Annotated in this window: 48 protein-coding genes; 23 read left to right on the top strand and 25 right to left on the bottom strand. The window is 74.8% G+C overall.

Features of this window, described 5'->3' with window-relative positions; all coding sequences use genetic code 11:
• A partial coding sequence (locus KIK08_RS11070; protein ID WP_408004662.1) for a hypothetical protein occupies positions 1–272 on the top strand: 272 nt, incomplete at its 5' end.
• Positions 273–408: 136 nt separating this feature from the next.
• Entirely contained in the window at positions 409–2,892 is a 2,484-nt protein-coding gene (locus KIK08_RS11065) for a beta-glucosidase family protein (RefSeq protein ID WP_308257572.1), read from the top strand.
• A 314-nt stretch (positions 2,893–3,206) separates the two neighbouring features.
• Here the strand turns inward: KIK08_RS11065 and KIK08_RS11060 are convergent, their stop codons facing one another.
• The 4 genes from KIK08_RS11060 to KIK08_RS11045 form a co-directional block, all read right to left on the bottom strand.
• Positions 3,207–5,987 carry an AfsR/SARP family transcriptional regulator gene (locus tag KIK08_RS11060; protein ID WP_214402964.1) on the bottom strand — a complete coding sequence of 927 codons (2,781 nt, stop codon included), beginning with the start codon at positions 5,985–5,987 and terminating at the stop codon, positions 3,207–3,209.
• Positions 5,988–6,055: 68 nt separating this feature from the next.
• A complete protein-coding gene (locus tag KIK08_RS11055) occupies positions 6,056–6,706 on the bottom strand; it encodes a TetR/AcrR family transcriptional regulator (protein ID WP_214402963.1) in 651 nt (216 codons plus the stop codon).
• Positions 6,707–6,937: 231 nt separating this feature from the next.
• Complete coding sequence (locus tag KIK08_RS11050) at positions 6,938–7,138, bottom strand: RGCVC family protein (RefSeq protein WP_250556751.1); 201 nt, start codon at positions 7,136–7,138, stop codon at positions 6,938–6,940.
• 68 nt (positions 7,139–7,206) lie between these two features.
• Positions 7,207–8,259 carry a fatty acid desaturase family protein gene (locus KIK08_RS11045; RefSeq protein ID WP_250556750.1) on the bottom strand — a complete coding sequence of 351 codons (1,053 nt, stop codon included), beginning with the start codon at positions 8,257–8,259 and terminating at the stop codon, positions 7,207–7,209.
• A 282-nt stretch (positions 8,260–8,541) separates the two neighbouring features.
• On the opposite strand from KIK08_RS11045, the gene KIK08_RS11040 reads away from it, so the two are divergent.
• Genes KIK08_RS11040 through KIK08_RS11030 form a run of 3 tightly spaced genes read left to right on the top strand, consistent with a single transcriptional unit; the run spans position 8,542 to position 10,837 of the window.
• The gene (locus tag KIK08_RS11040; protein ID WP_214402962.1) at positions 8,542–9,258 is read left to right on the top strand and encodes a GAF and ANTAR domain-containing protein; all 717 of its coding nucleotides are present in this window, start codon (positions 8,542–8,544) and stop codon (positions 9,256–9,258) included.
• A 35-nt stretch (positions 9,259–9,293) separates the two neighbouring features.
• On the top strand, positions 9,294–10,076 hold the full coding sequence (locus KIK08_RS11035; RefSeq protein ID WP_214402961.1) for a GAF and ANTAR domain-containing protein: 783 nt from the start codon (positions 9,294–9,296) through the stop codon (positions 10,074–10,076).
• Entirely contained in the window at positions 10,073–10,837 is a 765-nt protein-coding gene (locus tag KIK08_RS11030) for a GAF and ANTAR domain-containing protein (protein WP_214402960.1), read from the top strand. Before KIK08_RS11035 ends, KIK08_RS11030 begins: the two co-directional genes overlap by 4 nt.
• Before the next feature lie 118 nt (positions 10,838–10,955).
• On the opposite strand, the gene KIK08_RS41645 is transcribed toward KIK08_RS11030, so the two are convergent.
• Entirely contained in the window at positions 10,956–11,702 is a 747-nt protein-coding gene (locus tag KIK08_RS41645) for a phosphatase PAP2 family protein (protein WP_214402959.1), read from the bottom strand.
• Positions 11,703–11,819: 117 nt separating this feature from the next.
• On the opposite strand from KIK08_RS41645, the gene KIK08_RS11020 reads away from it, so the two are divergent.
• Both KIK08_RS11020 and KIK08_RS11015 read left to right on the top strand, forming a co-directional pair.
• Positions 11,820–12,206 (top strand): DUF6394 family protein, encoded by a 387-nt coding sequence (locus KIK08_RS11020; RefSeq protein WP_214402958.1) that lies wholly within the window; start codon positions 11,820–11,822, stop codon positions 12,204–12,206.
• 2 nt (positions 12,207–12,208) lie between these two features.
• A complete protein-coding gene (locus KIK08_RS11015; RefSeq protein WP_214402957.1) occupies positions 12,209–14,011 on the top strand; it encodes a potassium channel family protein in 1,803 nt (600 codons plus the stop codon).
• An 18-nt stretch (positions 14,012–14,029) separates the two neighbouring features.
• Here the strand turns inward: KIK08_RS11015 and KIK08_RS11010 are convergent, their stop codons facing one another.
• Positions 14,030–15,553, bottom strand: a complete 1,524-nt coding sequence (locus tag KIK08_RS11010; RefSeq protein WP_214402956.1) for an FAD-dependent oxidoreductase — start codon at positions 15,551–15,553, stop codon at positions 14,030–14,032.
• Between the two features lie 55 nt (positions 15,554–15,608).
• Between KIK08_RS11010 and KIK08_RS11005 the strand changes: the two genes are divergently transcribed.
• Together KIK08_RS11005 and KIK08_RS11000 are read left to right on the top strand one after the other, a co-directional pair.
• Positions 15,609–16,244, top strand: a complete 636-nt coding sequence (locus KIK08_RS11005; RefSeq protein WP_214402955.1) for a TetR/AcrR family transcriptional regulator — start codon at positions 15,609–15,611, stop codon at positions 16,242–16,244.
• An 83-nt stretch (positions 16,245–16,327) separates the two neighbouring features.
• The gene (locus KIK08_RS11000; RefSeq protein WP_250556749.1) at positions 16,328–17,521 is read left to right on the top strand and encodes a M20 family metallopeptidase; all 1,194 of its coding nucleotides are present in this window, start codon (positions 16,328–16,330) and stop codon (positions 17,519–17,521) included.
• 7 nt (positions 17,522–17,528) lie between these two features.
• On the opposite strand, the gene KIK08_RS10995 is transcribed toward KIK08_RS11000, so the two are convergent.
• The 10 genes from KIK08_RS10995 to KIK08_RS10950 all read right to left on the bottom strand — a co-directional run bounded on the left by KIK08_RS10995 (position 17,529) and on the right by KIK08_RS10950 (position 28,880).
• Positions 17,529–18,041, bottom strand: a complete 513-nt coding sequence (locus KIK08_RS10995) for a hypothetical protein (protein ID WP_214402954.1) — start codon at positions 18,039–18,041, stop codon at positions 17,529–17,531.
• A gap of 43 nt (positions 18,042–18,084) precedes the next feature.
• Entirely contained in the window at positions 18,085–21,786 is a 3,702-nt protein-coding gene (locus tag KIK08_RS10990; RefSeq protein WP_214402953.1) for an nSTAND1 domain-containing NTPase, read from the bottom strand.
• 82 nt (positions 21,787–21,868) lie between these two features.
• Positions 21,869–22,105: a hypothetical protein gene (locus KIK08_RS10985; protein ID WP_214402952.1), complete on the bottom strand. Its 237-nt coding sequence runs from the start codon at positions 22,103–22,105 to the stop codon at positions 21,869–21,871.
• A 7-nt stretch (positions 22,106–22,112) separates the two neighbouring features.
• Positions 22,113–22,397 carry a hypothetical protein gene (locus tag KIK08_RS10980; RefSeq protein ID WP_214402951.1) on the bottom strand — a complete coding sequence of 95 codons (285 nt, stop codon included), beginning with the start codon at positions 22,395–22,397 and terminating at the stop codon, positions 22,113–22,115.
• 367 nt (positions 22,398–22,764) lie between these two features.
• A complete protein-coding gene (locus KIK08_RS10975; protein ID WP_308257570.1) occupies positions 22,765–23,223 on the bottom strand; it encodes an AtzH-like domain-containing protein in 459 nt (152 codons plus the stop codon).
• A gap of 2 nt (positions 23,224–23,225) precedes the next feature.
• Positions 23,226–24,866, bottom strand: coding sequence for a regulator (locus tag KIK08_RS10970; protein WP_308257569.1), 1,641 nt, complete (start codon positions 24,864–24,866; stop codon positions 23,226–23,228).
• Complete coding sequence (locus KIK08_RS10965) at positions 24,863–25,582, bottom strand: cysteine hydrolase family protein (protein WP_214402949.1); 720 nt, start codon at positions 25,580–25,582, stop codon at positions 24,863–24,865. Before KIK08_RS10965 ends, KIK08_RS10970 begins: the two co-directional genes overlap by 4 nt.
• A complete protein-coding gene (gene biuH / locus KIK08_RS10960) occupies positions 25,579–26,304 on the bottom strand; it encodes a biuret amidohydrolase (protein WP_214402971.1) in 726 nt (241 codons plus the stop codon). The genes KIK08_RS10965 and biuH overlap by 4 nt, the downstream gene beginning before the upstream one ends.
• 56 nt (positions 26,305–26,360) lie before the next feature.
• Positions 26,361–27,722, bottom strand: a complete 1,362-nt coding sequence (gene atzF / locus KIK08_RS10955) for an allophanate hydrolase (RefSeq protein ID WP_214402948.1) — start codon at positions 27,720–27,722, stop codon at positions 26,361–26,363.
• A gap of 474 nt (positions 27,723–28,196) precedes the next feature.
• Complete coding sequence (locus tag KIK08_RS10950; RefSeq protein WP_214402947.1) at positions 28,197–28,880, bottom strand: GntR family transcriptional regulator; 684 nt, start codon at positions 28,878–28,880, stop codon at positions 28,197–28,199.
• Positions 28,881–29,111: 231 nt separating this feature from the next.
• On the opposite strand from KIK08_RS10950, the gene KIK08_RS10945 reads away from it, so the two are divergent.
• The 5 genes from KIK08_RS10945 (at position 29,112) to KIK08_RS10925 (ending at position 32,426) form a co-directional block, all read left to right on the top strand.
• On the top strand, positions 29,112–29,516 hold the full coding sequence (locus KIK08_RS10945) for a DoxX family protein (protein ID WP_214402946.1): 405 nt from the start codon (positions 29,112–29,114) through the stop codon (positions 29,514–29,516).
• A 36-nt stretch (positions 29,517–29,552) separates the two neighbouring features.
• A complete protein-coding gene (locus KIK08_RS10940; protein WP_214402945.1) occupies positions 29,553–30,086 on the top strand; it encodes a MarR family winged helix-turn-helix transcriptional regulator in 534 nt (177 codons plus the stop codon).
• Positions 30,087–30,173: 87 nt separating this feature from the next.
• Complete coding sequence (locus KIK08_RS10935) at positions 30,174–31,373, top strand: homogentisate 1,2-dioxygenase (RefSeq protein WP_214402944.1); 1,200 nt, start codon at positions 30,174–30,176, stop codon at positions 31,371–31,373.
• Positions 31,370–31,903, top strand: a complete 534-nt coding sequence (locus tag KIK08_RS10930; protein ID WP_408004663.1) for a gamma carbonic anhydrase family protein — start codon at positions 31,370–31,372, stop codon at positions 31,901–31,903. Before KIK08_RS10935 ends, KIK08_RS10930 begins: the two co-directional genes overlap by 4 nt.
• A gap of 70 nt (positions 31,904–31,973) precedes the next feature.
• Complete coding sequence (locus tag KIK08_RS10925; protein ID WP_214402943.1) at positions 31,974–32,426, top strand: hypothetical protein; 453 nt, start codon at positions 31,974–31,976, stop codon at positions 32,424–32,426.
• On the opposite strand, the gene KIK08_RS10920 is transcribed toward KIK08_RS10925, so the two are convergent.
• Positions 32,423–32,635, bottom strand: a complete 213-nt coding sequence (locus tag KIK08_RS10920) for a helix-turn-helix domain-containing protein (RefSeq protein WP_308257568.1) — start codon at positions 32,633–32,635, stop codon at positions 32,423–32,425. The genes KIK08_RS10925 and KIK08_RS10920 overlap by 4 nt on opposite strands.
• A 139-nt stretch (positions 32,636–32,774) precedes the next feature.
• On the opposite strand from KIK08_RS10920, the gene KIK08_RS10915 reads away from it, so the two are divergent.
• Positions 32,775–33,104 (top strand): hypothetical protein, encoded by a 330-nt coding sequence (locus KIK08_RS10915; protein ID WP_214402942.1) that lies wholly within the window; start codon positions 32,775–32,777, stop codon positions 33,102–33,104.
• A 3-nt stretch (positions 33,105–33,107) separates the two neighbouring features.
• Here the strand turns inward: KIK08_RS10915 and KIK08_RS10910 are convergent, their stop codons facing one another.
• Positions 33,108–33,701, bottom strand: coding sequence for a TetR/AcrR family transcriptional regulator (locus tag KIK08_RS10910; protein ID WP_308257567.1), 594 nt, complete (start codon positions 33,699–33,701; stop codon positions 33,108–33,110).
• Between the two features lie 41 nt (positions 33,702–33,742).
• On the opposite strand from KIK08_RS10910, the gene KIK08_RS10905 reads away from it, so the two are divergent.
• Together KIK08_RS10905 and KIK08_RS10900 are read left to right on the top strand one after the other, a co-directional pair.
• Positions 33,743–34,276 (top strand): hypothetical protein, encoded by a 534-nt coding sequence (locus KIK08_RS10905; protein ID WP_214402940.1) that lies wholly within the window; start codon positions 33,743–33,745, stop codon positions 34,274–34,276.
• A gap of 189 nt (positions 34,277–34,465) precedes the next feature.
• On the top strand, positions 34,466–34,690 hold the full coding sequence (locus KIK08_RS10900; RefSeq protein WP_214402939.1) for a hypothetical protein: 225 nt from the start codon (positions 34,466–34,468) through the stop codon (positions 34,688–34,690).
• On the opposite strand, the gene KIK08_RS10895 is transcribed toward KIK08_RS10900, so the two are convergent.
• Positions 34,666–35,169: an Lrp/AsnC family transcriptional regulator gene (locus KIK08_RS10895; protein ID WP_308257566.1), complete on the bottom strand. Its 504-nt coding sequence runs from the start codon at positions 35,167–35,169 to the stop codon at positions 34,666–34,668. The two genes, KIK08_RS10900 and KIK08_RS10895, sit on opposite strands and share 25 nt — an antisense overlap.
• Positions 35,170–35,330: 161 nt before the next feature.
• Between KIK08_RS10895 and hppD the strand changes: the two genes are divergently transcribed.
• Both hppD and KIK08_RS10885 read left to right on the top strand, forming a co-directional pair.
• A complete protein-coding gene (gene hppD, locus KIK08_RS10890; RefSeq protein WP_214402938.1) occupies positions 35,331–36,536 on the top strand; it encodes a 4-hydroxyphenylpyruvate dioxygenase in 1,206 nt (401 codons plus the stop codon).
• A gap of 172 nt (positions 36,537–36,708) precedes the next feature.
• Complete coding sequence (locus KIK08_RS10885; protein WP_214402937.1) at positions 36,709–37,884, top strand: endonuclease/exonuclease/phosphatase family protein; 1,176 nt, start codon at positions 36,709–36,711, stop codon at positions 37,882–37,884.
• A gap of 63 nt (positions 37,885–37,947) precedes the next feature.
• Here KIK08_RS10885 and KIK08_RS10880 read toward each other — a convergent pair whose 3' ends face one another.
• Positions 37,948–38,118: a DUF3040 domain-containing protein gene (locus KIK08_RS10880; protein WP_214402936.1), complete on the bottom strand. Its 171-nt coding sequence runs from the start codon at positions 38,116–38,118 to the stop codon at positions 37,948–37,950.
• Between the two features lie 144 nt (positions 38,119–38,262).
• On the opposite strand from KIK08_RS10880, the gene KIK08_RS10875 reads away from it, so the two are divergent.
• Positions 38,263–38,757: a class I SAM-dependent methyltransferase gene (locus KIK08_RS10875; protein WP_214402935.1), complete on the top strand. Its 495-nt coding sequence runs from the start codon at positions 38,263–38,265 to the stop codon at positions 38,755–38,757.
• Positions 38,758–38,760: 3 nt separating this feature from the next.
• Here the strand turns inward: KIK08_RS10875 and KIK08_RS10870 are convergent, their stop codons facing one another.
• Entirely contained in the window at positions 38,761–39,960 is a 1,200-nt protein-coding gene (locus KIK08_RS10870) for a cytochrome P450 family protein (protein ID WP_214402934.1), read from the bottom strand.
• Between the two features lie 68 nt (positions 39,961–40,028).
• Between KIK08_RS10870 and KIK08_RS10865 the strand changes: the two genes are divergently transcribed.
• Positions 40,029–41,090 carry a TetR/AcrR family transcriptional regulator gene (locus tag KIK08_RS10865; protein ID WP_214402933.1) on the top strand — a complete coding sequence of 354 codons (1,062 nt, stop codon included), beginning with the start codon at positions 40,029–40,031 and terminating at the stop codon, positions 41,088–41,090.
• A gap of 177 nt (positions 41,091–41,267) precedes the next feature.
• Positions 41,268–41,825, top strand: coding sequence for an ATP-dependent Clp protease proteolytic subunit (locus tag KIK08_RS10860; RefSeq protein ID WP_214402967.1), 558 nt, complete (start codon positions 41,268–41,270; stop codon positions 41,823–41,825).
• Positions 41,826–41,908: 83 nt separating this feature from the next.
• Here the strand turns inward: KIK08_RS10860 and KIK08_RS10855 are convergent, their stop codons facing one another.
• The 3 genes from KIK08_RS10855 to KIK08_RS10845 are packed head-to-tail and all read right to left on the bottom strand — an operon-like array spanning position 41,909 to position 45,518.
• Positions 41,909–44,008: a xanthine dehydrogenase family protein molybdopterin-binding subunit gene (locus KIK08_RS10855; RefSeq protein WP_214402932.1), complete on the bottom strand. Its 2,100-nt coding sequence runs from the start codon at positions 44,006–44,008 to the stop codon at positions 41,909–41,911.
• On the bottom strand, positions 44,008–45,006 hold the full coding sequence (locus KIK08_RS10850; protein WP_214402931.1) for an FAD binding domain-containing protein: 999 nt from the start codon (positions 45,004–45,006) through the stop codon (positions 44,008–44,010). Before KIK08_RS10850 ends, KIK08_RS10855 begins: the two co-directional genes overlap by 1 nt.
• Positions 45,003–45,518, bottom strand: a complete 516-nt coding sequence (locus KIK08_RS10845) for a (2Fe-2S)-binding protein (RefSeq protein ID WP_214402930.1) — start codon at positions 45,516–45,518, stop codon at positions 45,003–45,005. Before KIK08_RS10845 ends, KIK08_RS10850 begins: the two co-directional genes overlap by 4 nt.
• A gap of 113 nt (positions 45,519–45,631) precedes the next feature.
• Here KIK08_RS10845 and KIK08_RS10840 point away from each other — a divergent pair, with 113 nt between their 5' ends.
• Entirely contained in the window at positions 45,632–46,081 is a 450-nt protein-coding gene (locus tag KIK08_RS10840) for a ChaB family protein (protein ID WP_250556748.1), read from the top strand.
• A gap of 3 nt (positions 46,082–46,084) precedes the next feature.
• Here the strand turns inward: KIK08_RS10840 and KIK08_RS10835 are convergent.
• Positions 46,085–46,975, bottom strand: an 891-nt coding sequence (locus KIK08_RS10835) for an ATP-binding protein (RefSeq protein WP_214402929.1), incomplete at its 5' end; no start/stop codon positions are given.

Genomic DNA, 46,975 nt, shown 5'->3' with positions numbered 1-46,975 from the left:
CCCTCGGCGGCGGAACCGCGGGCCTGGTCAACGCGCTCGACCCGGAGGTCGTCACGCTCGGCGGGCTGGCCGGACCGATCCGCCGGCACGCACCGGCCGCGTTCGACGGGGCCTTCACCGACGGCCTGATGACCTTCCGGTGGTCCGCGCCGCCGGCCGTGCGCGACGCGGTGCACGGCGAGGACGGCGCCCTGCGCGGCGCCGCGGCCGTCGGTCTGGACGAGGTGGTCAGCGAGCGCGGCCTCGCCGCGTGGGCGGCCGACCGGGTCTGACCCGCCGCTGCTCGCAACCGCCTCAGGTGGAGTCGATGCGTGAGCGGGACCACTTGCTGACAGGTAAGTAAGTGTGATGGGGTCCGCCACCCGGCCCCTGGCCGATCGCCGCGGCCGCCGTCGTCGGAGGAGTGACGTGACCGATCCCGAGCAGCTCCCGACCGAGCGGCTGGTCAGGCTGCTGACCGGCGCCGACTTCTGGGCCCTGCACCCCGAACCGGCGCTCGGGCTGCGCCGGGTCGTCACCTCCGACGGCCCGGCCGGGGTGCGCGGCGAGCTGTGGGACGAGCGCGACCCCTCGGTCGCCATCCCCTCGCCGACCGCGCTCGCCGCCTCGTGGGACCCCGCGATGGTGCGCGGCATCGGCGGGCTGCTGGCCGAGGAGGCCCGCCGCAAGGGCGTCGACGTGCTGCTGGGGCCGACCGTCAACATCCAGCGCACGCCGCTGGGCGGGCGGCACTTCGAGTGCTTCAGCGAGGACCCGCTGCTGACCTCCCGGCTCGCCGTCGCCTACATCGCCGGCGTCCAGGAGCGCGGGGTCGCCGCGACCGTCAAGCACGTGGTCGGCAACGACTTCGAGCGGCAGCGGTTCACCGTCGACGTCGAGCTCGACGAGCGCACCCTGCGCGAGGTGTACCTGCGCCCGTTCGAGGCCGCGGTCACCGAGGCCGGGGTGTGGGCGGCGATGGCCGCCTACAACTCCGTGCGCGGCACCACGATGACCGAGAGCCCGCTGCTGGAGCTGCTGCGCGGGTGGGGCTTCGACGGCGTGATCATGAGCGACTGGTTCGCCGCGCGCGGGCTGGCCGCGGCCACCGGCGAGCTCGACCTGGTCATGCCGGGTCCGCCGACCCCGTGGGGCCCGGCGCTGGTCGACGCGGTCGCCGACGGCCGCGTCCCGCGCGAGGTCGTGGTGGCCAAGGTGCGCAGGCTGCTGCGGCTGGCCGAGCGGGTGGGCGCCGCCGGCCCGGACGCCACCCCGGGCGTCGAGCCCGGCCACTTCTCCCCGCCGCTGTCGCCCGAGCGAACCGCGGCGGTCGCCACCCAGCTCCGCTCCGCGACCGCCGCCGGGTTCGTGCTGCTGGGCAACCGGCCGGTGGACGGCGCGCCGGTGCTGCCGCTGGCCGCGTCGACCCGGAGGGTGGCGCTGATCGGCGACCACGCCACGCACCCGCGGGTGCTCGGCGGCGGCAGCGCGTTCGTGTTCCCGACGGGCGTGGTGGCACCGGCCGACGGGCTGCGCGCCGCGCTCGGCGCGGGCACGCGGCTCGACGTCGTGCCCGGCGTCGCCACGACCACCCGCATCGGCGCACCGGGGCCCGCCGACCTGCGGGTCCCCGGCACCGACCGGCCCGGCGCGCTGGTCCGGTTCCTCGGCGACGGCGACCGCGAGCTGGGCGCCGTGGAACGCACGTCGAGCACCTACAACTGGAACAACGCCTACGGCGACGGCGTCGACCCGGCGCGGCTGCGGGCGATCGAGGTGCACGCGGTCTACCGGGCCGCGACCGCCGGCCGGCACGTGCTCGGCTGCTCGGGCACCGGCCGCTACCGGCTGCTGCTCGACGGCGTGGCGGTGCTCGACGAGCGGCTCGCGCTGCCGGTGGACGCCGACGGCGTCGAGGGCCTCACCCGGCCGCCGCAGGCCGGGCACGCGGTCGAACTGGCCGCCGGCGCTGAGGTCGACGTGGTGGTCCGCCACGACGTGGACCCCGAGCGCCCCACCGACGGCATGCTCATCATCGCGCTGCAGGTCAACGCCTCACCGCCGCGCCCGGACACGGAGGCTGCGCTGCGGGCGGCCGAGGACGCCGCGCGCGCCGCCGACGTGGCGGTCGTGGTCGTGGGCACGACCGAGGAGTCCGAGGGCGAGGGCTTCGACCGCGACGACCTGCACCTGCCCGGGGCCCAGGACGAGCTGGTCCGCCGGGTCGCCGCGGCCAACCCGCGCACCGTCGTGGTCGTCAACGCGGGCGCGCCCGTGCTGCTGCCCTGGCGCGACGAGGTGGCCGCCGTGCTGGTGTCGTGGCTGCCCGGGCAGGAGTTCGGCGCCGCGCTGGCCGACGTGCTGCTCGGCGCGGTCGAGCCGGGCGGGCGGCTGCCGATGACCTGGCCCGGTGACGCCACCGACCCGGTGCCGACGACCACCGCCGTGGACGGCGTCGTGCACTACGCCGAGGGTCTGCACGTCGGGCACCGGCGCTACCTGCGCGACGGCGCCCGGCCGGCGTACTGGTTCGGCCACGGCCTGGGCTACACGAGCTGGGCCTACGAGGACCTGGCGATCCGCATCGAGCCGGACGGCCCCGTCGTGGACGTCACGGTGCGCAACACCGGGACGCGGCCGGGTCGGGAGGTCGTGCAGGTCTACCTGGCCCGTCCGGGGAGCGCTCTCGAACGGCCGGTGCGCTGGCTGGCCGGGTTCGCCGCGGTGACCGCCGGCCCGGGCGAGCGCGCCACCGCGCGCGTCTGGCTGCCCGAGCGGGTCTTCGCGCACTGGGACGAGGCGGCCGGCGACTGGGCCGTGGAGCCGGGGGAGTTCGAGGTCCGCGTCGGCCGCCACGCCGACGACGCCGCGCTCACCACCACCCTGCGCCCCCACCCGGTCCCCAGCGGCTGACTCCCCCTGGCTCGTCGAGCGCCGTCGAATTGGACGAGAACCGCGTTGGTGCGGCGTGTTGGACGAGAGCCGCGTTCGTGCCGGATTGGACGAGAGCCGCGTTCGTGCCGGATTGGGCGAGAGCCGCGTTCGGGCGGCCGGGTTGGACGAGAGCCGCGCTCGTCCACCGGCGGCGCGGGACGGACGTGTGCGGGCCGGCGGCGTCCGCCCCTCCACGGCTCCGCCGGCCCGCGCGCGCCCGACCGCCCTGCGGCGGTCGGCGACGCGCCGCGGTCCGCGCGGACGTGGCGCGGAGTGTGCCCGGTGCCGCTGAATCAGTGCTGAATCGCCTGTTCGGCGGGGGTGCCGATCGAGCCGGCGGCCAGCGCGGCCACCGCGTCGGCCTCCGCGGGGTCGATGTCGGCCAGGATCGGGTGCGCGCGGCGCCAGGCCGCGCGGGCGGCGGGCTCGTCGCCCAGGGCGCGGTGCGCGTGGCCGAGCCCGACCAGGCTCGCCGCCCGGGAGTAGGTGTCGCCCGCCTCCCGCGACCGCTCCGCGCCCGTGCGGTAGAGCCGCGCGGCCTCGGCCGGGTCGCCCTGGCGCAGCGCCACCTCGGCCAGGTTGTGCAGCGCCATCCCCAGCGCGCGCAGCTCGCCCAGCTCGGCGAGCAGGTCGCGGCTCTCGGCGAACATCCGCCGGGCCGCGTCCAGGTCGCCGTCCTGCAGGTGGATGTCGCCGAGGTTGTTCAGCGTGACGGCGACGTCGTAGCGGTGGCCGGTGCGGCGGGCCACGCCCAGCTTCTCGCCGTGGACGGCGACGGCCTCGGCGATCAGCCCCGCGTCCTGCAGCGCGTTGGCGAGGTTGTTGAGCACCGACATCTCCAGCGGCACGTCCCCGCAGGCGCGGGAGATGTCGAGCGCGCGCTCCAGGCAGTCGCGGGCCTCCGGGACGCGCCCGCGCTCGCGGTAGGCGCAGCCGAGCCGGTTGAGGGAGGTCGCCTCGCCCTGCGCGTCGCCGACCCGACGGGCGGCGCGCACGCCGTGCTCGCAGATCCGCGTCCACTCCGCCCACCGCTTCGTGAGGTCGAGGTAGCGGAAGGCCGCGTCGCTCAGGCCCCAGGCGACCGGGGCGACCTCGGGGTCGGGGAGGTCGGCCGCCAGGCCGGCCGCGGCGACCAGGTTGGCCAGCTCGGCCTCGAACCAGGCCAGCGCCGCGGCCCGGTCCTCAGCGCGGCGGTCGGGCTCGCCGGGGGGTGGCGCGGGGCGCGCGGCCAGGGCGGAGTCGGCGGTGACCGCGGCGTCGAGCAGGTGGCGCAGCACCCGCCGCAGCGCTGCCTCCTGGCGGGGCCCCTCGCCGTCGGCGCCCTCGGCGAGCTCCCGGCCGAACAGCCGCAGCAGGTCGTGGAAGCGGTGCCGGCCCGGCTCGACCTCGTCCAGCAGCCGCGCGGTGACCAGCCGGTTGAGCACGGCCTCGGCCTCCGTCGCGGAACCGCCCAGCAGGGCGGTGGCGACGTCGACCGGCACCGTCGGCCCGGCCCACCGCGACAGCAGCCGGAACGCGCGCTGCTCGGCGGGCGACAGCAGTCGGTAGCTCACCGCGAAGCTGGAGCGGACGTCGTGGTCGCCCAGGCGCAGCTCGCCGAGCCGGCGGGTCTCGTCGGACAGCAGTTCGGCGAGGCGGGCGGTGAACGCCGGGGGCCGGTTGGCCATCCGCCCGCCCGCGATGTGCAGCGCGAGCGGCAGCCGTCCGCAGGCCCGGGCGACGGCGACGACCGCCGTGTCGTCGGGCGCCTCGCGCACCCGGCCCACCCGCCGCAGCAGCTCGCCCGCCTCCTCCAGCGGCAGCAGGCCCAGGCCGACCGCGACCGCCTCGGCCAGCCCCAGCTTGGCCCGGCTGGTCACCAGCGCCGCGCAGCCCGCGCCCACCGGCAGCAGCGGCCGCACCCGCTCGGCGTCGACGGCGTCGTCGAGCACCACCAGGACGCGGCGCCCGGCCAGCTCGGTGCGGTAGCGCGCGGCCGCCGACTCGGCGTCGGCGGGCACCTCCGCGGCGGGCACCCCCAGCGCAGTGAGGAAGCGGCCCAGCACGGCCTCGGTGCCGGGGGCGCGGTCGGGATCGCCGCCGCCGAGCGCGGCGAACAGGACGCCGTCGGGGAAGGACGGGGCGAGCAGGTCGGCCACCCGGATCGCCAGCGCGGTCTTGCCGACGCCCCCGGGGCCGTCCACGGCCGCGATCGGCGCGACGCCGCCGGACCCGCCGGGCGCCAGCAGCTCCACCAGCTCGGCGACCTCCGCGGCGCGGCCGACGAAGACCGCCGGGCCGTGCGGGGTCTGTCGCGGCGGCGGCGCCCCGGCCCGCTGCGGGGCGGTCGGCTCGCGGTGGGTCTGCTCCAGCATCGCCTGGTGCAGGGCGCGCAGCGCGGGCGACGGCGCGATCCCGTGCTCGGCGACCAGCCGGCGCCTGCCCCGGTCGTAGGCGACCAGCGCGTCGCCGTGGCGCCCGGCGCCGTGCAGCGCGCGCATCAGCATCCCGAGCAGGCCCTCGTCGTCGGGGTGCGCCTCGACCAGCGCCTCCAGCTCGGGCACCAGCGCCGCGTAGCGGCCCAGCCGCAGGTCGGCCTCGATCCGCGAGCGCCGGGCCGCGGCCCGCGCGCCCTCCAGCCGGGCGATCTCCGCCGCGGCGAACGGCAGGTCCTCCAGCCCGGCCAGCACGGGCCCGCGGAACAGCCCGAGCGCGGCGCGCAGCCGCTCGGCCGCCTCGCCGGGGCGCCCGGCGCGCAGGTGCGCGTCGCCCTCGGCGACCAGCTCGGCGAGTTCGGCCGCGTCGACGCGCACGTCGCCGCTCAGCCGGTACTGCGGGCCGGTCCGCTCGACGCCCAGCCCGAGCTTGCGCAGCCGCGACACGTGCCCCTGCACGGCGTTGCCCGCGTGCGTGGGCGGGTCGGCGCCCCACAGCCCGTCGGCGATCGACGGGTGGCCGACGCCGGTCGGGTGGTGCAGGGCCAGCAGCGCCAGTACCGCGGCGCGGTGGCCCAGCGGCAGCGCGACCGGGGCACCGCCCACGAGGAGCTCGGGCGGCCCGAGCACCCGCACGGCGACCGCGGGACCGGCGACCACGACGACGACCTCCCGGGTGACGCGTCGGTGACGGGGCGTTGCGCGACACCGTAGCGCCGCCACGACCGTCAGGGCGTCAGCGGCGGGCACCCCCACGAGCGCAGCAGCGCGTCGACCGTCATCCGCACCACGGCGGGCATGTCGACCGAGCCCGGGTCGAGCAGCCACTGCACCTGCAGCCCGTCCATCACCGCGATCAGCGCGGAGGCGGCCCGGTCGAGCTGCTCGGCCGAGGGGGCGTGGGCCCCGCAGGCGATCCGCAGCGCCTCGGCCAGCTCGGCGCGCAGCCCGTCGAACCGGTCGCGGAACCAGCCCTGGGCGGGGTGCCCCTCGGTGACCGACTCGGCCGACAGCACGGTGTAGGCCTGCACGATCCCGGTGCGCGAGACGTTCTTCTCCACGGTGCTCAGCACGTGCTGCAGGAAGTCGACGCCCTGCGGGCGCTCGGCGTCCTCGAACTCCAGCCGGCCGCCGGCGTCGCGGTCGCGCAGCACCTCGACGAGCAGCTGCTCCTTGCTGCCGAAGTAGTGCAGGATCCCCTGGTGGGTGATGCCGACCCGGTCGGCGATCTCGCCGAGCGAGCCGTTGCGGAACCCCCTGGTGGTGAACACCTCGTGCGCGGCGCGCAGGATCTCGCCGCGGCGCCGCAGGGCTCGGGCGCTGAGCCGGGGGGCCGGCCGTTCGGCGGTGTCCGGCGAGATCCCCGGACCGTCACTCATGCGCTCACTCTGTCATGGTCCCACCGGCCTCGGCTGACAGTCGGTAAGTGATCATCCGGATTCGTCGACAGCCGACCTCGTCGCGTCGCCATCCCCCACCCAGCACGACCGCCCGCGGCTGACGCTCGAGCCGCGGACTCCCGCACGGTCCCGGCGGGACTCCGGCCGGTCCACGATCCGGACGACGCCCGTGGTCCGATCAGGAACGGAGGGTCGACAGGGGTGAGGGGATCAGCGGGGCTGGGCGCCGAAGAGCGCCACCTCGTCGACGCAGACGCACCCGCGGTCCAGCCCCGCGGTGATCGTGGCCGAGCAGAACCGCACCCCGATCGGGTCGTGCGCGCCCCAGTCGTGTGCGCAGGCCGAGCAGGCGAGGTGGGTGTGCGTGGTGGGGGACAAGGCGGTCGACGGCGTCATGTGGGTCCTGCGCATCGGTTCTGCTCCTGACCGGACTTTCGCGGGGAAGGGTGGGTGGCCGGTAGCGGCGGGTGGGCCGGCCCTCAGCGCCGAGCGGTGCGCAACGGCGCGCCGACCTCGTGCAGGTGCCGCAGGACGTCCCGGTAGGAGGCCAGCAGCCCGGACTGCGCGTACGGGATGGCGCGCTCGGCGCAGAACGCCTGCACGAGCGGCTGCGCGCGGCGCAGGCTGGAGCGGGGCATGCTGGGGAACAGGTGGTGCTCGATCTGGTAGTTGAGCCCGCCCAGCGCGAAGTCGACCCACGGCCCGCCGCGGACGTCGCGGGAGGTCAGCACCTGCTTGCGCAGGAAGTCCCAGCCGTCGGACCCGCTGGTGGTGGGCATGCCCTTGTGGTTCGGGGCGAACGACAGGCCCATGTACAGGCCCCACAGCCCCTGGTGGACCGCGATGAACACGACGGCCCGGCCCGGGGAGAGCACGAGGAACACCGCGGCGAGGTAGGCGCCGGTATGCGCGGCCAGCAGCACCGCTTCCAGACCGCGGCGCTTCGTCTCCCCCTTCCACACGGCCAGCGCGCTGCTCCAGTGCAGGTTGAAGCCCTCCAGCAGCAGCAGCGGCACGAACAGGTACGCCTGGTGGGCCGACGTCCAGCGGGCCAGGCCCCGGCGGGACCGGCGCTGGCGCTCGCTGAAGGCCAGGATCGGCAGGTCGAGGTCGGGGTCGTCGTCCTCGTGGTTGGGGTTGGCGTGGTGGCGGTTGTGCTTGCCGACCCACCAGCCGTAGCTGATCCCGATCAGGCTCCCGTGCAGCAGGCCGACGGCGTCGTTCGCCCGGCGCCCACGGAAGATCTGCTTGTGCCCGGCGTCGTGGCCGATGAACGCCACGTGCGTGCCGGCCACGGCCAGCAACGCCGCCGTTCCGACCTGCCACCAACTGTCGCCGAGGTAGCCGAAGAGCGCCCACGCGGCGGCGAAGGCGACCAGTGTGAGGGCCACGCGCAGCGCGTAGTCGCCCAGGCGCCGGTCGAGCAACCCGGCCTGCTTGATCGTCCGGGAGAGGTCGGCGAAGTCGGTGCTCGCGGCCACGGGCTCCGCGGCCGACTTCTCGCACGCCGTGACGGGGGACGTCTGGACCAATCGGGATCTCCTCGTTGCACCTCATGGCGCACCGGGGTCTCGAGCGGAGCCATATCGCGGGAATCGCGGTACCCGCCACAGTAGCGGATCGGTGCTGGTCCCGCTGGCGCTCGGACCTCCCGCGAGGCCGGTCGCACCCCGCCTGGCTGTGCGTAGTATCGCCGTCACCGGGTGCCGATCCGATCGTCGCCGAGAGCGGTTGATGAGACGGGTTCCCCGATCATGACGACGCGCGACCCGAACGGCCCATCACCCCCCGACCCGCCGACCGGACGGCCGGTCATGGGTGAGCTGGGGCCGGTCACCACAGAGCTGCTCGGCGTCGTCCGCGACGGTACCGACGACAAGGCCCTGGCCGCCCGGATCTGCCAGGCCTGCGTGCGCGGGCTCGGCGTCGACGGGGCGGCGCTGTCGCTGCTCACGGCCACCGAGGCGCGGCAGACGCTGTGGGCCACCGACCCGGTCGCCGAGCGGTTGGAGGAGCTGCAGTTCACGCTCAACGAGGGCGCCTGCATGGAGGCCGCGCGGACCGGGGCGCCGGTACTGGTCCCCGACCTGCACCACTGCACGCGGACCACGCGCTGGCCCCTCTTCGCCGCGGCGGTCGGTGAGCAGACCGCGGTCGCGGCGCTGTTCGCGCTGCCGCTGCAGTGGGGTGCGATCAACCTCGGGGTGCTGGACCTCTACCGGGCCGTCCCCGGAGCCCTGAGCGAGGCCGAGCGCCTCGACGCGCTGGCCGCGGCCGACACCGCGGCGCTGATGCTGCTCGACCAGCGCACCGACCCGGACAACCGGTTCGGCGGGTGGCTCGACCACGCGCTGGGGAGCCGGGCGGAGATCCACCAGGCCACCGGGATGGTCCTGGTGCAGCTGGCGGTGAGCGCGGAGGACGCGCTGGCCAGGATGCGCGCTCACGCGTTCGTCCACCAGCGGCTGCTCATCGAGGTCGCCCGCGACGTCGTCGCCCGACGACTCGTGTTCACCGAGGACATGATGTGACGCGGCGGGGCACCGCCGACGAAGGAGGCACTGTCATGCGCGGATCGGAGCGGGAGCAGCAGCTGAGCCGGGCCTTCGTGGCGCTCGCCGACACCCTCGTCGCCGACTACGACGTCATCGCCCTGCTCGACCAGCTCGTCGACCACTGCACGACGCTGCTGGACGTGGACGCGGCCGGGCTGCTGCTCGGCGACTCCCGCCGCGAGCTGCGGGTCGTCGCGGCCACCAGCGAGGACGCCGAGCTGATGGAGCTGCTGCAGCTGCAGGCCGACGAGGGCCCGTGCCTGGAGTGCTACCGCACCGCGGCCCCGGTGAGCGTGGCCGACCTGGCCGACACCGCGACCCGATGGCCGACGTTCTCCGCGGCCGTCGCAGACATCGGGGCGTTCCGCTCGGTGCACGCGCTGCCGCTGCGGCTGCGTGGGGAGGCCATCGGCGCGCTGAACCTGTTCCGCGGCGCACCCGGGCCGCTGCCGGCTCCCGACCTGGCCCTGGGGCAGGCGCTGGCCGATGTGGCGACCATCGGCATCCTGCAGGAGCAGGCCATCCGCCGTGGCGAGGTGCTCGCCGAGCAGCTGCAGGTGGCCCTGAACAGCCGGGTGGCCATCGAACAGGCCAAGGGGGTCGTCGCGCAGCTGCTCGACCTGGGGATGGACGCCGCGTTCGACGTCCTGCGCCGCTACGCCCGGGAGCGGAACCTGCGGCTGGCCGACGTGGCGCGGGCGGTGGTGGCCCGCGAGGTCGACCGGAAGGCGCTGCTCGCCGCTCGCCGCGGTCCGGATCCGGCACCGTCCGAGCACGGGCGGCGGGGTCGGTGAACGACCAGGAGTCGCTGGCCGAGGCGTTCGCCCAGCTCGCCGACGTGGACGACGTCTCGTTCGTCACCGGCGAGTTCTTCCAGCGGCTGTGCGGCCACTACGTGCGGCTGGGCGGGGTGGACGGGGCGGGGCTGCTGCTGGCCGACACGACCGGCCGGCTGGAGGCGCCGGCCGCCGCCGGCGACCGGGTCCGGGAGCTGGGGGAGCTCCAGCTCAGCGCGGAGGAGGGTCCGGGTGTCGACTGCCACCGGTCGGGGCAGGTCGTCGAGGTCGACGACGTGGCCGACGTCGGCGACGTCGTCGGGGTGAGGGGGCGCTGGCCGCGGTTCGCGCCCGCCTGCCGGCTGGCCGGCTTCGGCGCGGTGCACGCGATCCCGATGCACCGCAGGGATCGGGTCATCGGGGCGGTGACCCTGTTCACCACCGCCGCCGGCCGGCTCGATCCGTCGACCGCGCGCATCCTGCGCTCGCTGACCGACCTCGCCACCATCGTCCTGCTGCACCAGCGCGCCCTGCACCACCAGTTCCTGGTCATCGAGCAGCTGCAGACCGCGCTGACCAGCCGGGCGGTCATCGAGCAGGCCAAGGGGATCCTGGCCGAACGCACCGGACTGGACCCCGGCGGTGCCTTCGACGTCATGCGCGGCCTCGCCCGCGCCCGCAACCTCGGCCTGACCGCGCTCGCCCGGGACATCGTCGCCGGCAACGCCGGGCCGCCGTGGCGCGGTCCTCAACCCGGCGGGACGCCGCCGGTGTCCTGACGCGCCCCGGGTGGGCGGACCTCCGAGCACCTCTACGGTCGGCAGGGCACCGCCGGGATCCGGAGCGGGTGATCGGCGTCCGACCCGGCCACGGGCTGAGGCCGGACGGGCGACTTCGCTACTCCTTCGGGTGATCGCGGGCAATCGCGCGCTGACCACGCGCAGCCGGCGCGACGGTGAGCGTGGTGGCGTAGAGCCAGGGGAGGGCGAGCAGCAGACCGCCCAGCACGTCGGACGGGTTGTGCGCGCCCCGGTAGAGGCGACCGAACGCCACGGCCAGCACCACGAGCACCGCCAGCGCGACGACCAGCCAGCGCCACCACGCCCGGGTCACCAGCAGCACGATCGCGGCCAGCCCGCCGTACAGGCAGACCGCCGCCGCGGTGTGCCCGGACGGGAAGCTGGACGTCGGCGGGAGCGCGGCGTCGAGGTGCTGCACGTCGGGGCGGGGACGTCCGACGACGGTCGCCGAGCTCAGGAACAGCGCCAGCTCGCCGAGCAGCGCGACCGCCATCAGCGCGAACGGCCACCAGTGCCGCAGCAGCAGTGCCGCGACGACCGCCACCACCAGCCCCGCGACCAGCACGGTCGTCGTCGAGGCGAGGTCGCTGAGCACCGCGGAGACGGCGTCGACGCCGGGGGTGCGCCGCTCGCCCAGCCAGCGCAGCATCCCGAGGTCGGCTTGGTCGACCGTGGCGCCGAACGGGGTGGCGGTGATCAGGAAGCCGAGGCCGAGGAGCAGGACGAACAGCCCCGTGCCGAACGCCATCTGCAGGCCGGCGCGCTTTGCGACGGGGGCGAGCTCGCCGCGCCGCGCCGGCGCGGGCCGGCGCGGGGGAGCGGTCTCGTCGGTGTGCTGGGTCACGCGGCCGAGTGCCCGTTCCGCCGGTCGGCTACGCGCGGTGAACGGGCTGTCGATCAGCGGCGCGCCGGCCTGCGTGAGATCCTTCGCCTCTCACTGCAGCGGGTCGCGGGGGCGCGGATGAACCTGGAGAAGGTGGTCTTCGGCTTCTTCGTGCTGCTGGCCGCCACCTTGAACTTCGGCTTCTTCATCGGCGACATCGGCGACCCCGACCTGCACAACCCCTACGAGCTGTTCGCCGCGCTCGTGGTCAGCCTGGTCGCGACGGTGCTGAAGTTCGGCGACCGCACGCAGATCGGCGCGGTGCACCTGGCCACCAGCCTGGTCGCCGACCTGCAGCTGGGCGCGGCTGCGCTCGCCTGGACCTACGCCGCGCACATCTCGGTCGAGGGGATGACGCCCGCGGCGACGGCCAGCGTGGTCTCGCTGTCGGGGGGCGCGCTGCTGGCCAACGCCGTCTCGGTCGTCCTGCTCGTCGTCGAGACCGTGACCTACCACCGCCGGTAGCCGTGGCCAACCCGCTGCTCGACTTCTGGTTGCGGCTGCTCGGGCAGGAGACCGAGGACGAGCGCCGCCCCTCCCGGCTGAGCAGGCGGCTGCGCAGGCGCATCCCGCGCGCGTCCGAGGTCCAGGCCGAGGCGACGATCTTCCTGGTGCTGCGCCGGATGCGCGCGCCGCTGATCGTGCTGATCCTGATCTTCGCGGTGAGCGTGTTCGGGCTGACGCTGGTGCCGGGGCAGGACCCGGCGACCGGCCAGCCCACCCGGATGACGTTCTTCGACGCCTTCTACTTCATGAGCTACACGGCCTCGACCATCGGGTTCGGCGAACTGCCCCACCCGTTCACCGCCGCGCAGCGGCTCTGGGTCACCGTCTCGATCTACCTGACGGTGATCGGCTGGGCCTACGCCATCGGCTCGCTGCTGTCCCTGCTGCAGGACCGCGCGTTCCGCCAGGCGCTGGCCCTGCAGCACTTCACCCGCAAGGTCAAGCGGCTGCGCGAGCCGTTCCTGCTCGTCGTCGGGCACGGGCGCACCGGGGAGCTGCTCAGCCGGGCGTTCGACGAGCTGGGCAAGCGCGTCGTGGTGATCGACATCGATCCGGAGCGGATCGAGTCGCTGGAGCTGGGCAGCTACCACGCCGACGTGCCCGGGCTGGTCGCCGACGCCCGCGACCCCGCCCACCTCGGCGTCGCCGGGCTCGCCAACCCCGGCTGCCACGCCGTGCTGGCGATCACCAACGACGACGAGGCCAACCTGACCGTCACCATGACCGCCGCGCTGCTGCGCCCCGACCTGCAGGTCATCGCCCGCACCACGTCGGCGTCCATCGCCGAGCGCATGCGGGCCTTCGGCACCCCCACCGTCGTCGACCCGTTCGACCGCTTCGGCGAGCACCTCGGGCTGGGCATCCGCGCCCCCGCGTCTTACCAGCTGATCACCTGGCTGGAGAGCGGGCCGGGCGCGACGCTCCCGACCCGGGGGCACCCGCCGCCCGACGGGCGCTGGGTGGTCTGCGGGTACGGCCGGTTCGGCCGCGAGCTGGTCGCCGACCTGCAGCGCGAGGGCATCGAGGTCACCGTCGTCGAGACGCGCTCCGAGGACACGCCCGGCGGCGTCCTCGGCGACGGCGCCGACCCCGACGTGCTGGAACGGGCCGGCGTCGCCGACGCCGCGGGGTTCGTCGCCGGGGTCGACAACGACGCCAGCAACCTGTCCATGATCGCCGCGGCGCGCCGGCTGAACCCGGACGTGTTCGTGGCCGCCCGGCAGAACCGCCCGGCCAGCTCCCCGCTGTTCGCCGCGATGGAGACCGACGCGCTGCTGGTGCCACCGGAGCTGGTGGCGCACGAGGTGTACGCCCAGCTCAGCACGCCGCTGCTGTGGCGGTTCGTGCAGGAGGTGCCCACTCGCGGCGACGACTGGGCGGCCGGGGTGGTCGACCGGCTGACCGAGCTGTGCGGCAAGCGGCTGGCCCCGCTGTGGAAGGTCCGCCTCGACCGGAGCGAGGCGCCTGCGCTGCAGGACTGGCTGCGCTCCGGGGAGGCCCCCATCGGCGCGGTCCTGCGCGACCCCGACGAGCGCGAGCGGCGGCTGGACGCGGTGGTGCTGCTGGTGCTGCGGGGCGACCGGTGCGAGCTGACCCCCGACGACGACTTCGTCCTGGAACCGGACGACGAGCTGCTCCTGGTCGGGCCGCCCGCCGCCCGCCGGGGCCTGGACAGCACGATGCTGGTCGAGGGCTCGGCCTCCTACGTCCGGACCGGGAAGCGGGTGGCCACCGGCTGGCTGTGGCGCAAGTTCCAGCCCTGACCCCCTCGCGGGCTCCGGTCAGGCGACGGGGGCCGGAGCCGGGGCGCCGAACCAGCGGCGCAGGGCGGCGTCGGGCGTCGGGTCGGCGCCGGTGTCGGCCCAGGCCACGTAGCCGTCGGGGCGGACGAGCACGCGGCGGGCGTCCAGCCCGGTGCCGACGGGGGAGTCCAGCACCCGGGCGCCCACCCGGTCGACGCCCGCCACGAGTTCCCGCACGCCGGGCTCGCCGTCGAGCTCCAGCAGCAGCCCGTGCCCGGAGTGCTGGAGGGCGGCCACCGTGGTCGGGCCGTCGCCGGCGTCGAGGGACAGGTCGGGCAGCCGGGCGCCGACGAGCGGGTGGTCGTCACCGAGGTCGTAGCGCAGCGACAGCCCGGACATCAGGCCGGCGATGTGGCGGTTGGCCTCGGGCAGGCGCAGCAGGTCGGTGACGATGCCGCGCAGCGCCCACGCGTCGTCGGCCTCGGGGGCGGGGTTCATCAGCAGGCTCTGGGCGCGCGCGGTGGCGATCACCCGGGCGCCGACGGGGTGGCGCTCGTCGTGGTAGGTGTCGAGGACGTCGGCGCGGCCGCGCAGGTGGGCGGCCAGCTTCCAGCCCAGGTTCATCGCGTCCTGCACGCCGAGGTTGAGGCCCTGGCCGCCGACGGGGGCGTGGATGTGCGCGGCGTCGCCGGCGAACAGCAGCGGGCCGGCGCGGTAGTGCTCGACCTGGCGGGCGGCGTCGCTGAACCGGGTGCCCCAGCGCAGCCGGGCCAGCGTCGTCTCCGGGCCGTGCACGGCGGCGAGCGCGACCGCGACCTCGTCGGCGGTCACCGGGTCGTCGCGCTCGGGCGCCGGGCCGGCGTGGCCGACGACGATCCGGTACGGCGTGGCGGGGTCGGCGCCGTCGCCCAGCGGGTGCGACATCATCCAGTAGCCGCCGCCGTGGTGGGTGTGCTCGCTGATGTGGCGCACGGTGCGCGGCACGGTCGGGCCGCGCCCGGCCAGCTCGACGTCGGCGCTGACCGCCGCCATCGTGCCGGCGCGGCCGGGGAACGGGGTGCCGGTCAGCGTGCGGACGGTGCTGTGCCCGCCGTCGCAGGCCACCAGGGACCGGGCCACCAGCGTGGCGCGGCCGTCGGGGCCCTCGACGGTGGCCTCCACCCGGTCGTCCCCGACCGACACGTCGACGAGCGCCGTGCCGCGCCGCACCGCGACGCCCAGCTCGTGCAGCCGCTGCTCCAGGACGGCCTCGATGCGGTCCTGCGGGATCATCAGCCCGGCCGGCCAGCGGGTGCGCCACGCGGTGGCGTCCAGCGGCACCGGGAGCCCGGCGAAGTGCCCGCCGACGTTCTCCCCGGGCACCGCTCGCGCGCTCACCGCGTCGAGCAGCCCGCGCATGTGCAGCATCTCGCAGGTCCGCGGGTGGACCCCGCCGCCGCGGGACTGCCCGCTCGGCTGCGCGCGCCGCTCCACCACCTCGACCGCCACTCCGCGCAGCGCGAGCTCCACGGCGGCGACCAGCCCGGTCGGTCCCGCTCCCACCACGACCACACCAGAATCCATGACCGAGAGCATAAGTATACCGAGTGCAGAAATCAACCTGGTGTAAGATCGTCGGATGGACGAGCCCGTCGGTCTGCGCGAGCGGAAGAAGGCCCGCACCCGCGCGGCGATCTCCGAGGCCGCCATCCGGCTGTTCCTGCAGCGCGGCTACGACGCGGTGTCCGTGGTCGAGATCGCCGCCGAGGCCGAGGTCTCCAAGCGCACGCTGTTCGCCTACTTCCCGACCAAGGAGGAGCTGGTCCTGCACCGCTTCGCCGACCACGGCGGCGAGCCGGCGCGCGTGGTCCACGGCCGCGGGCCGGGGGAGGCGCCGCTGGCCGCCCTGCGCCGGCAACGGATCGAGCGGCTGCGCGCCCGCGACCCCATCACCGGCCTGTGCGACATCGCCCCGGTCGTGGAGTTCTACCGGCTGATCATGGGCACGCCCTCGCTGTCGGCGGCCCTCGTCGGCTACCTCCGCCGCGACGAGGAGTCGCTGGCCGCCGCCCTGCGCGAGGCCGTGCCGGACGCCGGGCCGCTCGCCGCCCGGCTGGCCGCGGTGCAGATCGTCGGGGTGCTGCAGGCCCTGGCCGACCACAACCAGACCCGCATCGTCGACGGCGCCTCGGCCGACGACATCGCCGACGACGCGCTGGCCGACACCGAGCTGGCCTTCGCCCAACTTGGTTGCGGGATGACCGCCTATGCCTGACCGGAGCGGTTGCGGGGGCGGAACCGCCAGCCCATGCTGACCGGACGGCCGACCTCGATCGGCGGACCCGCGGGGGGTGGGCGATGACCAGGGTTGGACGTGCGGTGCCGGAGCCGTCGGCCGTCGACGGGCTCGACCTGCCCGGTATGCGCGACTGGCTGGAGCGACATCGGGAGTCGATCGTCGCCGACCTCGTGGCCTACGCCTCCGTCGAGACCCCGAGCGACGACCTCGACCTGCTCGCCGCCGGGCTCGCCCACCTGGAGGCCCGGCTGGCCGACCGGCTCGGGCTCCCGGCCGCGCGCACGCACTACGCCTCGACCGAGCACGGCGACGTCCTCGTGCTCGACTACCCGGGCGATGGCCCTGGCGCGGTCACGCTGCTCGCGCACTACGACACCGTCTGGAGCGCCGGCACTCTGATCGGTTGGCCCGTCCGGGTCGACGGCGACACCCTGACCGGCCCCGGCGTCTTCGACATGAAGGCCGGCCTGGTGCAGGCGGTGTGGGGCGTCCGCGCGCTGCGCGCCGCCGGCGCGCCGGCGCCCGCGCTGCGCCTCGTGCTCAACGGCGACGAGGAGATCGGCAGCCCGTTCTCCCGGCCGCTGATCGAGTCCGCCTGCACCGGCACCGACGCCGTGCTGGTCTTCGAGGCCGCCGCCGACGGCGCGGTGAAGACCGCCCGCAAGGGCGTCGGCATGTTCCGGGTCCGCGCCCGCGGCGTCGAGGCGCACGCCGGGCTGGAACCGGAGAAGGGCGCCAGCGCGATCGACGAGATCGCCCGCGCGGTGCGCACCCTGCACGAGGCCACCGACCTCGCCGAGGGCACCACCGTGAACGTCGGCGTGCTGCGCGGCGGCACCCGCTCCAACGTGGTCGCCGGCGAGGCCGAGGCCGAGATCGACGTCCGGGTGCGCACGGTGGCCGGCCAGCGCCGGATCGACGCCGTGCTGGCCGGCCTGTCCGCCCACGACCCGCGCGCCGAGATCACCGTGCTGGGCGAGTGGAACCGCCCGGTGATGGAGCGCTCGCCGGCCATCGCCGCCGTCTACGCGCTGGCCCGCCGGGCCGGCGAGCGGCTGGGCGTGGACGTCCCCGAGGTCGCCGTCGGCGGGGCCAGCGACGGCAACTTCGCCGCCGCACTCGGGCTGCCAGTGCTCGACGGCCTCGGCGCCGTCGGCGCCGGCGCGCACGCCCGGCACGAGCACGTGAGCGTCTCCGGGATGGTCGAGCGGGCGGCGCTGGTCGCGGGGCTGATCGGGGCCTTCGGGGTGTGAGCGGGCGCTAGTACCCCCTGGCCTTCGTGACGACCGCACCGATGCTCTTCTGCGGGGCCGCGGCGCACGCTGCGTCTACTTCGGACAGCACGAACGGGCTGCCGATGATGCCCTGGTGCCCGATCTCGACCGCGATCCGGTTGATGATCGCGGTGCGCGCGGACGCATCCTCGATCTGCTGGTAGTCGCTGCAGGGCGACGGTTGGGTGATGTCGGACGGCGCGGGGCCGCCGGCGCCTTGGACGAGCAGCCTGCCGACGAAGAACAGCACCGCCACCACGGCGACGACGATGCCGATGCCCCCGAAGCTGATGTTGTGGCCCGACTTGTTGCCACCGACCACGTCCCCGCGACCGGTGCTGTTGCCCGACACGTTGTTGCCGGCGATGTTGGTCGAGCCGCTGGCCCCCGGCCCGGTCGAGGCGGAGCGGGTCTGGGGTCCGTCGCCGTCGTGGCGCCGTTGCGACTCCTCGGCGCTGATCCGCGGCAGCTGGTTCGGGTCGTGTTCGGTCGAGCTCACTGGGGCCTCCGTATCGGTGGGGTGCGGGGATCGGTTGTTCCGGTCATGCGCAGGGGCGGTCGTAGGGGAGGTCGGGGACGAACCGCGCCCACAGCTCGGGGTCCATCGGTGCGCCGACCGCGGCGCACAGCGCCCCGGCCGCGTCCTGGGGATCGGTGCGCCAGACGCGCACGGTGCGGTCCGCGCTCCCGGCGAGCAGGCGGCTCCCGTCACGGCTCCAGGCCACCGAGAAGACCGCTTCCGCGGGCCCGGCCAGGACGTCGAGAGCCCGCGGGGCTCCGGGCACGGAGACGTCCCAGACCCACACGGTCCCGTCGGTGACCGCGGCCGCGAGGCGTCCGCCGTCGGGGCTGAACGCGACGGAGTAGACGTAGTTCCCCGGACCCCGCAGGGGCGCGCCGAGGGGTTCGGGCCGCGTCGGGTCGGTGACGTCCCACAACCGCACCGCCTTGTCCGCGCTGCCCACCGCGAGCACGCGGCCATCGGGGCTGAACGCCGGCGAGTAGGCGTAGCTGGTCGGTCCGTCGAGCGCCCGCAGGAGCCGGGGGGCGGCCGGGTCCGCCACGTCCCAGAGGTAGGTCCGGGCGTCGGCGCTGGCCGCGGCGAGCAGTCGGCCGTCGGGGCTGAACGCCGAGGCGAGGACGTAGCTCGTCGCGGCGCGCAAAGGCGGCAGCGGCCGGGGGGTGGCCGGTGAGCCGATGTCCCACAAGTGCACCGCGTTGTCGTCCGAGGAGGCGGCGAGCAGCCGCCCGTCCGGGCTGGTCACCAGGTGCTCGACCAGAGCGGCTGGTCCGGTGAGCGGCTCACCGAGCGGTATCGCCCGGTCGGGGGCGGTGACGTCCCACAACCGGACGCTGCCGTCGGTCCGGCCGACGGCCAGGGTCCGACCGTCGGCCGTCAGCGCCGCTGACCCGGAGACCGCCGCCTCGCCCGCGGGATTGCGCAGCGGAGGGCCCAGCGGGCTCGGTGCGGGACCCGACGCGGTCCACAGCTGCGCGGTGCCGTCGCGCTTGCCGGGACCGATCGCGACGCGCTCGCCGCTGTCGTCGAAGTTGAGGGCGAACACCCCGTCACCGAAGCCGGACAGGACCGGGCCGTGGCTCGGCCACAGGTGCGCCGTGCCGTCGGCCTCGCCCGTCGCCAGCGCTCCCGATTCGAGGAAGACGACCGAGGTGACGGGCGCGGGATGGGGGTGGCGGGCGACCTCCCGGCCCGTCCCGACATCCCACAGCCAGGCCTTGCCGTCGGAGCTGCCGGCGGCGAGGGAACGACCGTCCCTGCTGAACGCGACCGAGTTGACCCAGTTGGCCGGCCCGGTCAGCGGCGGTAGCGCGCGGGGCCGCTGCGGGTCGCTGATGTCCCAGAGGCGCACGAGGTGGTCGTTGCCCCCCGCGGCGACCAGGCGTCGATCCGGGCTGAAGGCGACGCTGTAGAAGGTCGGGGCGGAGCCGTCGCCGGGGAGCTGGACCGGCGCGAAGGTGGCCAGGTCCCAGACCGTGATCCACCCGCCGGTCCCGGCCGCGGCCGCGTGCGCGCCGTCGGGGCTCACCGCGACGGCGTGCACCGGTCCGCTCGACAGCAGCGCGGACCCCTCCACGAGCCCGTTGCCGCGGTCGAGCGCCCAGCTCCGCACGCCGCGGCCCGTTGCGGCCAGGACGGTGGAGGCGTCCGGCGTGACCGCGACGGCGAGCACGGGCTCCCCCGCGGTCTCCGCCGTTCGCGGTGGTCGCGCGCCCGTCAGGTCGAACACGGCCAGGCCCCCTTCGCCGCCGACCGCGAGGCGGGCCGCATCGGCGGTGAGGGCGGCTCCCGACACCGGCCAGCCGACCGGGGGCGTGTTCCCGACCGGGTTCGGGCGCCCCGTGTCGTCGATCCGCCACAGCTGGGCCGCGTGGTCCAGCCCGGTGGTCGAGGCGATCGTCCCGCCCACCGCCGCGAGCGCCTGGGTGACCGCAGGCGGACCGGAGAGCTGCGCGGGGACCGGCACGGCGGTCGCGTTCAGCACGCTGGACCGCGCTTCGGCGGTGGGCGCGATCCGGTGGGCGGCCACCGCGAGCTGCGCCGACAGGGCCGGATCGTCGCCGCGCAGGGCGTCGGCCCGGAAGGCCAGCTGGCGCGACACCGCCACGTCGCGCTCCGCGGCCAGCTGCCCGCCCTGCACGACGGACCAGCCGGCCAGCCCGGCGACGACCAGGAGCAGCGCGACACTCACCGCCAGCAGGCGGCGCAGCCGCCGGTTCCGGCGCCGGTCGTCGGCCGAGCGGAGCACCTCCGCGTGTTCGCTCGCGGCGAGGAAACGGCGCTCGAGCTCGTTCAGGCCGGCCTGCCGGTGGGGGTCGGCGAAGCGCTCGCGGGCCGCGACGAGCCGACCACCGCGCAGCAGCGCGTCGGGGTCCTCGTCGTGGTCGCGCCACTGCCGCGCCGATTCGCCCAGCTGGTGGCGGCCGACCACCTCGGCGCGGTCGGACTCGATCCAGGTGCGCAGCCGCGGCCAGGCGACCAGCAGCGCCTCGTGCGCGATCCGGACCGTGGACTCGTCGGCCACCACCAACCGCCTGCGCACGAACTCGTCGAGCACCTCCGGCCCGACGCCGTCCAGCTCGCTGCGGTCCGCCACCCGCCGGGTCCCGGTGACCGTGGCGCCGACGTGGACCAACCGCAGGAACAGCCGCCGGACCTCGTCCTCCCGGTCCTGCCCGAGCGCGGCGACGGCGTCGTCCGCGGACCGCGCGATGGCGCCGCGGACCCCGCCCGTGGCGCGGTAGGCGGTGATCGTCATCCCGCTGCCGCCCGCGCGGTGCCAGGTCGTGAACAGGGCGTGCGAAAGCAGCGGCAGCGCGCCTGCGCCGCCGGTGGCGTCGATGTCGTGCTGGTCGAGGTCCTCGAGCAGCAGGTCGGCGAAGCCCGGCTCGACGGTCGATCCGACGTGCTCGGCCGGGCCGGTGATGGCCTCGCGCAGCTCGGCTGGCGTCATGGGCGGCACGACCACCTGGGTCCGCTGCAGGGCTGAGGCCAGCTCGGGCAACCGCAGCGCCTGCGGGTAGAAGTCGGCGCGCAGCACGACCACGGTGGGCGCGCCGAGGGCGGCCCGCCCGGCCAGCTCCCGGGCGACCGATCCCGCCGCCTCCGGAGCCGCCCCGGGGGCGAACAGCTCCTCGAACTGGTCGAGGACGACGACCTGCTCCGCGTGGGCCGCGGCGAGCCGGTCGAGGCCGCTGTCGTCCGGGGTGACCACGACCGGGTCGGGCGTCGCGAGCGCGGGCACCACCCCGGCCCGCAGCAGCGACGACTTCCCCGATCCGGACGGGCCGACCACGACCAGCGGCAGTCCGGCGGCCGCGCTCTCGCGCAGCCGCTCGACCACCTCGGCCGTGGCAGCGGCCCGCCCGCGGAACAGTCCGGCGTCGTCCGGCCCGAAGCTCTGCAACCCCCGGTAGGGGCATTCCTCCGCTGGGCGCTGCTTACCGGTGCGGCGCACCCGCAGCAGCGCCTCGGTCCACGCCTCGACGACCCGCGGGTCGTCGACCCCACACGCCTGCAGGACCTGCCGCAGCGCGGGCACCGGCGGCATGTGCCGGCCGCTGAAGTACCCGCCCAACGTGCTGTGCACGATCCCGGTGCGCTTCTGCAGGGCGCGCACCGTCATCCCCGTCCGTTGCCGCACGATCGTCAGCGCCGCGGCGAGCTCGGCGGGCGAGTGGATCCGGGACGGGTCGGTGGCGGCGTCGAGATCGGTCAGGTCCACGCGGTGGTCTCCCTCATCCGGTCGGGTGCCGGGGGAGTCGCTCTCGGGGCCCGAGATGTCACACAGCGTCGTCAAGCCCGACTCACCGGTGGCGGTCCCGGAAGGCACGGATCCGGTGGATGCTCTCGACGGTGTTCTCGGTGAGCTTCCCGCCGAGGTACACGCTGATCACGAATGGGACCACCAGCGGGCTCAGCACGAGCGCCCACGGGCCCGCCCTGAGCCACATCACGACGATCAGGCCGATCCCGATGGCGACCGCGACGAGCGCTTTCGCCGGATTGCGCTCGGCGGTGCGCGGATCCCTGTCCACCGTCATGTCCCCGTCACCCGATCACGTAGAAGAAGAACAGGAAGATCGGGATCACGTAGAGCAGGTCGTACATCCAGTAGGCGCGCCCGGACAGCGCGATGTAGGCGCCGTAGCCGATCAGCCCCACGCCGAGCGCCACCGCCCAGAACGGGCTGATGGACGGGGAGAAGTCCTTGGCGGCGATGAAGAAGGCGCCGCTGATGACCATGACGGCGGCGTCGACGTAGCGGCGCGCCTGGCCGAGCGCCGCGGTGATGCCGGGCCGGTCGGCGCCGGCTGTGCGTTGTGTCGAATCCACGATTCCTCCGCTTGTGCAGCACGATGACGGGGAGCGGAGGTGATCGACGCCCCTCCCGCGTCGATCACCGCCCACTGCGTTGCACCGCTCCGCACGGCGAATGGCGCCGTGGCGACTCCCTCCGGGTGGTCGGGGCCCTTGCGGAAGCCGGCCAGGAGCTGTGCAGGCAGTCCATCGGGACGCCCGCGGCATCGTTAGCCGACTCGAACCGCGTGGTCAGGGGTCCGTACAAGGCCGTACAAGGTCGATCAAGGAGATGTGCCGCCTCCGCAGGTCCCCCTTTCCGAGGCGTCCACAGCGGAATCATCGCGGTTGGGCTCGAGTGGCGGTTCTGCGCGGAATCCGCGGTGGATGTCGCTTCAGGCGCTCACGAACGCAGTTCGGACACGTGGGCGGCGACGATCCGCCACCCCCCGGCGAAGCGCACCCACGTCTGGCTCTGCCGGCCCTCGACGGCGCCGTCCGGGTAGCCGAACAGGGTGGTCACGACGGCCGTGCGGTCGTCGACGGCCAGGACGCGGGTGCCGGTGAGCGTGCGGCCCGGCGGCACCGAGGGGTGGGTGCGGCGCCATGCCGCGATCTGGGCGGCGCCCTGCTGGCGGTCGGCGACTCCGAACCGGACGCAGCGCTCGTCGTCCCAGAACAGCTCGGTGAGCACGGCGACGTCGCCGGCCGACAGGGCCCGTTCGTAGCGCTCGAACGCCGCGCGGACGGCGGCGACGGTCTCCGGCCGGTCCAGGACGGCGTCGCCATCGCTGTCGATGTCGGTGTCGATGTCGTTGGCGACGCCGTCCCGGGCCGGGCCGGAGCCCGTGTCGATCCCCACCGTCATGCGGTCGCCGGCCGGCCGTCGACGATCGGGGCGGCGACCGGCTCGGCGTCCTTCGCCGCCTCGGGAGCGGCGTCCGCCTCCTCGTCGGTCGCTGCCGCCTCGGTCGCGGTCGTGCCGCTCCGGGTGGCGAGTCCGAACAGCACCAGGACGATCGCGGCGAGCGCGTAGCCGAGCGCGATCTGCCCGCCGACGTTCCAGCCCACCTGCTCGGCGTGGATCAGCCCGATGAACCCGAGGACGGCGCCGGCGAAGGAGTAGATCGCGGCCGCGAAGAACTGCTTGTCCACGATGAACGCCACGATCGAGCCCAGCACCAGCCCGGCCAGGATCGCCCCGCCGCCGAGCAGCGCGGTGCCGTGGTAGACCAGCCCGGCGTTGGTCAGCGCGTCCTCGCCGACCTCGGCCGCGCTCGTCCCGGCCGCGGCCAGCGCGTTGTTCATCAGCCCGGTCGCCCAGGAGGCGATGTTCGGGATGAGCGCGATGACCACCGCGATGGCGTGCCGCTTCGGGGTCTCCTGGAACGCCTGGGCGCCGATCAGCAGGCCGATGTAGAGCAGGATCGGCACGATCGCCGGCAGCGGCAGCAGGGCCCCGAGCAGCGAGAACATCCCCAGGAAGCACAGCAGCGCGATGACCACGCCGGAGGCCAGCGAGTACGTCGTGCGCCCGCCTGCGGCCTTCCAGCCCGGGTGCCCGATGTAGACCGCGGGCGGGAACGGGCAGCCCAGCGCGGAGCCCACCACGGCGCCCGCGCCGTCGGCGGCCAGGATGGCCCGCATGTCGTACTCGTCGCCGGCCACGGCGGCGCTCTCGACGTTGGTCATGCCCTCGGTGAAGTTGTAGATCCCCAGCGGGATGGCCGTGGCCAGCAGCGGGGCCACGTCGGTCAGCCCGTCGACCAGCCGGCCGACGTCGAGCGTGGGCAGCGAGAGCGCGATGTCGCCGGCCGCCTCGACGACCGCGGGCGGGGACATGTAGCCGCCGATCCAGCCGATCGCCGTGCCGAGCAGCAGCGCGGCCAGGCCGACCGGGATGCCGCCGGGCAGCTTCAGGTCGGTGAAGAAGCCGATCAGGATGATCACCATGACCGGCAGCGCGATCCACAGCGCCTCGAACATCTGGGCCGCCGGGCGCATCGAGATGAACGCGATCGAGATGCCGGCCAGCGTGCCCAGCATCGCCGCCTGCGGCGTGTACTTGCGGATGTACGGGCCGACGAACGCGCCGATCAGCACGATGATCCCGATGATGAACGACCAGGCCAGCCCGGCCGCCCAGGCCGCCACCGGGTCGTCGGTCGCCAGGTAGATCGGCAGCATGATGACGAAGACGACGATGAACATGTGCGGCACGCTGGGGCCGTAGGGCATCGCGGTGACGTCCGTGCGGCCCTCCCGGCGGGCCAGCCTGCGCGCCAGGTAGGTGTAGTAGACGTTGCCGATCAGCAGCTGCACGCCCAGCGCCGGCAGGATCACCCCGAACACGTCGGCGCCGGGGATGTTCACCACGCCCAGGCACAGCCCGGACAGCACCAACACGTTGACCAGGGTGTTGAAGCCCAGGCCGAAGAACGCGTTGGTGTCGCCGGCCACCCACCAGGGCAGCTTCATCGTCGATGCGGTGCTCGGTGCGCTCACGGCGCCACCTCCTGGGGGACGGGCGCTGCGTCGGTCGGGACGGTGTCGTCGGCGCCGGTCAGCGCGGTGAGGAACGCCTGCGACGGCGCGACCCAGCCGAAGATCCCGCCCTGCGCGGCGATCATGGCCAGGCCGACCCGCTGGAACTCGGGGAAGTAGGAGCCGACGCAGTCCGACAGCACGAGGCACTCGTAGCCGCGGTCGTTGGCCTCCCGGACGGTGGTGTGCACGCACACCTCGGTCGTCACGCCGGTGACGACCAGGCTGGTGATGCCCCTGGCCGCCAGCTCGGCGCCGAAGGACGTGCCGTGGAACGAGCCCTTGCCCGGCTTGTCGATCACCAGCTCGCCCGGTGCGGGGGCCAGCTCGTCGATGATGTCGTGGCCGTACTCGCCGCGGACCAGGATCCGGCCCTTCGGTCCGGGCTCGCCGATGCGCAGGCTGGGCTCGCCGCGGTTGAGCTTGGCCGGTGGGCAGTCCGACAGGTCGGGCACGTGGCCCTCCCGGGTGTGGACGACGGTGAGGCCGACCGCTCGGGCGGTCTCCAGGACCTTCTTCAGCGGCGGGACCACGGCCTGCAGCCAGGAGACGTCGTTGCCGAGGGTCTCGCCGAAGCCGCCGGGCTCGACGAAGTCGCGCTGCATGTCGATGATCACCAGCGCGGTGCTCGCCGGGTCGAAGGTGAACGGGTACGGGTCGGCCGGGACTGTCCTCATGCGCTGGTCCCCTCGATGACGGCGGTGGACGTGGCGACCGCGCCGAAGACCCCGCCCTGCATGGTCACCATGTGCAGCGCGGCGTCGTGGTTGCCCGGGTCGGTGGCGCCGGTGCAGTCGGACAGGACCAGGCACTCGTAGCCGCGGTCGTTGGCCTCGCGCATGGTCGTGTGCACGCAGACGTCGGTGGTGATGCCGGTCAGCACGATGTGGGTGATGCCGTGCGTGCGCAGCACCAGGTCGAGGTTGGTGGCGTAGAACGCGCCCTTGCCGGGCTTGTCCACCAGCACCTCGCCCGGCACCGGAGCCACTTCGGGCACGATCTCCCAGCCCGGCTCGCCGCGGACCAGGATCCGCCCGGCCGGGCCGGCGCTGCCGATCTCGGCGCCGATCCGCTTCGACCGCCAGCGCTTGTTGGCCGGCAGGTCCGACAGGTCCGGCGCGTGGCCCTCGCGGGTGTGCACGACCAGCATCCCGATCTCCCGCGCGTGCGCCAGCATCGCGGCGGTGGCCGGCAGGCCGGCCCGGGTGAGCGCCAGGTCGTAGCCCATCCGGTCGACGTAGCCGCCCGGCCCGCAGAAGTCGACCTGCCAGTCGATGCAGATCAGCGCGGTCCGCGCGGCCTCGACCGAGCCGTCGTAGGGCCACGGGTAGGGGTCGGCGGCGACCGGCCCGATGCGGGCCGCGGTCCTGGCCCGCGCCGGGTGCAGGTCCGTCGTCATGCGGATGTGCCTCTCCGGCACCTTCGGTGCGGCCCCTGCGGGGAACGCTGACGCGCTCATGCAGCCTCCTCGATCAGCTCGTGCGCGGCGGACAGCAGGCGGCCCTCGGTGAACGCGGGGCCGAGCAGGGTGGCGCCGACCGGCCGCCCGTCCGCGGTGAACCCGGCGGGGACGGCGACGGCGGCGAGATCGAGCAGGTTCGCGAACTGGGTGAACCGGCCCAGCACGAGGTTGCGGGCCACCGGCTCCGCGGCCAGTTCGGCGCGGGTGAAGGTGGTCGGCACGGTCGGCAGCAGCAGGACGTCGCCGCGCTCCCACAGCCGCGCCGTCCAGGCCCGCAGCTCCTGCAGCCGGTGCCGGGCGCGGAACGCGTCGACGGCGTCGAAGCGGGCGCCGCCGTCGAGGATCGCGCGGACCACCGGCAGCACCGCATCGGGGCGGGCGTCGACGAAGTCGGCCAGCCCGGCCCGGCGCTCGGCGACCCACGGCCCGCCGTAGAGCAGGTCGCCGGCCTCCAGTAGCGGGCCCGGCTCGACGTGTCCCACGGCCGTCGCCCGGTCGGCGGCGGTGCGCGCGACGGCGTCGAACGCCGCCGCGTACGCCGTGTCGCCCTCGTGGTCGAGCGCGCCCGGCGCCGCCAGCAGCAGCCGCAGCCCATCGGTGGGCGGTGGGGGAGCGCCCGTGCGCGACCACGGATCGGCCGGGTCCGGGGCGGCGAGCACGTCGAGCACGGCCGCCGCGTCGTCGAGCCGGGTGGTGAACACCGAGACGCAGTCCAGCGACCGGCACGCCGGCACGACGCCGGCCGTGCTCACCAGCCCGCGGGTCGGCTTGAGGCCGACGATCCCGTTCATCGCCGCCGGCACCCGCCCCGAGCCCGCGGTGTCGGTGCCCAGCGAGAACGACACGGTGCCGGCGGCCACCGCCACCGCGCTCCCCGAGCTCGACCCGCCGGAGACCAGGTCGCCGCCGAACACGCTCTCCGGCGCCCCGTACGGCGAGCGCCCCCCGTTCAGCCCGGTCGCGAACTGGTCGAGGTTCGTCTTGCCGACCGGGATGGCCCCGGCCTCCCGCAGCCGCCGCACGCTCGTCGCGTCGGCCATCGGGTCATAGCCGAACGCCGGGCAGGCCGCGGTGGTCGGCAGGCCCGCGACGTCGATGTTGTCCTTCACGGCGAACGGCACGCCGTAGAGCGGCGGGCGCGGCCCGCCACCCCACCGACCCTCCACGGCCGCCGCCTCGGCGCGCAGCGCGGCGGCGTCGAACCGGGAGATCCAGACGGCGTCCGCGCCGCGGGCGGCGATCCGCTCCAGCACGGCCTCCACGACGGCCGCCGGGCGCAGCCCGGCCGCGTAGGCGTCGCGGAGGCCGGCGAGGTCGAGCCGGTCGGGGACCCGATCGGTCAGCGAGGAACGCATTCTGTCGATTGTCGACCGTTTGGTGTCGGGCGATGTCCCCTCCGGTTACAGCCCTGTGACCGCCGGGCGGAGGGGCGGGAGCGTCTCCGCAGGGGCGGTCTGGTCTTCGCAGGTGCTGTGGACCCTGCGAAGACCATGGGAACTCTGCGAAGAGGCCGACGGGTGTGCGTGGTCGCCCGCCCCGATTGAGGTGATCATGTGATCGGGGCTCCCAGACCCGGTGGTGTGCTCGCAGCCCGGCGGCGGGCTGCGACGACCCGGCCAGCGCTGCGACACCCACCCGGTGCTGCGAGGACACCCCACGCCGCGCTGCGAGGACGCCCCCGCTCCCCTCGCCGGCCCCGCCTGGGCCGCGAAGCGGCCGCTCCACCCCGCGGAAGCCCTGCAGATCCGAGTTCGCCTCCGCGTAGGAGCTGCCGGAGGCCGCTCAACAACCCGCCGAAGGAGCCGCCGGGGCAGCGCGATGGGGTCGGGTCAGTGGGCGTCGAGCTCGGGGGCCAGGTAGGTGCGGGCGCCGTGGGCGTCGAGCTCGGCCAGGACCGCGGCCAGGTCGCCGGAGGCGACGGCGTCGTAGAGGCGGCGGTGGCGGGCGGGGCCGGACTCGGGGGGTACGTGGTCGGCCTCGCGGCGCATGTTGGTGGCCATGTAGAGCTGCAGCTTGAGGATCACCGGCTCGTAGACCTCGAACAGGTGCCGGTGCCCGGCCAGGGCCACCAGGCCGGTGTGGAAGGCGCGGTGGGCGGCGTCGCGGGCGAGGGGGTCGCCGGCGTGGACCGCGGCGTCCATCGCGGCGACGGCGTCGGCGAGGGCGACGAGGCCGGCCGGGTCCGGGGTGCGTCCGCCGCCGAGCGCGCACTCCAGCGCGAAGCGCTCCAGCACGTCGCGCAGGCTGAACAGCTCCTCGATGTCGCGGGGCGACAGCTCGGCGACACGCACCCCGCGCCGCGGCAGGTGCTCGACGAGCCCCTGCTGGCCGAGCAGGCGCAGCGCCTCGCGCAGCGGGGCCCGGCTGGTGCCGAAGCGGGTGCGCAGCTGCTCCTCGACCAGGCGCTCGCCGGGGGCCAGCGCCCCGCTGAGGATCTCGGTGCGCAGCCGGCGGACGGCGAGCTCGACCAGGCTCGTCGCCTCGAGCGCGGTGGGGCCGACCTCCGCGGTCACCGCGACCTCCTTCGCCGGGCGGGGGACCGAGCCGGTCCCCGCATCCCGCCTACCCTCTCAGATCCCCCGCCCCGGTTCAGGAAAGCCACGATGCTGCCCTCTGCGGGCAGCATCGTGGCTTTCCTGAACTCGGAGGAAGCGGAGCCGGGTGTGTCCGGGCGGGGGCGCCGGCTCCGACGTCCCGGGTGGGCGCGCCGGACGGCGGCCCGCGCCGAGCCCGGAGGTCCCGCCATGATCGCAGTCCCCGCCACCCGTTCCACACCGCGCTGGGCGCACGTCGCGACCTGGGTGCTGCAGGTCGGGCTCGCCGCGATGTACCTGATGAGCGCGGTGCCGAAGTTCCTCGCCGACCCGGCGGCGGTCGCCGGGTTCGCCGCGATCGGCGTCGACCCGACCGGGATGGTCGTGATCGGCGTGCTGGAGGTGCTCGGCGCGGTCGGGCTGCTGGTCGGACGGCTGTGCGGGGTCGCGGCGGTGGCGCTGGCCGCGCTGATGGTGGGGGCGGTGCTGTTCACCGTGGCCGGGCCGGACCCGGCGGGCGCGGTGCTGCCGGCGGTGCTGCTGGTGCTCGACGCGCTGGTGGCGTGGGTGCGCCGCGACCGGACAGTCGAGCTGCTCCGCGCGATGCGAAGGTGATTCACACGTGTACTACTCAGGGCTAGTATCGGGCCGGTGAGCGTCAGCGAGCCGGCCGACCTGGACTTCTGGTCGTTCGTTGCGCTGGCCAACGAGCGCCTCGCCGGGGAGTACGGCTTCCGCCACCAGTTGGCCACCGAGGTCCTGCTCACCCTCAACCGGGCCTCCGACCTGGTCACCTACGACCTGGAGGCCGCGGTGCACCGGCCGCGGGGGCGGTCGTGGTCGGCGTTCCGGCTGCTGTTCGTGGTGTGGTTGGCCGGGCCGCTGGAGCCCAGCGGCGCGGCCCGGCTGACCGGGATGAGTCGGGCCGCGGTCTCCAACCTGGCCAAGGGCCTGGTCGCGGAGGGCCTGCTGGCCCGCACCCCCGACGAGCGCGACGGCCGCTCGGTGCGGCTGTCGCTGACCGGGGCCGGGCACGCCGAGATGGTCGACGTCTTCCGCGAGCACAACGAGCGCGAGGCCGGCTGGACCGCCGTGCTCACCGAGGCCGAGCAGCGCATCCTGGTGATGCTGCTGGACAAGCTGATCATCGGGCACCGCGAGTTCGAGGCCCGCAACCGCCGCTGAGGGGGTTTCGTGCCCGCCGGGCGGCGACTACCCTGGGCGGAAACTAGTTCAGATATTGACTAGTTCGACGCTCCCGAGGAGGCGAGCATGGCGTACTACCGCAGCGTGGGCAGCATCCCGCCCAAGCGCCACACCCAGCACCGCACGCCCGAGGGCGGTCTGTTCTACGAGGAGCTGATGGGCGAGGAGGGCTTCTCCTCGGACTCGTCGCTGCTCTACCACCGCGGCGTGCCCTCGGCGCTGGTCGACGCCACCGTGTGGGAGCTGCCCGACCAGCGGACCACCGAGAACCGCCCGCTGCTGCCCCGCCACCTCAAGCTGCACAGCCTGTTCCCGGGGGAGGAGTGGAAGCGCGCCGACGTCGTCACCGGGCGCCGGCTGGTGCTGGGCAACGCCGACGTGCGCATCTCCTACGTCGCCGCCGGCGAGTCGTCGCCGCTGTACCGCAACGCGCTGGGCGACGAGTGCGTCTACGTCGAGTCCGGCGAGGCCACCGTGGAGACGATCTTCGGGGCGCTCATCGCGCGCCAGGGCGACTACGTCCTGCTGCCCCGCTCGACGACCCACCGCTGGGTCCCGACCGGCACCGAGCCGCTGCGGGCGTACGTGATCGAGGCGAACTCCCACATCGCCCCGCCCAAGCGCTACCTCTCCCGCTACGGGCAGCTGCTGGAGCACTCGCCCTACTGCGAGCGCGACCTGCACGGCCCCGGCGAGCCGCTGCTCGTCGACGGCACCGACGTGGAGGTGCTGGTCAAGCACCGGGGTTCGCGCGGCGTCACCGGCACCCGCTACGTCTACCCGACGCACCCGTTCGACGTCGTCGGCTGGGACGGCTGCCTCTACCCGTACACGTTCAACGTGTCGGACTTCGAGCCGATCACCGGCCGGGTGCACCAGCCGCCGCCGGTGCACCAGGTGTTCGAGGGCAACAACTTCGTGATCTGCAACTTCGTGCCCCGCAAGGTCGACTACCACCCGCTGTCGATCCCGGTGCCCTACTACCACGCCAACGTCGACTCCGACGAGGTCATGTTCTACTGCGGCGGCAACTACGAGGCCCGCAAGGGCTCGGGCATCGGCCAGGGCTCGATCAGCCTGCACCCGGGCGGGCACAGCCACGGCCCGCAGCCCGCGGCCGTCGAGCGCTCGATCGGCGCGGAGTCCTTCGACGAGCTCGCCGTCATGGTCGACACGTTCCGCCCGCTGGAGCTGGGCGAGGGCGGCACCGCATCGGAGGACCCGGCCTACGCGTGGACCTGGTCGGGCCGGGGGCCGCAGCGGTGACGGCCGTCGCGCCCTACACGGCGATCCCGATCGGCGACGCCGCGCCCCGGGTGCACGCCGAGGCCTGGGTCGCGCCGACGGTCGTGCTGGCCGGCCGGGTGACGGTCGCCGAGCGGGCCAGCGTCTGGTACGCCAGCGTGCTGCGCGCCGACATGGACTCGATCACCGTCGGTCCGGGCAGCAACGTCCAGGACGGCAGCGTCCTGCACGCCGACCCGGGCTTCCCGCTGACCATCGGCTCCGGGGTGAGCGTGGGGCACCGGGCGGTGCTGCACGGCTGCACCGTCGGCGACGACGTGCTGGTCGGGATGGGCGCCGTGGTGCTCAACGGGGCCCGCATCGGCGCCGGCTCGCTGATCGCGGCCGGCGCGGTGGTCCTGGAGGGCACCGAGGTGCCGCCGGGCTCGCTGGTGGCCGGCGTGCCAGGCAAGGTGCGCCGGGAGCTGACCGAGCAGGAGCGGGAGTCGATCCTGCTCAACGCCGAGGCCTACCGCCACCTCGCCGCGACGCACTCGGCCGCCACCGGCTGACCCCACCGTCGAGAACGAACTTGTCGTGATCAACAGGGCTATTCGATCACGACAAGTTCGTTCTCGACGGGTGCCGGACTCGCGCGGCACGGTCACCCTCCTCGCAGGGCTGAGGACCCGCTCCGCGGGCAACCGCGCCGCACGAGCGCGGCTTTCGTCCAACCTGGTCGCACGAGGGTGGCTCTCGTCCAACTCGGCGGCGTCCGCCGGCCACGCCGGCGGTCCGACCAGCGACAACCCCGACGCCCCTCCCTACGGGGTCCGGTTCCGGCTGGCCGCCGCGTTCGACGAGACGCCGTTCTCCGAGGGAGAGCGGGTGATCCTGCGGGCGCTGAAGACCCACGGGATGCTGCTGTCCGACGGCGGCGAGATCGCCCTGACCTTCGCCGACGACGCTCACACGACGGCGAAGTGGGCCGACCTCGGCGTCGACGCCCGGTCCTTCGCCGGGATCACCCCGGCCGACGTCGAGGTCGTCGACCTCGGCCCGGAGATCGAGGCGACCTACGACTGCGTGCGCTAGTCGCGGGGCTTGCCGCGCAGCTGGTCCTTGAGGTCGTCGAGGTCCCAGCGCATCTGCCCGCCCGGCAGCCGGATCGTCGGGATGACAGTGCCTTCGCGGACGTAGCGCTGGAGGGTCTTGTAGTTGATACCGATCGCCTCTGCCGCCTCACGCGTCGTGAGCAGTCCCGGAGAGCGCGGCATTCGATCACAGTACGTCTTCTCGTACACCGCGCTACCTGCACGAACACCGGAACTCACCAGCATGGTTTGATGCGGACTTCCGCTCCTCACAAGAGACTGCTGCGCACTCATGTCTGATTTGAGCTACGCTCGCGCGGGCTGCTCTGTAACTGAGGGGGTACGGCGCGTGACCGAGGACGGCGAACCGAACATCGAGCACCCGGTGGATGGGGCAGGTGAGGACCCCGCGCGGCAGCTCATCTCGTCGGCGTCCACGCACGCCGTGCGCTACCTCGACTTCGTCGCGGAGTTGGCGGTGCAGGTGGAGGTCTGGACCCGGATGAGGCAGACCCACGTCCCGACCCCGGAGGGCTTCTGCTCCGCACGGATCTGCGCGAAGGGCGGCACCGGGATCGCGTTCATGCCCTGGCCGTGCGTCACCCGGCGGCTCGCCGACTGGGCCGCCCGGGTGCACGGCCGCGGCGTCGAGGTTCCCGGCGCCCGCGTGCGCACCTGAACCTCAGACGCCGAGCAGGCCCCGGGTGGCGCGTTCGGCCAGGTCGGCGTCGTGCGGTTCCTGTCCGGACAGCGAGATGCCGATCGCCTCGATCGTGCCGAGGTAGGCGATGGCGAGCACGTCCGCGGGTGGCCCGGGCGGGATCGTGCCGTCGGCGCGGCCGGCCTCGACCAGGGCCGTGCAGTCGGCCGTGAGGCGGGCGATGACGTCGGCCAGCGCCCGGCCGACCGGGTGGTCCTGCGCGGCGAACTCGACCCGCAGGGTCATCATCACCCGTCCCACGTCGCGCCGGCAGTAGACGGCGTGCCCGCGGGCGATCGCGACCAGCGCGGCCACGGGGTCGGGGGCCTCCCGGCCCGCCCGGCCGACCTCGGCGTACCAGGTCTCGTCGACCCAGCCCACCACGGCCAGCGCCAGCTCCTCCTTGCCGGCGAACTGGTGGTAGAGCGCGCCGCGCGAGTAGCCGGCCGCCGCGGCCACCCGCTCCAGCGCCAGGTTCGCGTACCCGAACCGGGAGAGCCCGCGCGCGGCCGCCTCCAGAAGCGCCGCCCGGCTCCGCGCGCGCCGATCGGCCTGGGTGGATCTGGCGCCGGTCACCGCTCTGGCCCACATACAGACATGTCTGTATGTTACCTGGTATGACCGTCCACCAGCAGCAACCCGTCCCCGACACCGTCCGCGACCTCGGCGCGCTGGGTGAACCCGACTACGTCGACCTGTTCACGCTCACCGCCGACGACGTCGGGCGATGGCCGCCCGAGCGGTGGGCCCGGGTGATGATCGAGGACATCGCCGGCCGGGGCGGGCAGTTCATCTTCCGGGTGCTGCTGGGCATGCGGCTGGCCTCGCGCCATTCGTTCAACCACATCGCCGGTTGGCGGGTCGCCGCGAGCGACGACGAGCACGTGCGGCTGGAGGCGACGTCCTGGTTCCTGCGGTCGCGGATGGTCGTCCGCGTCGCCGACGGCCAGGTCTCGCTGGCGACCTTCATGCGCTACGACCGCCACCTCGCCGCCGCCGTCTGGACGCCGCTGTCGGCCCTGCACCGCACCCTGGCCCCCGGCCTGCTCCGCGACGCCCACAAGGCGCTGCGCGGCCTCCTCGCGCTAGCCGCCGTCACGTCGCAGGGTCTGCCTACCCGGCGCAGAGTTCCGGGGGTCTGCGCCGGGTAGGCGGACTCTGCGACGTCGCGGTGGCGCCGGTCAGTGCCCGCTCGCCCCCAACGTGGGCTGGGTGCAGGTCGTCGCGTTCCTGCTGTCCGGGGCGCTGGTGGTGGTGTTCGGTGCCCGACGCGCGCTGGGGAGCCCGCACGACGCGGCCGGTCTCGCGGTGTTCGTCGGCCTCACGGCCACCGCGATCGTGTGGGCGCGGCGCTTGCGGCGGCCTGGTCGCTCGGGTGCGCGGTCGCGGTCGCCGGGCTGTGGGTCCTGGGCGGGGTGCTGGCCGGGCTCGACTACGCCGGGGTCTGGTCGCCTGCGCCGGCCGGGCCGGCCGAGCGCGCGTCGATCACGGTGGGGATGCTGTGGCCGGTCAGCCCGGCCCTGTCCGTGGGGGAGCGGGTTCAGTCCCCGGTCGCGTCCCGGTAGGCGGGCGAACGGCGCGGTGCCGCGCGCGGGGCGCGTTCCAGCAGCGGCAGCGCCCGCGGCGCGACCACGGTGGACAGCACGATCACGCTGGTCGAGCGGGCCACGGTGGGGGAGCGGTTGAGCGCGATGAGCGTCTGCTGCAGGTCCTCGTGCGAGGCCGCGGCCAGCCGGCACAGCACGTCCGACGAGCCGGTGGTCGCGTAGGCCTCGATGACGGCCGGCAGCGCGGCCAGTTCCTCGGCGACGTCGGTCAGCGCGCCCTGGGCGATCTCCAGGCTGACGAACGCCTGCACCGGGAACCCCGCCGCCGACAGGTCGACGTCCGGTCCGTAGCCGGTGACGACCCCGGAGGACTCCAGCCGGTCGAGCCGGGCCTGCACGGTGCCCCGGGCCACGCCGAGCGTGCGGGCCAGCTCCAGCACCGCGATCCGCGGGTTGTCGCGCAGCGCGCGCAGCAGGTCGACGTCGAGGGCGTCCACGGGTTCCTCTCCTCGGCTGGTCAGATTGCCCAGCAGATGCTCTCTCGGAAGGGGCAATCCGGTCAGTTCTACCAGCCCGGAAGGGGTCGGTTGCGCAGGTCGGCGGGCTGCGGTGTCCTGGAACGGTCGGGAGATCGTCGAGCCACCGGGGAGGCCGGACAATGACCGTGGACCAGACCCTCACCAGCCAGGAGAAGCTGGCCGAACTCGACCTCGACCAGCTGCGCCAGCTGGTCGGCCTCGTCGAGTACGACCCCGACGGCGACCCGTTCCCGGTGACCGGCTGGGACGCCGTCGTCTGGGTGGTCGGCAACGCCACCCAGGCCGCGCTGTACTACCAGCTGGTCTGGGGGATGGAGCTGGTCGCGTACTCCGGCCCGGAGACCGGCAACCGCGACCACCACGCCTACGTGCTGCGCTCCGGGGCCATCCGGTTCGTGCTGCGCGGCGGCGTCGACCCGGACAGCCCCCTGCACGACCACCACCGCCGCCACGGCGACGGCATCGTCGACATCGCGCTGGAGGTGCCCGACGTCGACCGCTGCATCGCGCACGCCCGCGCGCAGGGGGCGACGGTCGTCGAGGAGCCCCACGACATCACCGACGAGCACGGCACCGTGCGGACGGCCGCCATCGCCGCCTACGGCGAGACCCGCCACACCCTGGTCGACCGCTCCGGCTACACCGGCCCCTACCTGCCCGGCTTCGTCGCCCGCGGCTCGACGGTCGTCCGCCCGGCCGACGCGCCGAAGCGGCTGTTCCAGGCCCTCGACCACGTCGTGGGCAACGTGGAGCTGGGCCGCATGGACGAGTGGGTGGACTTCTACAACCGGGTCATGGGCTTCACGAACATGGCCGAGTTCGTCGGCGACGACATCGCCACCGAGTACTCCGCGCTCATGAGCAAGGTCGTGGCCAGCGGAAACCACCGGGTGAAGTTCCCGCTGAACGAGCCGGCGGTGGGCAAGAAGCGCTCGCAGATCGACGAGTACCTCGACTTCTACCGCGGCCCCGGCGCCCAGCACCTGGCCCTGGCCACCAACGACATCCTGCGCACGGTCGACGAGCTGCGGGCCAGGGGCGTGGAGTTCCTGTCCACCCCGGACTCGTACTACACCGACCCACAGCTGCGCGCCCGCATCGGCGAGGTCCGGGTGCCGATCGAGGAGCTGCGGGCGCGCGGCATCCTGGTCGACCGCGACGAGGACGGCTACCTGCTGCAGATCTTCACCAAGCCGATCGGCGACCGGCCCACCGTGTTCTTCGAGCTGATCGAGCGGCACGGCTCGCTGGGCTTCGGCAAGGGCAACTTCCAGGCGTTGTTCGAGGCCATCGAGCGCGAGCAGGCCCGGCGCGGCAACTTCTAGCCGCTGCAGCCCGGGACCACCCCCCACCGGTCCCGGTTCCGGCCCGTGCGGGACGTGCCCCCGGCGTCCCGCACGGGCCTCACTCCATCGGTCGCTCTGCGCCACGCGGACGTATCGGTTCCTCCCTCCCGCTCTCCTAGGCTGCGGCGGCCCGGCCGGAGGAGGACCCGCGATGAGACTGGCGACCTACAACGTCGAGAACCTGTTCGCCAGGGCGAAGGCGATGGACACCGCCGACCGCGCGGCCGGGCGGCCGGTGCTGAAGGCGTTCGACCGGTTCACCCGGGTCTCGGCGAAGGCGGAGTACACCGCGGCCGACCGCGCCGCGATGATCGACGCGCTGGTCGTGCTCGGGGTCCTGCGCCGGACCGAGGCCGGGGTCCGGCGCAACCGCGACCTCGACACGGCGTGGGCGTGGCTACGGGAGAACCGCGGCGACTTCCTGGTGGCCCCCGACAACGGCGAGCCGCGCATCGAGGCCGGCGGGCGCGGCGACTGGATCGGCTGGGTCGAGCTCATCGACGAGCCGGTCGACGAGACCGCGATCCGGATGACCGCCCGGGTCGTCGACGACGTCGCCGCCGACGTGCTGTGCGTCGTGGAGGCCGAGGATCGCCCGTCGCTGGTGCGGTTCAACGACGAGCTCCTGCACGGGCGCTACGGCAGGGCCATGCTCATCGACGGCAACGACCCCCGGGGCATCGACGTCGGGCTGCTCTGCACCGCCGCCATCGACATCGCGTGGATGCGCAGCCACGTCGACCTGCCCGACCCCGCGCCCGCCGCGCCGGCGGGCAAGCGGCTGTTCAGCCGTGACTGCCCGGTCTTCGCGCTGGCCCTGCCCGGCGGCGAGACCCTGCACGTGCTGCTCAACCACCTCAAGAGCCAGTCGTTCTCCAGCGGGAACCCCGACCCGCTGCGCGGGCGGCAGAGCGCGGCGGTGCGCGCCATCTACGACCGCCTGCGCGCCGACGGTGCCGGCCATGTGGCGGTGCTGGGCGACTTCAACAAGGGCCCCGACCGCGACGACCCGACCCGGCACCCCACGCTGGAGCCGCTGTTCGGCCAGGGCTCCGACCTCGTCGACGCCTACGACCTGTCGGGCTTCGACGTCGGTCCGCGCCCGGGCAGCTTCCAGTCCTGCTCGATCACCAACCGGCTGGACTACCTCCTGCTGTCCCCGGAGTTGGCGGCCCGGGCCACCGGCGGTGGTGTCTGGCGCCGCGGTCTGTGGGGCGACCCCGGCAACGTCCGGCCCCCGGCGCGATGGGAGGTCTACCCGGAGATCACCGCGGCGAAGCACGCCGCCTCCGACCACGCCGCGGTCTGGGTCGACCTCGACATCTAGGACATCTAGGGACATCTAGGACATCTAGCGTCGCGAGGGGGAGGCGCGGTGCTCGGACGGGCGTCAGCCGAAGCGGCGCCGCAGCCAGCGGGTCCAGTAGCCGTCGGCCGAACGGGCCCGCAGGCGGTTGGCGAGTTCCGGGTCGTCGAGGGCGAGCTGCTCCACGATCGACTCGAACAGGCGCCGCTCCCGCTCGGTGAGCGCGACCGGGTCGTGCGGGTGGGACGGGATCATGGCAGTCCTCCCTGTCGGGGTCGGCGTCTAGCGTGGCCACCGGATCCGGGCGGGTCGCCGTCCCGGGACGGGTCCGGGTGTGCACAACGACGCGGGATCGGGGGGCCTGCAGTGGGTTCGAGCCGACAGCCGGTTCCGGATCGGGTGCGCTGGGCGGTCGCCCTGCTCGACCCGGCGCCGGGGCAGCGCATCCTGGAGATCGGGTCGGGGCCCGGGGTGGCCGCGGCGCTGGTGTGCGAGCGCCTGGGCGACGGGCGCCTGCTCGCCGTCGACCGGTCGGCGGTGGCGACGCGGCGGGCCGCCGAGCGCAACGCCGAGCACGTGGCCGCGGGCCGGCTGGAGGTGCGGCAGGCGGCTCTGCGCGAGCTGGAGCTGCCCACCGGTGAGCTCGACGCCGCCTTCGCCATCGACGTCAACCTGTTCTGGACCGGGTCCGCGGCCACCGAGCTGGGGATGCTCGCCGCCGCGCTGCGCCCGGGCGGGGCGCTGCACGTCTGCTACGGCGCGGGCGGGCCGCAGCCGGCCGAGCGGATCACCGCGCCGATCGCGACGGCGCTGCGCGCGCACGGGTTCGTCGACGTCGCCGTCCGCGACGAGCCCGGCGGCCTCGCCGTCTCGGCGAGGGCGCCGGGCGGCTGAGCCTCAGAGCCGCACGGGCAGCGCCGCCAGCCGCCACGTGGCCGGGTCGGGGACGTAGGCCACCTCCGTGGCCGGCACGGCCAGGGCGAGTCCGGGGGAGCGCTCCAGCAGCGCGCCGATCGCCACCTCGGCCTGCGTCCGGGCCAGGCCGGCGCCCAGGCAGAAGTGCGGGCCGTGGGCGAAGCCGAGGTGCCCGGCGCGGCCGGGGCGACGGGTGATGTCGAGGGTCTCGGGGTCGTCGAACGCGCGGGGGTCGCGGTTGGCGGCCACGATCGAGACCAGCACCGGCTCGCCCACCGCGATCGGCACGCCGTCGATCTCGGCGTCCTCGCGGGCGTAGCGCGGGAAGCTCACCAGCTGCGGCCCGCACCAGCGCATCAGCTCCTCCACCGCACCCGGCATCAGCCCGGGGTCCGCGCGCAGGGCGGCCAGCTGGTCGGGGTGGGCGAGCAGCTGCGCGATGCCGTTGGCGACCAGGTGGGTCGGGGTCTGCCCGGCCAGCACGACCTGCCAGACCAGGGCGACGATCTCGACGTCGGTGAGCCGGTCGCCGTCCTCGGCGCGGGCCCGCACCAGCTCGGAGAGCAGGTCGTCGCCGGGCTCGGCGCGCCGGTGGGCGAGCGCGGCCTTCGCGTCGGCCACGAACCCCGGGATGATCTCGCCGAGCCGCCCGCCCTGCCCGGTCGCGAACACCTCGCCGTAGGAGTGCCAGCGGGGCCGGTCGGCCTCCGGGATGCCGACGAGCTCGCAGATCACCGCCATCGGCAGCGGGCGGGCCAGCGCCGTCACCAGGTCGACCGGGTCCGGGCCGGCGGCCTGGTCGAGCAGCCCGTCGACGATGCGCCGGACCCGCGGGCGGGCCCGCTCGGCGCTGCGGGCGCCGAACGACGGGGCGACGAGGCGGCGCAGCCGGCTGTGCTCGGCGCCGTCCATCTCCTGGAGGCTGCGCATGTAGGGCTCCAGCTCGGGGTCGATGCCGGGGCGCTGGTACTGGATCCCGCTGAGCTCGAACCGGGGATCGGTCAGCAGGGCCCTGGCCTGCTCGTGGCGCAGCACGGCGTGCATCGGCATGCCGGGGATCAGCAGCCGGGCCACGGTCGACCGCTCCCGCGCCCGCCCGTGCACGCCGGGCGGGTCGGTGAGGGTGGCCGGGTCGGTGAAGTCGATCTCGGGAAGGGTCACGGGTGCCTCCGATGTTCTCATCAGATGTTCACATCATCTGAATGGTGAAGGTATCTTGGCGGTCGACGGCAGGCAACGGCGGGAGAGCGATGAGCCGGCTCAGCAGGGCCCAGGCCCAGGAGCGCAACCGGGCCAGGGTGATCGCCGCGGCCCGGGCGGAGTTCGCCGCGCGCGGCTTCCGCGACGCCAAGATCGACGCGATCGCGGAGCGCGCCGAGCTGACCCGGGGCGCGGTCTACTCGAACTTCCCCGGGAAGCGGGCGCTCTACCTCACCGTCCTCGCCGAGGACGCCGAGCGCCCCGCCGACCTGCCCGACCTGGACGCGGGCCGCACGGTGCGCTCGGCGCTGGCCGCCTTCGCCACCGCGTGGCTGGCCGACCTGCCGCTGGCGGTCGAGCAGCGCGGCGGGCCGGCGCCCCTGGGCTCCGACCTGCTGCCGGAGGTGCTCGCCGACGCCGCGGTCCGCATCCCGTTCGCCCAGCTGACCAGGCTGCAGGCGGTGGTGCTCGGGCTGGCGCTGGAGCGGCTGCGCCCCGCGCCGGCCCGGCGGCTGGTGCGGGTGGCCGAGTCCGCGCTGACCACGCTGCACGGCGCGAGCGTGCTGTCGGCCGCGGCGCCGGGCTTCGTGGAGCCCTTCGACGTCGTGGCCGGCTGCGAACGGCTGGCCGACGTCGACCTGCGCGACACGTGGGACCCGCCGCACCTGCCGTACGTGCCGAAGGCCCGCCCGGTCGACGAGTCGTGGCAGCCGCCTGCCGTGCTGGACTCGCTGACCGGTGAGCCCGTGCGGCTCACCGGCGACGGCGTCGTCACGGTGCTGGGGACGCACCGCCTCGCCGCGGTGGAGGAGGCGGTGCGCGCCGCGCCCACTGCGGACGTGACGGCGGTGCTGGTCAGCGGCCAGCCCGCCGAGCTGCTGCCGCTGGCCCGGCTCGTCGTCGCCGACCTGCGCCGCTGCCTGCGCGCCGCGGTGCCGGAGGGGGCGTGGCCGCGGCTGCGGCTCGTGCTCGACGCGTCCGGCGAGGTCGCCGCGGCCACCGGCGCGACCGCGGTCGGCGACGCGACGGAGACCGCGGTGCGCGTCGAGGACGGTCGGGTCGTGGCCCGCGCCGACGGCCACGGCGCCGGCTACGCCGCCGCCATCGGCTGAGCGGCTTCGCTCCCGGCGAACATTCCGCCCAGGACGAAAGCGGCAGGTCGCGGGGGGTGCGGGCGGACAGACTGCAGCCGGGCGCCGCGGTGGCGCCCGCTGCGAAAGGAAGTCGCGATGCCCGTGCGCGTCACCCCCGACCGGTCCGTCCCCCGAGCGGCGGCCCCCGCGCCCGTGATGTCGTGGGGCGATTCGATCTACGACCGGCTGCTGGCCCAACGGATCGTCGTGCTCGGGAAGGAGGTCGACGACGAGATCGCCAACCGCATCTGCGCGCAGTTGCTGCTGCTCGCGGCCGAGGACCCGACGGCCGACATCTCGTTCCACATCAACTCGCCGGGCGGCTCGGTCAGCGCCGGGCTGGCCGTGCTGGACACGATGGACTTCGTCGAGTGCGACATCGCCACCTACGCCGTCGGGATGGCCGCGTCCATGGGGCAGTTCCTGCTCTCGGCGGGCACCCCCGGCAAGCGCTACGCGCTGCCGCGGGCCTCGATCCTCATGCACCAGCCCTCGTCCGGGGTCGGCGGCAGCGAGTCCGACATCGTCATCCAGGCGCAGCGGCTCAAGCGGCTCAAGCGCGAGATGGCCGAGTTGACCGCCCAGCACACGGGGCAGCCGGTGGAGCGCATCGAGGCCGACTTCGACCGCGACCGCTGGTTCTCCGCGACCGAGGCCCGCGACTACGGCCTCGTCGACCACGTGATCACCCGGATCGCCGACGTCCCCAGCTGACCCCGTCGAGAACGAAGTTGTCGTGATTTGGACCGGTCCAAATTCACGACAACTTCGTTCTCGACGGTCGGGGGCCGGCCCGATCAGCCGGTGAGGCCCAGCACCCGGTCGAGGGTGAGCGGCAGGTCGCGCACCCGCACGCCGGTGGCGTGCCAGGCCGCGTTGACCACCGCGGCCGCGGTGCCGACGATGCCGATCTCGCCGATGCCCTTGGCGCCCATCGGGTTGACGTGCGGGTCCCGCTCGTCGATCCAGTGCGCCTGCAGGTCGGCGACGTCGGCGCAGCTCGCGATGTGGTACTCGGCCAGGTCGTGGTTGACGACGTGGCCGAACCGCGGGTCGACGAGGCTCTGCTCGTGCAGGGCCATCGACAGCCCCATCGTCATGCCGCCCACCAGCTGCGACCGCGCGGTGCGGGGGTTGAGGATGCGCCCGGCGGCGAACACCCCGTACAGCCGCGGCACCCGCACCTCCCCGGTGTCGGCGTGCACCGCGACCTCGGCGAACTGCGCGCCGAAGGCCGACATCGCGTACCGCTCCGTGGCCTCGTTGGGCTGGATCGAGCCCTCGGCCTCGGCGTCGTCGGGCGGTTGCGCCCCGAACTTGTCGCGGAACGCGCCGGCCGCCTCGACGATCGCCGATCCCCAGGTCGCGGTGCCCGACGAGCCGCCGGCCACGGACGCCTCGGGGTGGGCGGTGTCGCCGATCAGCACGTCGACGTCGCCGACCGCGACCCCCAGCGCGTCCGCCGCGATCTGCGGGAGCACGGTCGAGGAGCCGGTGCCCAGGTCGGCGGCACCGATCGTCACGGTGTAGCGGCCGCCGGCGAAGCGCACCCGCGCGGTGGACGAGGCCATCGCCATCGTCGGGTAGACCGACGAGGCCACCCCGGTGCCGACGAGCCAGTCGCCGTGGCGGCGGATCCCCGGGCGGGGATCGCGGTCGGCCCAGCCGAAGCGGCGCGCGCCCTCGCGCAGGCAGGCCACCAGGTTGCGGCTGGAGAACGGCTTGCCGGTCTCCGTGTCGACCTCGGGCTCGTTGCGGATCCGCAGCTCGACGGGGTCCATGCCGAGCCGCTCGGCCAGCTCGTCGAGGGCGACCTCCGGGCCGAACATCCCCGGGCACTCGCCGGGGGCGCGCATCCAGGACGGCACCGGCACGTCCAGCGCGGCGAGCCGGTGGGTGGTGCGCCGGTTCGGCGCGGCGTACATGGTGCGGGTCGGCACGCCGGTCTGCTCGGCGAACTCCTTGATCCGGGAGGTCTGCTCGACGACGTCGATCGCGATCGCGGTCAGCCGCCCGTCGCGCTCGGCGGCGAGCTGCATCCGCTGCACGGTCGGGGTGCGGTAGCCGGCCAGCGCGAACATCTGCTGGCGGGTGAGCGCCAGGCGCACCGGGCGGCCGGGCACCGCCCGCGCGGCGAGGGCCGCGAGCACGACGTTGACGTGCGGGGTGCCCTTGGACCCGAAGCCGCCGCCGACGTAGGGGCACACGACCCGCACCTGGTGGGGGTCCAGCCCGAACACCGTCGCGACGGTCTTCCGGGTCGGGTGCACGCCCTGCGTGGAGTCCCACAGCGTCAGGTGGCCGCCCCCGGACGTATCCCACCGGGCCGTCGTGGCGTGCGGTTCCATCGGGTTGTTGTGGTACATCGCCGTCGTGTAGGTGCGCTCCACCGTCACCGGCGCGGTCGCCATCGCCGCGGCGACGTCGCCCTCGTGCGTGTCGGTCGGGTAGCCGGGGTTGACCGACTCCGGCGTGTACAGGTCGTCGCGGTCGGGGCTGAGCCGCACGTCGTGGCCGTCGTCGCGGTAGGTCACCGCGACGAGGTCGGCCGCTTCGCGGGCCACCTCGAACGTCTCGGCCAGCACGGCGGCCACGACCTGCCCGCGGAACGCCACGTCGGCGGACTGGAGCACGGCCAGCTCGGCGTCCTCGGTGTCGGCCAGGCGCTCGGCGCCGTCGGGGGTGAGCACCGCGACGACGCCGTCGAGCGCCGCGGCGACGTCGGCGTCGATCCCGGTCACCGCGCCGCGGCCGATGGTGGCCTGCACGATGGCGCAGTAGAGCGGGGCGACGACGGGCGTCTCGTCGGCGTAGGTGGCCAGCCCGCGGACCTTGTCGGGGCCGTCTCGGCGGGCCAGGTCGCGGCCCATCTCGCGGGGCTGCACGGGGGGGGCCATCAGGCCTCCTCGGTGGCGAGGTCGCGCAGGGTGGCGACCAGCGTGCGGGTGAGCAGCGGGATCTTGAAGGCGTTCCCGCCGTCGACGCCGGGCTGCGCGACGGCGTCGGCCAGCTCGGCCTCGGCGGCGGCGCGGTAGCTGTCGTCGGTGGTGGTCGCGCCGCGCAGGGCGTCCTCGGCCCGGTGCGCCCGCCACGGCTTGTGCGCGACCCCGCCGAGTGCGATCCGCGCGTCGCGCACCACGCCGCCGGCGACGTCGACGGCCGCGGCCACCGAGACCAGCGCGAACGCGTAGGACGCGCGGTCGCGCACCTTGCGGTAGGCCGAGCGGGCCGCCATCGGCAGGGCGGGCAGGTCGATCGCGGTGATCAGCTCGCCGTGCTCGAGCACGGTGTCGCGCTCGGGCGCGTCGCCGGGCAGCCGGTGCAGGTCGACGAAGGGGATCGTGCGGTCTCCGCCGGGGCCGAGAACGCGTACCCGCGCGTCGAGCGCGGCCAGCGCGACCGCCATGTCCGAGGGGTGCGTGGCGATGCAGGCGTCGGAGGCGCCCAGGATGGCGTGCTGGCGGGTGACCCCGCCGATCGCCGAGCAGCCCGAGCCCGGCTCGCGCTTGTTGCACGGCGTGCTGACGTCCTGGAAGTAGGCGCAGCGGGTGCGCTGCAGCGGGTTGCCGCCGGTGGTGGCCATGTTGCGCAGCTGCCCCGACGCGCCGGCCAGCAGGGCCTGGGCCAGCACCGGGTAGCGCCGGCGCACCCGCGGGTCGGCGGCCAGGTCGGCGTTGCGCACGCCGGCGCCGATGCTCAGCCCGCCGCCCTGCTCGGTGATCTCGACCGGCACCAGCGAGGTGACGTCGACCAGCAGACCGGGGCGGGCGACGCCGAGCTTGAGGTGGTCGACCAGGTTGGTGCCCCCGGCCAGGAACGCCGCGTCGGGGCGCTCGGCGACCGCGGCGACGGCCTCGGCCGCGTCCGCCGGGGCGCGGTAGTCCAGCGGCCTCACCGCGCGCCACCGTCCCGGCCGGCGGCCTGCACGGCGTCCACGATCCGGGCGTAGGCGCCGCAGCGGCACAGGTTCCCGCTCATCCGCTCGGCGATCTCGGCCCGGTCGAGCTCCGGCTCGGCGGCGACGTCGGTCGTGACGGCGCTCGGCCAGCCGCGCGCCGCCTCGTCCAGCGCCCCGACCGCCGAGCACACCTGCCCGGGCGTGCAGAAGCCGCACTGGAACGCGTCGTGGTCGAGGAACGCCCGCTGCACCGGGTGCGGCCCTTCGGCGGCCAGGCCGTCGGCCGTGGTCACCTCGGCGCCGTCCTGGGCGACGGCCAGGGTGAGGCAGCTCAGCACCCGGCGCCCGTCGAGCAGCACCGTGCACGCCCCGCACTGGCCGTGGTCGCAGCCCTTCTTGGGGCTGGCCACGGCCAACCGCTGGCGCAGCGCGTCGAGCAGGGTCGTGCGGGTGTCCACGCTGACCCGCCGTCGCCGCCCGTCGACGGTCAGCTCGATCTCGGCATCCATGGTCGGGGACGTTCCCCGCGCGCCCGCAGTCAACCCCCGCAGCCGACCGTGGTGTGGCCAGGGCGGCGGCCGGGTACGCCCGCGGCACAGCTTCCGACGACGGGAGAGCGGCCATGGCGCGGACGAAGAAGCAGGAGACCGAGCGGATGCGCGAGGACGTCCCGTCCACGATCGCGCGCTCGGACGACAAGGCGGTGCGGACCTATAAGAAGACGCTGGAGTCGGCCGAGGAGAGCTACCCCGACGACCCCGAGCGCGCCCACCGCGCCGCCTTCTCCTCGCTCAAGCACACCCACGAGAAGGTCGGCGACCACTGGGAGCCCAAGGAGGAGTACGGCCCCTCCGACGACCAGGCCGCCACCCCGGCCCCGCGGAACCGCCGCTCGACCAAGGACACCGCCGAGGGCGTGAACGCCCGGGCCAGCAAGGCGCACCTGGTGGAGGTGGCCGAGGAGGTCGGGGTCACGTCGGCGGCCAAGCACACCAAGGCCGAGCTGGTCGAAGAGATCCGCAAGGCCAACGCGCGCGAGACCGCGAAGGCGCGCGAGCGCGAGAAGGGGTAGCGGTCAGACCCCGTCGACCAGCAGGTGGCCGAGCCCGGCCACGGTGAGCACGCCGTGCGCCACCGACCCGACCGGCGCCCGCACCCGCAGCGGCGGGTCGGTGAACCGGCCCAGCTCGTAGAGCAGCCGCACGCCCGACCCGGCGATGCCGGTCGTACCGGTCAGGTCGAGGACGACGGCGCGGGTGCCCCCGCCCGACGAGTGCAGCAGGGCCGAGCGCAGCTCGTCGACCACCGGCAGGTCCAGCGGGCCGTGCACCCGCACGACCGGCGGCCCGCCGGGTGGCTCCTGCACCTCGAACGCCGCGGACACGGCCGGGCGCAGCCCGGCCCGCGAGCCCGCCGGGTGCGCGACCGTCGGGTGGCAGAGCGCGAACGTCGCCTCGACCCTGGTGCCGTCGTCCCCGGTGGCGACCCGCATCGTCTCGCTCAGCTCCCGGGCCACGGCCAGGCCGTAGCCCGGGCGCGGCCGCTCGGCGGCCCACGTGCCGCGGTCGGTGACCGTCACCAGCAGGCCCGACTGGCCGTCGACGACGGCGCCGACCGCCACCCGCCCCGGCCGGTCGGGCGGGTAGGCGTGCTCGACGGCGTTGCTCACGAGCTCGGAGACCACCAGCGGCACGGCGGTGACCGTCTCCGCGGTCGCGCCCAGCTCCTCCAGCCAGCCGGTGAGAGCCGCCCGCAGCGGGGCGAGCTCGGTGGCCACCGCGGGCACCTCGACGTGGAAGTCGCCGGTCCACACGACCGGCCGGCTGACGGCCAGCAGGGTCAGCCCGGGCGCGGCGTCCGTGCCGCCGAGCCGGTCCAGGAGCCGGGCCGCGAACACGTCCACGGCGGCCGGCGAATCGGCCGGGTCGTTCGCCGAGCGCGCGCCCGGCCCGGTCGCCGGCGGCCA

The sequence above is a fragment of the Pseudonocardia lacus genome, assembly GCF_018531445.1.
GTDB classification, from domain to species: Bacteria; Actinomycetota; Actinomycetes; order Mycobacteriales; family Pseudonocardiaceae; genus Pseudonocardia; species Pseudonocardia lacus.
Note: the sequence above shows the minus strand (reverse complement) of the source record. Positions and strands in the feature narration are given on the sequence as shown.

What these genes read in the sequence shown, in the direction of transcription:
- KIK08_RS11055 (WP_214402963.1), bottom strand. Translation starts at nt 6,706, where the DNA reads ATGAGTGACGGTCCGGGGATCTCGCCGGACACCGCCGAACGGCCGGCC.
- KIK08_RS11050 (WP_250556751.1), bottom strand. Translation starts at nt 7,138, where the DNA reads ATGCGCAGGACCCACATGACGCCGTCGACCGCCTTGTCCCCCACCACG.
- KIK08_RS11040 (WP_214402962.1), top strand. Translation starts at nt 8,542, where the DNA reads ATGGGTGAGCTGGGGCCGGTCACCACAGAGCTGCTCGGCGTCGTCCGC.
- KIK08_RS11035 (WP_214402961.1), top strand. Translation starts at nt 9,294, where the DNA reads ATGCGCGGATCGGAGCGGGAGCAGCAGCTGAGCCGGGCCTTCGTGGCG.
- KIK08_RS11020 (WP_214402958.1), top strand. Translation starts at nt 11,820, where the DNA reads ATGAACCTGGAGAAGGTGGTCTTCGGCTTCTTCGTGCTGCTGGCCGCC.
- KIK08_RS11010 (WP_214402956.1), bottom strand. Translation starts at nt 15,553, where the DNA reads ATGGATTCTGGTGTGGTCGTGGTGGGAGCGGGACCGACCGGGCTGGTC.
- KIK08_RS11005 (WP_214402955.1), top strand. Translation starts at nt 15,609, where the DNA reads ATGGACGAGCCCGTCGGTCTGCGCGAGCGGAAGAAGGCCCGCACCCGC.
- KIK08_RS11000 (WP_250556749.1), top strand. Translation starts at nt 16,328, where the DNA reads ATGACCAGGGTTGGACGTGCGGTGCCGGAGCCGTCGGCCGTCGACGGG.
- KIK08_RS10985 (WP_214402952.1), bottom strand. Translation starts at nt 22,105, where the DNA reads ATGACGGTGGACAGGGATCCGCGCACCGCCGAGCGCAATCCGGCGAAA.
- KIK08_RS10965 (WP_214402949.1), bottom strand. Translation starts at nt 25,582, where the DNA reads ATGAGGACAGTCCCGGCCGACCCGTACCCGTTCACCTTCGACCCGGCG.
- biuH (WP_214402971.1), bottom strand. Translation starts at nt 26,304, where the DNA reads ATGACGACGGACCTGCACCCGGCGCGGGCCAGGACCGCGGCCCGCATC.
- atzF (WP_214402948.1), bottom strand. Translation starts at nt 27,722, where the DNA reads ATGCGTTCCTCGCTGACCGATCGGGTCCCCGACCGGCTCGACCTCGCC.
- KIK08_RS10945 (WP_214402946.1), top strand. Translation starts at nt 29,112, where the DNA reads ATGATCGCAGTCCCCGCCACCCGTTCCACACCGCGCTGGGCGCACGTC.
- KIK08_RS10935 (WP_214402944.1), top strand. Translation starts at nt 30,174, where the DNA reads ATGGCGTACTACCGCAGCGTGGGCAGCATCCCGCCCAAGCGCCACACC.
- KIK08_RS10905 (WP_214402940.1), top strand. Translation starts at nt 33,743, where the DNA reads ATGACCGTCCACCAGCAGCAACCCGTCCCCGACACCGTCCGCGACCTC.
- hppD (WP_214402938.1), top strand. Translation starts at nt 35,331, where the DNA reads ATGACCGTGGACCAGACCCTCACCAGCCAGGAGAAGCTGGCCGAACTC.
- KIK08_RS10885 (WP_214402937.1), top strand. Translation starts at nt 36,709, where the DNA reads ATGAGACTGGCGACCTACAACGTCGAGAACCTGTTCGCCAGGGCGAAG.
- KIK08_RS10880 (WP_214402936.1), bottom strand. Translation starts at nt 38,118, where the DNA reads ATGATCCCGTCCCACCCGCACGACCCGGTCGCGCTCACCGAGCGGGAG.
- KIK08_RS10870 (WP_214402934.1), bottom strand. Translation starts at nt 39,960, where the DNA reads ATGAGAACATCGGAGGCACCCGTGACCCTTCCCGAGATCGACTTCACC.
- KIK08_RS10865 (WP_214402933.1), top strand. Translation starts at nt 40,029, where the DNA reads ATGAGCCGGCTCAGCAGGGCCCAGGCCCAGGAGCGCAACCGGGCCAGG.
- KIK08_RS10860 (WP_214402967.1), top strand. Translation starts at nt 41,268, where the DNA reads ATGTCGTGGGGCGATTCGATCTACGACCGGCTGCTGGCCCAACGGATC.
- KIK08_RS10855 (WP_214402932.1), bottom strand. Translation starts at nt 44,008, where the DNA reads ATGGCCCCCCCCGTGCAGCCCCGCGAGATGGGCCGCGACCTGGCCCGC.
- KIK08_RS10845 (WP_214402930.1), bottom strand. Translation starts at nt 45,518, where the DNA reads ATGGATGCCGAGATCGAGCTGACCGTCGACGGGCGGCGACGGCGGGTC.
- KIK08_RS10840 (WP_250556748.1), top strand. Translation starts at nt 45,632, where the DNA reads ATGGCGCGGACGAAGAAGCAGGAGACCGAGCGGATGCGCGAGGACGTC.